At 57.5% G+C, this 56,951-nt stretch carries 53 protein-coding genes (2 of these 53 cut by a window edge); 19 read left to right on the top strand and 34 right to left on the bottom strand.

Features of this window, described 5'->3' with window-relative positions:
• Positions 1-1,480 carry the 5' portion of an alkaline phosphatase gene (locus QEH57_RS11755; RefSeq protein ID WP_309006928.1) on the bottom strand. 122 nt of this gene lie to the left of the window's left edge, so only the first 1,480 of its 1,602 coding nucleotides appear in the window; it begins with the start codon at positions 1,478-1,480; its stop codon lies beyond the left edge, outside the window.
• A gap of 73 nt (positions 1,481-1,553) precedes the next feature.
• Entirely contained in the window at positions 1,554-2,477 is a 924-nt protein-coding gene (locus tag QEH57_RS11750; RefSeq protein WP_309006927.1) for a zinc ABC transporter substrate-binding protein, read from the bottom strand.
• A gap of 196 nt (positions 2,478-2,673) precedes the next feature.
• Here QEH57_RS11750 and rpmH point away from each other — a divergent pair, with 196 nt between their 5' ends.
• From rpmH to QEH57_RS11730, 4 genes are all read left to right on the top strand, one after another.
• Positions 2,674-2,811 (top strand): 50S ribosomal protein L34, encoded by a 138-nt coding sequence (rpmH, locus tag QEH57_RS11745; protein WP_191618000.1) that lies wholly within the window; start codon positions 2,674-2,676, stop codon positions 2,809-2,811.
• A gap of 68 nt (positions 2,812-2,879) precedes the next feature.
• Positions 2,880-3,251, top strand: coding sequence for a ribonuclease P protein component (gene rnpA, locus QEH57_RS11740; protein WP_309006926.1), 372 nt, complete (start codon positions 2,880-2,882; stop codon positions 3,249-3,251).
• Positions 3,252-3,335: 84 nt separating this feature from the next.
• Positions 3,336-5,156 carry a membrane protein insertase YidC gene (gene yidC / locus QEH57_RS11735; protein WP_309006925.1) on the top strand — a complete coding sequence of 607 codons (1,821 nt, stop codon included), beginning with the start codon at positions 3,336-3,338 and terminating at the stop codon, positions 5,154-5,156.
• A 57-nt stretch (positions 5,157-5,213) separates the two neighbouring features.
• Complete coding sequence (locus QEH57_RS11730) at positions 5,214-5,960, top strand: YebC/PmpR family DNA-binding transcriptional regulator (RefSeq protein ID WP_309006924.1); 747 nt, start codon at positions 5,214-5,216, stop codon at positions 5,958-5,960.
• A gap of 99 nt (positions 5,961-6,059) precedes the next feature.
• On the opposite strand, the gene QEH57_RS11725 is transcribed toward QEH57_RS11730, so the two are convergent.
• The 7 genes from QEH57_RS11725 to QEH57_RS11695 all read right to left on the bottom strand — a co-directional run bounded on the left by QEH57_RS11725 (position 6,060) and on the right by QEH57_RS11695 (position 13,324).
• Complete coding sequence (locus tag QEH57_RS11725) at positions 6,060-7,358, bottom strand: hypothetical protein (RefSeq protein ID WP_309006923.1); 1,299 nt, start codon at positions 7,356-7,358, stop codon at positions 6,060-6,062.
• Positions 7,359-7,704: 346 nt separating this feature from the next.
• A complete protein-coding gene (gene dctP, locus QEH57_RS11720) occupies positions 7,705-8,733 on the bottom strand; it encodes a TRAP transporter substrate-binding protein DctP (RefSeq protein ID WP_309006922.1) in 1,029 nt (342 codons plus the stop codon).
• A 118-nt stretch (positions 8,734-8,851) separates the two neighbouring features.
• The gene (locus tag QEH57_RS11715; RefSeq protein WP_309006921.1) at positions 8,852-9,763 is read right to left on the bottom strand and encodes a TRAP transporter TatT component family protein; all 912 of its coding nucleotides are present in this window, start codon (positions 9,761-9,763) and stop codon (positions 8,852-8,854) included.
• 113 nt (positions 9,764-9,876) lie between these two features.
• Positions 9,877-11,136 (bottom strand): ammonium transporter, encoded by a 1,260-nt coding sequence (locus QEH57_RS11710; protein WP_343224772.1) that lies wholly within the window; start codon positions 11,134-11,136, stop codon positions 9,877-9,879.
• Between the two features lie 176 nt (positions 11,137-11,312).
• On the bottom strand, positions 11,313-12,158 hold the full coding sequence (locus tag QEH57_RS11705) for an anti-sigma factor (RefSeq protein WP_309006919.1): 846 nt from the start codon (positions 12,156-12,158) through the stop codon (positions 11,313-11,315).
• Positions 12,151-12,717, bottom strand: coding sequence for a sigma-70 family RNA polymerase sigma factor (locus QEH57_RS11700; RefSeq protein WP_309006918.1), 567 nt, complete (start codon positions 12,715-12,717; stop codon positions 12,151-12,153). The genes QEH57_RS11705 and QEH57_RS11700 overlap by 8 nt, the downstream gene beginning before the upstream one ends.
• Before the next feature lie 40 nt (positions 12,718-12,757).
• The gene (locus tag QEH57_RS11695) at positions 12,758-13,324 is read right to left on the bottom strand and encodes a hypothetical protein (RefSeq protein WP_309006917.1); all 567 of its coding nucleotides are present in this window, start codon (positions 13,322-13,324) and stop codon (positions 12,758-12,760) included.
• A 196-nt stretch (positions 13,325-13,520) separates the two neighbouring features.
• Between QEH57_RS11695 and QEH57_RS11690 the strand changes: the two genes are divergently transcribed.
• Complete coding sequence (locus QEH57_RS11690; RefSeq protein WP_309006916.1) at positions 13,521-14,660, top strand: homoserine O-acetyltransferase; 1,140 nt, start codon at positions 13,521-13,523, stop codon at positions 14,658-14,660.
• Here QEH57_RS11690 and QEH57_RS11685 read toward each other — a convergent pair.
• The 3 genes from QEH57_RS11685 to QEH57_RS11675 all read right to left on the bottom strand — a co-directional run bounded on the left by QEH57_RS11685 (position 14,657) and on the right by QEH57_RS11675 (position 16,185).
• On the bottom strand, positions 14,657-15,175 hold the full coding sequence (locus tag QEH57_RS11685) for a hypothetical protein (protein WP_309006915.1): 519 nt from the start codon (positions 15,173-15,175) through the stop codon (positions 14,657-14,659). The genes QEH57_RS11690 and QEH57_RS11685 overlap by 4 nt on opposite strands.
• A 110-nt stretch (positions 15,176-15,285) precedes the next feature.
• Positions 15,286-15,888 (bottom strand): methionine biosynthesis protein MetW, encoded by a 603-nt coding sequence (locus tag QEH57_RS11680; protein ID WP_309006914.1) that lies wholly within the window; start codon positions 15,886-15,888, stop codon positions 15,286-15,288.
• Positions 15,889-15,975: 87 nt separating this feature from the next.
• A complete protein-coding gene (locus QEH57_RS11675) occupies positions 15,976-16,185 on the bottom strand; it encodes a hypothetical protein (protein WP_309006913.1) in 210 nt (69 codons plus the stop codon).
• Between the two features lie 184 nt (positions 16,186-16,369).
• On the opposite strand from QEH57_RS11675, the gene QEH57_RS11670 reads away from it, so the two are divergent.
• A complete protein-coding gene (locus QEH57_RS11670) occupies positions 16,370-17,572 on the top strand; it encodes a glycosyltransferase (protein WP_309006912.1) in 1,203 nt (400 codons plus the stop codon).
• On the opposite strand, the gene QEH57_RS11665 is transcribed toward QEH57_RS11670, so the two are convergent.
• Positions 17,535-18,794, bottom strand: coding sequence for a glycosyltransferase family 2 protein (locus QEH57_RS11665; protein WP_309006911.1), 1,260 nt, complete (start codon positions 18,792-18,794; stop codon positions 17,535-17,537). The genes QEH57_RS11670 and QEH57_RS11665 overlap by 38 nt on opposite strands.
• 94 nt (positions 18,795-18,888) lie before the next feature.
• Between QEH57_RS11665 and QEH57_RS11660 the strand changes: the two genes are divergently transcribed.
• From QEH57_RS11660 to QEH57_RS11645, 4 genes are read left to right on the top strand one after another with little or no spacing between them, the layout of a single operon-like run.
• Positions 18,889-19,698 (top strand): ABC transporter permease, encoded by an 810-nt coding sequence (locus tag QEH57_RS11660; protein ID WP_309006910.1) that lies wholly within the window; start codon positions 18,889-18,891, stop codon positions 19,696-19,698.
• A complete protein-coding gene (locus QEH57_RS11655; RefSeq protein WP_309006909.1) occupies positions 19,695-21,074 on the top strand; it encodes an ABC transporter ATP-binding protein in 1,380 nt (459 codons plus the stop codon). The genes QEH57_RS11660 and QEH57_RS11655 overlap by 4 nt, the downstream gene beginning before the upstream one ends.
• Positions 21,074-22,156 (top strand): class I SAM-dependent methyltransferase, encoded by a 1,083-nt coding sequence (locus tag QEH57_RS11650; protein ID WP_309006908.1) that lies wholly within the window; start codon positions 21,074-21,076, stop codon positions 22,154-22,156. The genes QEH57_RS11655 and QEH57_RS11650 overlap by 1 nt, the downstream gene beginning before the upstream one ends.
• 15 nt (positions 22,157-22,171) lie before the next feature.
• Positions 22,172-24,070, top strand: coding sequence for a glycosyltransferase (locus QEH57_RS11645; RefSeq protein WP_309006907.1), 1,899 nt, complete (start codon positions 22,172-22,174; stop codon positions 24,068-24,070).
• A gap of 69 nt (positions 24,071-24,139) precedes the next feature.
• On the opposite strand, the gene atpC is transcribed toward QEH57_RS11645, so the two are convergent.
• From atpC to QEH57_RS11605, 8 genes are all read right to left on the bottom strand, one after another.
• Positions 24,140-24,544: an ATP synthase F1 subunit epsilon gene (gene atpC, locus QEH57_RS11640; RefSeq protein ID WP_309006906.1), complete on the bottom strand. Its 405-nt coding sequence runs from the start codon at positions 24,542-24,544 to the stop codon at positions 24,140-24,142.
• A gap of 21 nt (positions 24,545-24,565) precedes the next feature.
• Positions 24,566-25,984 (bottom strand): F0F1 ATP synthase subunit beta, encoded by a 1,419-nt coding sequence (gene atpD / locus QEH57_RS11635; RefSeq protein WP_309006905.1) that lies wholly within the window; start codon positions 25,982-25,984, stop codon positions 24,566-24,568.
• A gap of 41 nt (positions 25,985-26,025) precedes the next feature.
• Positions 26,026-26,904, bottom strand: coding sequence for an ATP synthase F1 subunit gamma (atpG, locus tag QEH57_RS11630; RefSeq protein WP_309006904.1), 879 nt, complete (start codon positions 26,902-26,904; stop codon positions 26,026-26,028).
• A gap of 39 nt (positions 26,905-26,943) precedes the next feature.
• Positions 26,944-28,476: a F0F1 ATP synthase subunit alpha gene (gene atpA / locus QEH57_RS11625; protein ID WP_309006903.1), complete on the bottom strand. Its 1,533-nt coding sequence runs from the start codon at positions 28,474-28,476 to the stop codon at positions 26,944-26,946.
• A 47-nt stretch (positions 28,477-28,523) separates the two neighbouring features.
• A complete protein-coding gene (locus QEH57_RS11620) occupies positions 28,524-28,919 on the bottom strand; it encodes a F0F1 ATP synthase subunit delta (RefSeq protein WP_309006902.1) in 396 nt (131 codons plus the stop codon).
• Between the two features lie 24 nt (positions 28,920-28,943).
• Positions 28,944-29,492: a F0F1 ATP synthase subunit B gene (atpF, locus tag QEH57_RS11615; RefSeq protein ID WP_309006901.1), complete on the bottom strand. Its 549-nt coding sequence runs from the start codon at positions 29,490-29,492 to the stop codon at positions 28,944-28,946.
• 88 nt (positions 29,493-29,580) lie between these two features.
• Positions 29,581-29,787, bottom strand: coding sequence for an ATP synthase F0 subunit C (locus tag QEH57_RS11610; protein WP_309006900.1), 207 nt, complete (start codon positions 29,785-29,787; stop codon positions 29,581-29,583).
• 78 nt (positions 29,788-29,865) lie between these two features.
• Positions 29,866-30,582 (bottom strand): F0F1 ATP synthase subunit A, encoded by a 717-nt coding sequence (locus QEH57_RS11605; protein WP_309006899.1) that lies wholly within the window; start codon positions 30,580-30,582, stop codon positions 29,866-29,868.
• A gap of 300 nt (positions 30,583-30,882) precedes the next feature.
• On the opposite strand from QEH57_RS11605, the gene QEH57_RS11600 reads away from it, so the two are divergent.
• Positions 30,883-31,080: a hypothetical protein gene (locus QEH57_RS11600; RefSeq protein WP_309006898.1), complete on the top strand. Its 198-nt coding sequence runs from the start codon at positions 30,883-30,885 to the stop codon at positions 31,078-31,080.
• A 74-nt stretch (positions 31,081-31,154) separates the two neighbouring features.
• Here QEH57_RS11600 and trmB read toward each other — a convergent pair whose 3' ends face one another.
• The 6 genes from trmB to recA form a co-directional block, all read right to left on the bottom strand.
• Complete coding sequence (gene trmB / locus QEH57_RS11595; RefSeq protein ID WP_309006897.1) at positions 31,155-31,745, bottom strand: tRNA (guanosine(46)-N7)-methyltransferase TrmB; 591 nt, start codon at positions 31,743-31,745, stop codon at positions 31,155-31,157.
• A gap of 49 nt (positions 31,746-31,794) precedes the next feature.
• Positions 31,795-33,120, bottom strand: coding sequence for an ATP-binding protein (locus QEH57_RS11590; protein WP_309006896.1), 1,326 nt, complete (start codon positions 33,118-33,120; stop codon positions 31,795-31,797).
• Positions 33,121-33,129: 9 nt separating this feature from the next.
• Positions 33,130-33,819 (bottom strand): response regulator transcription factor, encoded by a 690-nt coding sequence (locus QEH57_RS11585; protein ID WP_309006895.1) that lies wholly within the window; start codon positions 33,817-33,819, stop codon positions 33,130-33,132.
• 168 nt (positions 33,820-33,987) lie between these two features.
• Positions 33,988-35,829, bottom strand: a complete 1,842-nt coding sequence (mnmG, locus tag QEH57_RS11580; RefSeq protein ID WP_343224771.1) for a tRNA uridine-5-carboxymethylaminomethyl(34) synthesis enzyme MnmG — start codon at positions 35,827-35,829, stop codon at positions 33,988-33,990.
• A 72-nt stretch (positions 35,830-35,901) separates the two neighbouring features.
• Positions 35,902-37,260 (bottom strand): tRNA uridine-5-carboxymethylaminomethyl(34) synthesis GTPase MnmE, encoded by a 1,359-nt coding sequence (gene mnmE / locus QEH57_RS11575; protein ID WP_309006893.1) that lies wholly within the window; start codon positions 37,258-37,260, stop codon positions 35,902-35,904.
• Positions 37,261-37,402: 142 nt separating this feature from the next.
• The gene (gene recA, locus QEH57_RS11570) at positions 37,403-38,464 is read right to left on the bottom strand and encodes a recombinase RecA (protein WP_309006892.1); all 1,062 of its coding nucleotides are present in this window, start codon (positions 38,462-38,464) and stop codon (positions 37,403-37,405) included.
• A 303-nt stretch (positions 38,465-38,767) separates the two neighbouring features.
• On the opposite strand from recA, the gene QEH57_RS11565 reads away from it, so the two are divergent.
• Positions 38,768-39,109: a glutaredoxin gene (locus QEH57_RS11565; RefSeq protein ID WP_309006891.1), complete on the top strand. Its 342-nt coding sequence runs from the start codon at positions 38,768-38,770 to the stop codon at positions 39,107-39,109.
• A 107-nt stretch (positions 39,110-39,216) separates the two neighbouring features.
• A complete protein-coding gene (gltB, locus tag QEH57_RS11560; protein WP_309006890.1) occupies positions 39,217-43,764 on the top strand; it encodes a glutamate synthase large subunit in 4,548 nt (1,515 codons plus the stop codon).
• Between the two features lie 37 nt (positions 43,765-43,801).
• On the opposite strand, the gene QEH57_RS11555 is transcribed toward gltB, so the two are convergent.
• Positions 43,802-45,280, bottom strand: coding sequence for an excinuclease ABC subunit UvrC (locus tag QEH57_RS11555; protein ID WP_309006889.1), 1,479 nt, complete (start codon positions 45,278-45,280; stop codon positions 43,802-43,804).
• 118 nt (positions 45,281-45,398) lie between these two features.
• Between QEH57_RS11555 and QEH57_RS11550 the strand changes: the two genes are divergently transcribed.
• Together QEH57_RS11550 and moaA are read left to right on the top strand one after the other, a co-directional pair.
• Positions 45,399-46,643, top strand: coding sequence for a competence/damage-inducible protein A (locus QEH57_RS11550; RefSeq protein ID WP_309006888.1), 1,245 nt, complete (start codon positions 45,399-45,401; stop codon positions 46,641-46,643).
• A gap of 56 nt (positions 46,644-46,699) precedes the next feature.
• The gene (gene moaA, locus QEH57_RS11545; RefSeq protein ID WP_309006887.1) at positions 46,700-47,713 is read left to right on the top strand and encodes a GTP 3',8-cyclase MoaA; all 1,014 of its coding nucleotides are present in this window, start codon (positions 46,700-46,702) and stop codon (positions 47,711-47,713) included.
• 30 nt (positions 47,714-47,743) lie between these two features.
• On the opposite strand, the gene QEH57_RS11540 is transcribed toward moaA, so the two are convergent.
• The 5 genes from QEH57_RS11540 to QEH57_RS11520 all read right to left on the bottom strand — a co-directional run bounded on the left by QEH57_RS11540 (position 47,744) and on the right by QEH57_RS11520 (position 52,220).
• A complete protein-coding gene (locus QEH57_RS11540) occupies positions 47,744-48,631 on the bottom strand; it encodes a hypothetical protein (RefSeq protein WP_309006886.1) in 888 nt (295 codons plus the stop codon).
• A 111-nt stretch (positions 48,632-48,742) separates the two neighbouring features.
• A complete protein-coding gene (gene dnaN, locus QEH57_RS11535) occupies positions 48,743-49,885 on the bottom strand; it encodes a DNA polymerase III subunit beta (RefSeq protein ID WP_309006885.1) in 1,143 nt (380 codons plus the stop codon).
• Between the two features lie 259 nt (positions 49,886-50,144).
• Entirely contained in the window at positions 50,145-51,014 is an 870-nt protein-coding gene (gene pssA / locus QEH57_RS11530; protein ID WP_309006884.1) for a CDP-diacylglycerol--serine O-phosphatidyltransferase, read from the bottom strand.
• A gap of 12 nt (positions 51,015-51,026) precedes the next feature.
• Positions 51,027-51,377, bottom strand: a complete 351-nt coding sequence (locus QEH57_RS11525; protein ID WP_309006883.1) for a cytotoxic translational repressor of toxin-antitoxin stability system — start codon at positions 51,375-51,377, stop codon at positions 51,027-51,029.
• Between the two features lie 120 nt (positions 51,378-51,497).
• Positions 51,498-52,220: a sugar isomerase domain-containing protein gene (locus tag QEH57_RS11520; protein WP_309006881.1), complete on the bottom strand. Its 723-nt coding sequence runs from the start codon at positions 52,218-52,220 to the stop codon at positions 51,498-51,500.
• A 133-nt stretch (positions 52,221-52,353) separates the two neighbouring features.
• On the opposite strand from QEH57_RS11520, the gene tal reads away from it, so the two are divergent.
• From tal to QEH57_RS11505, 3 genes are all read left to right on the top strand, one after another.
• Positions 52,354-53,325 carry a transaldolase gene (tal, locus tag QEH57_RS11515; protein ID WP_309006880.1) on the top strand — a complete coding sequence of 324 codons (972 nt, stop codon included), beginning with the start codon at positions 52,354-52,356 and terminating at the stop codon, positions 53,323-53,325.
• A 150-nt stretch (positions 53,326-53,475) separates the two neighbouring features.
• Positions 53,476-54,330 (top strand): methylated-DNA--[protein]-cysteine S-methyltransferase, encoded by an 855-nt coding sequence (locus QEH57_RS11510; RefSeq protein ID WP_309006879.1) that lies wholly within the window; start codon positions 53,476-53,478, stop codon positions 54,328-54,330.
• Positions 54,317-55,204 (top strand): DMT family transporter, encoded by an 888-nt coding sequence (locus tag QEH57_RS11505; protein ID WP_309006878.1) that lies wholly within the window; start codon positions 54,317-54,319, stop codon positions 55,202-55,204. Before QEH57_RS11510 ends, QEH57_RS11505 begins: the two co-directional genes overlap by 14 nt.
• A gap of 68 nt (positions 55,205-55,272) precedes the next feature.
• Here QEH57_RS11505 and QEH57_RS11500 read toward each other — a convergent pair whose 3' ends face one another.
• Positions 55,273-56,481, bottom strand: a complete 1,209-nt coding sequence (locus tag QEH57_RS11500) for an FAD-dependent oxidoreductase (RefSeq protein WP_309006877.1) — start codon at positions 56,479-56,481, stop codon at positions 55,273-55,275.
• A 125-nt stretch (positions 56,482-56,606) separates the two neighbouring features.
• On the opposite strand from QEH57_RS11500, the gene QEH57_RS11495 reads away from it, so the two are divergent.
• On the top strand, positions 56,607-56,951 hold the beginning of the coding sequence (locus tag QEH57_RS11495) for a RidA family protein (protein WP_309006876.1). 906 nt of this gene lie beyond the right edge of the window; the window shows 345 of its 1,251 coding nt (coding positions 1-345); it begins with the start codon at positions 56,607-56,609; its stop codon lies beyond the right edge, outside the window.

Below are 56,951 nucleotides of genomic sequence, written 5' to 3'. Positions count from 1 at the left end.
TTTCCGAAGACATCGGGTAAGCCGACTCCTGCAGATGGGAGAAGAACGCGTCGCAACCGTCTTCCAACTCTCCATGCAAATGCTCGCTCAGATCATGCCTGCCTTCCCGGATACCCTTCGCTCCGGTAGGACTGTGCGGAAAGACCTTGGGCCCTTCCGGCTGAGCGTCGCTCGCTCCTAAGTACCCCGGTCCATTTTGGTATCCAAGCGTTGTATACGGAAGATCCATCGCGTCTTCGGCGAGCTTGCCATCGGCGTTCGCAACGAGGCCAAGGATATTGTTTCCGCGGGCCGGATAGCCCGCCATCGTGAAGACATGGCTATGGTCCGCCGTTACGATGATAAGCGTGTCCTCTTCGCTTGTCGCTTCCCGCGCCACCCGTACCGCATCGGAAAGAGCAACCGTATCCGCCAAAGCGCGATAAGCGTTGCCGGCGTGGTGGGCATGGTCGATGCGTCCGCCTTCCACCATCAGGAAATAGCCGTCCTCGTCCCTTTCCAAAAGGGCGATCGCCTTGCGCGTCATTTCAGCCAGCGACGGTTCCCCGCCTGCGTCCTTTTCGCGATCCGCTTCGAATTGCATGTGCGAGGATTCGAATAGGCCCAGTATCTTGCTATCAGCATTCACATCGATAGATTCAAACGTATCTAGATTATGGATATACGATCCGCCTTCTCGGGTATCGATCCACTCCTGCACAAGATTGCGACCATCCTTCCGCCTGCCACTATCCCCTTCGACCGAATATTGGGCATCGATCTCGCCTTCGGGAAAGAAGAAACGCCTGCCGCCACCCCAAACCAACTCCGGCCCGTCCACCTGGGCAAAGCCCGCCGCTTGCATGCGGGCTGGCATCTCGATCAGCTGGGCTGCGATATCCGAAATCGGCGCCCCTTCCGGCATGTTCGCGTCGCACTCCCAATTCCGGTTCGAGGAGTGCGCATAACAAGCCCCTGGAGTCGCGTGAGTGACTCGCGCCGTCGTCACGATCCCGGTCGCCTTCCCCGCGATCTCAGCCTTTTCCAGCAGGGTTACGACTTCGTTGCCAGCCACCGAATCCGCGTCGCCACGAACTGAATACTGGTTAACCGAAAGGACGCCTGCATTCGTTTTAATCCCCGTCACCATGGCAGACATCGTTCCCGCCGAGTCCGGAGTTTGCAGGTCTACGTTATAGGTTTTGGCAAGAGCCGTATAGGGAAGCGTCTCAAAGCTCAGCCAATTCTCTTCCCCAGTCTCGCCGCGACGCTGCCCTTCGTAGATGCGGCTGGCCGTTACGGTGGAAATGCCCATGCCGTCGCCCACGAAGAGGATGACATTGCGGGCCTGCTTCTCGATCGGCCGGCGATCGAGGGCCGCCTGGATCGCGGCCTTGCCATCGGAAGCCCAACGTTCGGGCGTCTCTTCCGCAGCGTGGACGAGGCTCGTTGCGGCAAGCGTTAGGAGGGAGAGTGAGAGCGAAAAGGGGGTTATGCTCATGGTAGTAGGGACTCCATACAAGCCCGCCACCCCTGAGCCGCAACCCGTAAACCGCGCCGCCGCCGAAAAGGCCCTAGCGGCCCAAAGCGTTCACGATCGTGTCCACGTTGTATTTGAACATGCCGAGGTAAGTGCCCACGTCGTACTTCTCCCCGTCCGCTCCCGTATGCAACTCGCCGCGGGCGCCCAAGGCATCGGAAAACAACTCGCCGCCCACCTTGGCCCCCGAGTCGCGGCTGATGCGCTCGATGGTCGCGGGCGAAACGCTGCTTTCCACGAAGATGGCTGGGATCTTCCGCTTCTTAATAAAGTCCGCCGTATTGGTGATGTCAGCGATCCCGGCCTCGGATGCGGTCGAGACTCCCTGCACCCCTACGACCTGAAATCCGAAGGCCCGCCCGAAATAGTTATAGGCGTCGTGGCTCGTCACCAAGACGCGACGCTCCTCCGGCAAGCTTGCGATCTTCCGCTTCGCCCAAACCGCCAAAGCTTCCACCTTGCTTGTATATAAAGAAGCGCGCTCCGCGAAAAGCGCGGCCTGGGCGGGATCCGCCTCGGCCAAGGCGTTCCCAACCGCTGCGACCACGTAAACCCAGAGCTCAGGATCGAACCAGACGTGCGGATCGTGGGCGTCCTCGTAGTCGGCGGACGCCAGCAAGCGCTCCTTCGGGATCGATTCCCCCACCGCGATCACCTTGCGGCCCTGGTTGTTGACCTTGGAAAAGGTCTCCGCCAAACGCCCTTCCAGGTGAAGCCCGTTGTAGAGGATCAGGTCCGCCCGCTGCATCGCAACCACGTCGCGGGCCGTGGCCTTGTAAAGGTGAGGGTCCACCCCGGGCCCCATCAAGACCGTCAGGTCTACTTCCTCGCCGCCGACGGCGCGTACGATATCCGCGATCTGCGAGGTGCTCACCACCACCCGCAGTTTCGCATGGCTTGCCGCGCAAACGGACAGAGCTGAGAACAGGATAAGGAAACGTGAAAGGAGCGACTTCATGGATTTGCAAATTAAGAGCACGATTACTGCCAAGTTCTTTGATGACCTGTCAAACTCTACTTTGATCAATCAAAATCGAATAAAACCCGAGGAATCCTCCTTATTTCTCGAAAGTCGGGCCCATTTCGCGGCATACGGGCTTGACAGCGCCACGAGGCGACGACCATTTTCTCGCTCTTTTTCCAATTTTCACGTCATGAGACCTACATTCAGACCACATCGCCTCAAGAGAGTACGCAAGATCGGCTTCCGTGCCCGCATGGCCACCCGCGGTGGACGTGCAGTCATCAAAGCACGCCGCAAGAAGGGCCGCGCCCGTCTCTCCGTCGCGTAAACGCGGCGTCTTAACGCCCAATCGGCTTCGCCATGGTCAGGAGATTTAGACTCCGTCCTGTTAGCCGCTTGCGCCGTAACGCCGACTTCCTGCAAATTCGCAGTCTTGGCAAGCCTTACCGCTGCCAGTACTTCGCCCTATTTTCCCGCATCCGTGCTGACGAAGGCACGGATGTTTTGTGTCCGCGTATCGGCATCTCCGCCGCGCGGCGCGTAGGCAACGCGGTCACCCGCAACAAGATCAAGCGGCGCTTCCGCGAACTCTTCCGCCTGCACCAGCACGAGCTCCGCCCCGAGGCCGACATCGTGCTCAGCCTGCGCCAGCCCGCCGGCAAGGCCAGCTACGAGGATCTGGAGCAACGCTTCCTGCACGCCTTGAAGTACAAGAAACTCCTCAAGCGGCCCCCGGAGCCCGAGGAGCCCTCCCGCGGCGCGGAATAGCTTGCTAGCTCCCAAGCCGAGCCTTTTATGAGCCCTTTCCTCTGACGGAAGCCCGTCGGAAACCCGAAATTTCCCAGCACATCGATGGACAAGAAGAACACTATAATAGGGGTATCGCTGCTGATCGTAGGCACGATCCTCATGTTCAAGAACGGCCAAGAGGCCCAAAAGCAACGCCTCCTCGAGGAACAAGCAGCCCGCGAAGCCGCCCAGACCGCCTCCCAGTCCGCCCCCGCAGACGCCGCCAACGGCGACCCAGCAAACTCCGCCGCCCCGGCCAACGGAGCCGCGGCCCCCACCACCATCGTGGCTAACGGCCACGCCCAGATCGAAGTCAACGACGAGAAGACCGGCGAAGTCATCTCCACCCTCGAGAACGGTCTCGCCGAGTTCCGCTTCACCAACTACGGCGGCGCCGTGCGCGAAATCGTGCTCAAGGACCAGCGTAAGTCCCTCGACAGCGACGAGCCGTACATCATGAACCGCCTCCGCTACGCGCCGGCCCTCAACTTGAGCAACCCGCTCATCGGCGACGCCCGCCACGTAGCCTTCGAGCAAATCTCCTCCACCGCCGACAGCATCACCTACCGCGGCGTCCTCAACGGCCAGCTGGAAGTCACCCGCAGCTACCGCATTTCCCAGGATCTCAGCGGCCCCTCCCCTTACACCGTTTCCCACGAGCTCACCGTTCGCAATCTCACCGACGGACTCCTCCCCCTCGGCGAACTCCTGCTCAACATCGGCACCGCAGCCCCTTCCGGCTCCCAGGACCGTTTCCTGCAGACCTTCGGCTACTCCAACGGCGAGGACATCGAGTTCACCGAACAGAGCGACTTCATGGGCGGCGGCTTCCTCATGTTCAGCAGCGACCCCAAGGACCTCGAGCAAGTGAGCGACCGCATCGTCTGGGCCTCCATCAAGAACCAATTCTTCATCACCCTGCTCACCCCAGGCGAACCCGCCGCCGGCTACGTCGCCCGCCCCGTCGACTTCCCTGGCGACAAGGACGGCGAGCCCAAAACCGGCATCACCGCTGACGTAAAGCTCGAAGCCATCAACCTGCCCGCCGGCGCCAGCGTCACCAAGACCTTCGACTTCTACGCCGGCCCCAAGGAGCACAATCGCATCGCCAAGCTCAAGCAAGGCCAGGAGCAAGCTATGCAGTTCGGCTTCTTCGGATTCATCTCCAAGCTCCTCCTCCAAGTCATGAACTGGCTGCACGGCATGGTCGGCAACTGGGGCGTCGCCATCATCCTGCTCACCCTCATCGTGCGCGGCTCCCTGCTGCCCATCACGCTCATGAGCATGAAGTCGATGAAGAAGATGTCCAAGATCTCCGAGCCCATGAAGGCCCTCAAGGAGAAGTTCCCCGACGACCAGCAGAAGCAGCAGCAGATGATGATGGAGCTCTACAAGCTCAACAAGATCAACCCCGTGGCCGGCTGCTTGCCCATGCTCATGCAGATCCCCATCTTCTTCGCCCTCTTCTACATGCTGCGCAGCGCCGCGGAGCTCCGCTTCGCCGACTTCCTTTGGATTGCCGACCTCTCCAAGCCCGACACCGTAGCCACCATCCCGAACATGCCCTTCTTCGGCGACTTCGCGATCAACCTGCTCCCCTTCGTCTGGCTCGTCTCCCTCGCCTACCAGATGTGGACCATGCCCACCCCGTCGGTCGACAATGCCCAGGCCAAGATGATGAAGTTCATGCCCTTCATCTTCTTCCCCTTCACCTACACCTTCTCCTCCGGACTCGTCCTCTACTGGACCGTGAGCAACGTATTCACCATCGGCCAACAATGGCTCGTGAAGCGCGGCGGCGAAGAGTTCGAAGTCATCCTCCCTCCCGCCCTCAAGAAGGCCCTCGACGGAGGCGACAAGAAAAAGCGCCACCGCAAGAAGTAAGCGGCGCCGCATTCAAGCCAATTAACCTAGCACCTCGGACCACTAACCCAGAAGAACATGGCAGGACATAGTAAATGGGCCAACACCAAGCACCGCAAAGCGGCCGTCGACGCCAAGCGCGGTAAAATCTTCAGCCGCCTCTCGAAGGACATCACCATGGCCGCCAAGGCCGGAGGCGGCGACCCCGACGCCAATGCCAAGCTGCGCACCCTCCTCCTCAAGGCCCGCGCCGCCAACATGCCGGCCGACAATATCGACCGCGCCGTCAAGAAGGGCACCGGCGAGCTCCCCGGCGTCGTCTACGAAGAATTCGTCTACGAAGGCTACGCTCCCCACGGAGTCGCCGTGGTGGTGGAAGTCACCACCGACAACAAGAACCGGGCCGCCTCCGAGATCCGCTCCACCTTCACCAAGCGCGGCGGCAACCTCGCCGGAGCCAACGCCGTCGCCTTCATGTTCAACCGCTGCGGACAGTTCCTCATCGCCAAGGACCAAACCGACGAGGAAAAGCTCATGGACATCGCCCTCGAAGCCGGAGCCGAAGACATCAAGGTCGAAGAAGAAGGCTTCGAAGTGCTCGCGCCCATCACCGAGTACGACTCCGTCTCCCAAGCCCTCGCCGACGCCGGCATCGAAGTCGCCAGCTCCGAGCTCGCCTACCTGCCCGAGACGCTCACTCCCATCAGCGACCCGGCCGAAGCCAAGTCGATCATGACGCTCGTAGAAGCCCTCGACGACCTGGACGACGTGCAAAACGTCTTCCACAACGCCGACTTCGCCGACGGCATCCTCGACGAAGAGTAAAGCGAGACCCTCATTTCAAAACCAAAAGGCCGCCCCTCAGAGGGGCGGCCTTTTTATTTCTGAAATTCTAACATCGATCTGCTGCCTTTGGGGAAGGCATCATTTCAATCCTGGATGTCCATCTTTGTGCCCTTTCTTCTGGCCGCTCTGATAGACCGGCGTAAGCAAAACGCCGACTTGACCCGTTTCGCCTAGCGCAACCGCAGCGATTTGGCCTCTATCATTGATCGATGTCGCTCCGATCAACTCGAGATCTAGGTTGATCACCAGATCGTTCAAATCCATCGCTTCTCCTTCTACCCAGATGGTAGCTCTGCTCTCAAGCGGAGTATTCGGGCCGCTAGGATCGACCTCAATCGCACGCGAAAAGCCGACGACGACTCCACTTTCGTTTATGTCATTTGCATTGCCAAAAACGAATTGGTTTTCCGATACGACTTCTAGATCTAGAAGCGGAAGCTCTACCATGCCGGTGGCCGCTGACCAGTAGAAGGGCACACTGACGTTATACGTATTTTCTGGCGAATAAATCAAACTGGACCCAACTACCTCTTCGTTCTCGTTGAGAGCGTTCGCCGTCGAGGAGCGTCCACCGGAAGCCGATTCAGCCAAGGCGCCGAGACGTACCAAGCCAATATCGTAATTCCAGATAAAAGCCTCGTTTCCGAGTGGGCGGCCATCGACATAGTATGTGGCCCTGCCTGCGATCGTTCCTTGGTCATTGATATCTGCGCCGACTGCGTTCGACCTACGAACGACCGGTTCCGCTGGATTCAGATCGACCAACGTCGCACCGTCCGCACTCCAAATAATGGGAGGAGTTTCCGACAGACGGCCATTCGCTTCGAAGAAACGCTCGTGCCCGACTACCTCGCCAAAGTTGTTTATCGCATTTCCATACGCATCGTAATAGCCATCGCGACCAGGGAAGGGTGACTGCGGAGCAAAGATGTCGAGGTTTCCGTCCGCTCGCAGCACGAAAGCGAACGTCTCCCATACTCGATTCCTACCATCGCCCAGAGGTTCGACGATCCTCAGGGTACCTGCAATGTCACCTTGGTCGTTGATGCCCATCGCCACGAACGACCTCCTAAACCCAGTCTCTTGGTCGACGCTCGGCCCCAATCCCAAATCCTCGAAGCCATCTCGATCGCTCCAAGCAAAACTAGCCAATCCTTCAACGTTCCCTAGATCGTCGAAGATCGGATAATAACCGGCGACCTTGCCACCTTCGTTGATGCTAGTGGGAATGTTGCCGCCTAAACCACTCTCCGAATTTATATAAGGTGAGCCTATCAACTTCGCCTTAAAACGAAGATTCTTGTCCGGAGAGGCAGACGCGGTAAGCAAAGCCAAGCTGGCTAGGAACATAAGACTAAACGACTTAGACTTTATCATGGGGGGATACAGGGGGTTATTTTTGCGAAAGAGCTCTGGCAATGGCCGGCTCAGGATTAGCTGCCGCAGTTAACACATACCGCGGACACCTCTACTTATCCCAATTAGGTTAATCCCAGTGCAAGTTATAAATACCTATAAAATATACAGACCCCATTTACTAACTGACTGCTTACCGTTTACAGGATATCTACTAAGTGAAAGAGCTGCGTCCCTACCCTGCGCCGCCTTGCGCTGATCGGCCTGCTTCGCGTGCACTATTTTTCTCCTAGAAAGCCAATTACAATAGAAAGGCCGTCTCTGTATCCGAGACGGCCAACGGTATTCAAAAAGCCTATACAGGCAGCTATTGCTGCGAGCGGTACTCTTTGAGCAGGCGAACGACTTCGTCGAAGATGTCGGCTGGGACAGTGTTGTCGCGGATGAGCGAGTAAGCCTTTTCCGAGGCCTTCTCCCAGGACTCCGTGACCGCATCGTCGGCGTCGCGGATCTTGAGGCCCCACTTCTCCTTCATCACCTTGATCGCCTCTTCGTTTTCGGCGCGGCCTGCGAGAGTCATTTCACGACCGTGGCGACGGGCCGACTCCAACATGACCGCTTGGTCTTCCGGCGAAATCCGGCTCCAAGCCTGCTCCGAGACGACGATGGCGCCCACGATCGGCGTGTAGCGAATGTCGAGCATGTTGGGGGCAGGACGGTAGCTCTGAGTAGCGAGAGCGAAAAATGGGGGCAGCGGCACGATGTCGACCAAACCTGTCTGCAAGCTGGAGGTGACCTCCGTCGCGTCGATCGGCACCGGGCGGAAGCCCATGTTCTTGAGCAAGTCGGTCTGCTTGTTGTCGCCCGCCCACGTGTAGAGCTTGCCCTTCTTCATGTCGTCGGGCGTAGCGAGCTCCTGCTTACTGAAAATCTTGACCCAACCGGAATCGACCCAGCTAAGCACGATGAAGCCCTTTTCCTTGATGCGCTCCTCCAGCTTGGGACCGAGCCGCTCCATCACGTACTCGAGCTCATCGTAGGTGTGGAACATCATGGGAATCTGCTGCAATCCCGCCACGCCAGGGTCGATCTCGGAGAGTCCGACGCCGGAGATAAGGGCCGCTTGCAGCTGGTTTACCCGCATACGGTCGATCATGGCGGTTTCGCCCCCCTGCACGCCGCCGGAGAAAACGATCAGGTTGACCTGTCCCCTCGTTTCGTCCTTCCACTCCTGCCCCATCTTGCGCAGGGACTTGTCGAAGGAGGAATCCTTGGGAGCGAGCGTGCTCAAGCGGATGTTCATGCGACGCGCCTCGGCGTCGGGAGTGATCGAAAAGGTCGCTGCAGCAACGGCGCCGAAAGCGAGCAAACGTGTAAACTTGGAAAATATCGTCATCTTGCGAGAGAGGGGTTGAGAGGCTCTTTGGGTCCCTAAGACGGACAAAGCCCCCAGAAGCTTCAATGTTTTATACAGGAGCGACGCGTAAACGTTTCATCCCGACTGAAGTTTCCGCCTACAAAAACAGCCAATCCAGACGCGTCAGCAGCCATTCGGCCCGACGCTGGTAGAGCAAGTTGTTGAGGCGCAAGGACGGGTTCGCGTCTACGTCGATCTCCAGCGCCTTGTTGAGCATGGCTAGGAAAAGCTCCTTATCCTGCTGCTCCACCGCCACCGACTCCGCGTACGCCACGTAGACGGAGGCCAGCTTGCCCTCCGACAGCTCTAGGGCCCGCTTGAAGTAACGAGTGGCGTTCTCGACCGGATCGCCTTCCCCGTTCATGCGGCTCATTTCGTAGGTAATGAAGAAGCTCTGGATCGAGCCCATCTCCCAATCCGGATCAAGCTCCAAGCAACGCAGCATCATGGCCTCCACGTAAGCGAGGTCTCCCACCAAGTCCATATTGTCCAGCGAGAGCGAAATCGCTCCCGCCCAAGACAAAGCCGCCCAGTAAAGCGTTTCCACGTCTTCCTTCTTCACCCGCTGCAGGGCCGCCTTAGCGTTCTCCTTCAGGGCTTCGCCGAGTCCGGGGTACTTCACCTCCAGGCCGCGCATGCCGTAACGATTAGCTCTTTGGTAAAGTTTGATGGCGCGATCCCGCAGCTCTTCCGCGCGATCGTAGTCCTCGTCCTCGATCTCGTCGGCGTCGAGCTGCACCCAGCCGTAGGCGTACTGGGTAAAACCGCTCGAGAGCGAGGTAAGCAGGCCGACATGCTCAGGCGTCTCCGCCAAGATGCTCTCCATCAGCTTGAGGCTGAAGGGAAGCGCGTCGCCCACCAGTTCCGGGTCCTCGTCCGAGGCGAAAACGTCGCCTCCGCCCGAAAGGGCATCCCCGAGCTGGTTCATGGCCAGCTTTTTGACCGAGCAACCGCCAAGCAGCAGGCTCGCCAATGCGAGTTGGATACAGAGAAAGCGACGGGATATCATAGTGCGCGAACGCTAGAGCCTTGAGGCCGGTTTTCAAGTCCGCACCCGCCCACAAAAAGCCCGGGCGCGCAAATGGCGCCCGGGCTGGGAAACTGTTGAGCTGTTCCGGAGCCCTAGAGCTCGTAGGCCTGCTCGTCGTGGTCGCTCAGGTCGAGGCCGCGGAGCTCGTCGTCCGACTCCACGCGTAGCCCGATCGCCTTGTCGATGATGAAGAAGAGGACAAAGGATACGATGCCGCTCCAGGCGATGGTGATCAGCACGCTCACGAGCTGCCCCCAAACCTGGGCGCCCATGGTGATTCCTTCGCCGTACCCCGTACCGCCGAGCGACTCGGAGGCTACTACGCCCGTGAGGATGGCCCCCACGATGCCGCCGATGCCGTGCACGCCGAAGACGTCCAGGGAGTCGTCGATCTTGAGGATGAACTTCAGCTTAACCGCGACCAGGTAACAGCAGATCGCCGAGCAAATGCCGATGATGATTGCCCCCATGGGACCCGCATTGCCGGAAGCGGGGGTGATGGCGACCAATCCCGCCACCGCGCCGGTCGCGACGCCCAGGGCCGAAGCCTTCCCGTGCACGAAGAATTCGATAAGCATCCAAGTCACGGCGCAAGTCGCGCAGGCGATTTGGGTCACGAGCATGGCCATGCCAGCGGTGCCGTCCGCCGCCACCGCGCTGCCTGCGTTGAAGCCGAACCAGCCTACCCAAAGCATGGAGGCGCCGATCACGGTGAGAGGAAGATTGTGCGGCTTGATGGGCTCTTCGAAAGCCTTCTTGCGCTTGCCGACCATCAAGCAGCCGACCAGGCCGGCCATCGCTGCGTTGATGTGCACCACCGTGCCGCCGGCGAAGTCCATCACGCTCCAGTTATGGAAGAAGCCGTGCTCGGACCAGGCCATGTGCCAGACCGGAATATAGGAAAAGATGAACCAGAGGATGGAAAAGACCACCACCGCAGAGAACTTCACGCGTTCCGCGAAGGCTCCGATGATGAGAGCTGGCGTGATGATCGCAAAGGTCATCTGGAAGGTCACGAAAACCGATTCGGGAATCGCTCCCGCTCCGGAAACCGTGTCAGCGGACATATGCTTCAGAAAAACATAGTCGAAGCCGCCGATAAAGGGATTCGAGCCGGTATAGGCCAAGCTGTAGCCGAAGATCACCCATAGCACCGACATGATGGCGCAAATGGAGAAACACTGCATCAGGATGGAGAGCACGTTCTTGGCTCGGACCAAACCGCCGTAAAAAAGCGCCAGCCCCGGCAAGGTCATGAAGAGCACCAAGGCAGTCGCCACGATCATCCAAGCGGTATCGCCTGAATCGAGAACTGGGGTTCCTTCATCCGCATGTGCGAAGGTTGGAAGCATTAGAAGGAAAGTTACGGGGAGGAAGGGGAGTAAACGTTTCATTTTCTATGACTCTGGGGACTGATCAGCGAAAGTTGCCGACTCCGTAGAGAAAAAAAAGCCGCCCGAAAGGCGGCAATGTTAAAATGTAAGGAATACGTAAAGGCAGGAACGTTTTAACCTTCCGGTTAAGCAAGCTAGACGTCGCTCAGGACCACCATACCGCTGGGCGAAACGGGGTTCTCGCTTTCCTCCTCGGTCACGAAAAAGCTCAGCGAATCGAGGGATGCCCCTGCTGGAAGGGTAGACAGGTCGAAAAAGAAGAGGCCTCGCGACTCGTCCCCGATCGGCAAGGTCCCCGCTCGTACGGGAGCGGCGGTGGGTTTGGTCTTGGCCCAAACGTGGTAGCTCTTGTTGGGAGCCTCGCGCGGCAGGTTCTCCACCGCGATGAAGCCGATGTTGTAGCGCCGGTCGTAGATGGTGAAGCCGCCCGACATCTCCGCCACTTCGGCATCCGCCTGTCCGTCAAGGAATTGCCCCGAAGGAATGCCCTCCCGAGCGAACCAGTAGGCTTCCGCCAAGCCAGCCAACTCCAACATGCGATCCTCGACGGTAATGTCCTCGGAGGGAGTCTGCACCGCTACGATGCGCGGATTGGCGAGGTTGTTGAGCACGATGTCCGACTTCGCGGCGGCACCCTCTTGCTCGCTGAAGATGCTGAGCCCGAAGGCCAATGCGGCGCAGGCCGCCGTCGCCCAGCCTCCCCACGTCACGAAGGACGCCAATTTCGATCCCGACGGACGCTTGCCTTGCCGGCTCCGCGCCGGAGCGTCGATCTGCTCCATGATGCTGGCGTAGGCTTGGAACGGTGGCTCCCGGCGCCCTGGCACTGCGTCGAGCTCGCCAAGCTTCTGGTAGCCGTGCACCAGGGCTTGCAGCTCGCGATCCTCGCGGACTTGGTTTTCGAATTCCTCCTGTTCGGACTCCGGCAAGATGCCGAGGGCGTAGAGTTGGGCTTTTTCTTCTATGAGTTCGTTATTCATAGCTGGATGCCATCATGGTTTTGAGTCGTTGCATGCCGCGGCGCATAGCGGTTTTCACCGTGCCGAGCGGCATATTGAGCTGATCTGAAATTTCTTGCTGGGTGAGCCCCTTGTTCATGGCGAGCTGCAGGCTCAGGCGCTGGGAATCCGGCAGGCGCTCGACCATCTCGCCCAAAATGCTGAGCTGATCGTCGAGCTCCACTCGCTCGGACGGATTCGTCTCGGGCTGGCGCTGCTCCTCAACCGGCTGGAGGGCCACGGGGTCGTCGGTCACGGTTACTGGCTTCATGGCCCGTATCCGGTCGATGCAAAGCCGCTTGGTAATCAACACGCACCAGCTGAACGGGCGCGAGAGGCTGCGGTCGTAGCGCGGCGCCGAACGCCAGATTTTCACGAAAGCGTCTTGCAGCACCTCTTCGGCCAGGCCGCGGTCGCGCAGGAACTTCGTGATATAGGAATAGAGCGGACGGGAGTAGCGAGCGTACAGCTCGTCGAAGGCCGCCCGCTCCCCGCGCGCGATCCGTCGTATCAACTCCGCCTCGATACTGGCGTCGTCCATTGACTGAGATGTCTCTCCACCCATACGAATCGAAGACTCTCTACTCGCTTTCTGAGACGTCATTCTCGCCTTCCGCTTCGCCTTTTTCCTCCTCCAGCAGTCCGACAGACAGTCTCGTGTTAAGCTCCATGACCATCTCCGCGACGGCTTCTTCCATGACTTCGTTATGGGCGCGCATCACGCGATCGTAGCCGCCGAAAGGAGCCGGCGTGCGGGTAAAGTAGGTCCCAAACTTGTTCCTGGCGTAGTCGCGCTTGATGCTGGCGCTGAAACGGGCCTCCACCTCGCTCAAGCCGTTGTTTCCCCACTTAAAGATCGTCAGGTCCAATCGGGGCTGGTTGGGCGGCGTACGCTGCGCCCCAAAGCGCTCGATCTTGTAGGCCAGCGGAAATTTGATGTCCTCCAGCACGTCCTCCAGGATTTTCTCGACCCGGTGGAATCGGTCGTTCTCGCCCAAGCTGCTCCCATTCACGTAAACGCTGTCCATCACCTGGATGTAGAGCGTATCCGTCGATCTCAGGTAGATATAGGGAACGTCCTTCTTGGGCCGGGCGCTGCCAAGACACGCAAGCGTCAAGAAACACGATAGGAGAATGGCGATTTTCATGGGTTCACTCAAAGGAGGGCGAAACGACAATCGCTGCCCCTCGCAAGTGGGTTCGTCGCGGGAGGAGACGCGGATTCAATTTCTAATCAAAGCGGGCCTCATTCAAAGAAAAAATCCGCCCGCCTCCGGACTCCAGCCCCGCAAGTCCCCTTCTTCGCTCTCGACACCTGCCCACGGCCCCACAAAAACTCCCTACATGAACGCAACCGAAGAGGATCTAGGGCTGGACGAAGCCGGCGAGGTAGGACTCGTCGAGCCGATCGATTTCCACTACCCGCACCCCTATAAGTTCGAAAGCGGTCAAAGCATCCCGGAGTTCACCCTGCGCTACGAAACCTACGGCCGCCTCAACGCCGAAGGCACCAACGTCATCCTCGTGGCCCACGCCCTCACCGGCGACCACCACTGCGCCGGCATCCACAGCCTCCGCGACCGCAAGCCGGGCTGGTGGAACAACATGATCGGCCCCGGCAAGCCCATCGACACCAAGCGCTTCTTCGTCATCTGCTCCAACTGCATCGGCGGCTGCCAAGGCTCCACTGGGCCCAAGTCCATCAACCCGGAAACCGGCGCCCCCTACAACCTCACCTTCCCCTTCGTCAACATCGTCGACATGGTGAGAACCCAGAAGATCCTGCTCGACAGCATTGGCGTCAAGAAACTGCACGCCGCCGTCGGCGGTTCCATGGGCGGCATGCAAGTCCTGCAGTGGGCGATCGAATACCCGGACTTCGTGGAGCGAATCCTGCCCATGGCCACCACCTGGCGCCAAAAGTCCCAAGCCATCGCCTTCGACGAGGTCGGACGCCAGGCCATCATGCAAGATCCCGAGTGGCGCGAAGGCAATTACGACCCGGACAAGGGCCCCAACATGGGCCTAGCCATCGCCCGCATGATGGCCCACATCACTTACCTCTCGGATACCAGCATGGACCGCAAGTTCGGCCGGCGCCGCCAGGAAGGCTACAACAGCAAGTACACCTTCGACATCGAATTCGAGGTGGAGAGCTACCTGCGCTACCAGGGCGAAAGCTTCACCAATCGCTTCGACGCCAACACCTATCTCTACTTCACTCGAGCCCTCGGCTATTTCGACCTGGCGGGCGACTACGGCAGCTTGGACAAGGCCGTGGCCAACATGAAATGCCGCGCCCTAGTGGTCGGCTTCACCTCCGACTGGCTCTTCCCTCCCGCCCAAAACCGGGAAGTGGTGCTCGCCATGCTCCGCCAGGGCAAGGAAGCCTCCTACCTGCAAATCGACATGGACCTCGGCCACGACTCCTTCCTCGTCGACTCCGAAGAGCTCTTCGAGCTCACCCGAGCCTTCCTCGCCTAGGCCGACACTGCGAGGCAGCTGAAGGTGATCAGCACCTGGGTCGCCTTCTTGGGCTGCCGGAGATAGCGCACCGAAACGCCAAAGGCTTCGCACAAGGCTCGAGCCATGCCTTCCAGAAAGGAACAGCAGCGGCGAGCTCCACGGCAGGCAACCTTGAGACGATCCTCCCCCGAACCCGTTACTTCCACCGAAAAGGCAGCGATGCCCGGAAGCGGCGGCTCCTCGCTGAACGATTTAAAACGGGAAAACAAAGCATCCAGCGCCACCAAGGGGCCGCCTGCTTCCGTTTCCGCAACAAGCTCCTCCCGCAAGCCCGAACGCGCCAACCAGCGAGCCCCGATCTGACGCAGCAGCTCCTCCGTATCCACCGCCAGTCGCTGGGCAAGGGACCAAAGGCTCAGGTCAAACTCGATCTCGTCCCGGACGGATTCGAGCTTGGGCGCGAACTCGCGGTAGATTTCGGCGCGAGCGCTTGGGGAAACGTCTTGGGTAGCAAGGTCGAGAAACGGGGTCATAGTACTCCCGCCAACCTGAGTAAAAGCCACCGCCGATCCTAGCCAAAACCGCACTTCGCGGCGCCCAAGCGGAACGTTTAGTCCAATTTTTAAAGGTAGCCGGCGATCGGCTAGGCCTTGGCCTTCAAGTCGTAGAGGGCGTAGCCGCTGAGCAAATTCGGCAGGAGGCGCTTCTCCGACTCCCAGTTACCGCCAAGACAAAGGTGGCGGGCCACCTGGATGCCCCGCTTCTGGCAGAAAACCTCGAACTGCTTCACTGAAAGCGGGTTGCTGGGACGCGACTTCGACCACGGGGTCGGATAGACCTCGTTGCGGATGATCCGCCCATTGAAAAGCATGCTCAGGCGATTGCGCCAGTAGCCGTAGTTCACGAAGCCCACCAGCATATGGTTGGAAACCCGCAAGGCTTCCTCGATCACCAAAGCCGGCGAACTGAGCTCCTGCAAGGTGCGCGAGCAGATCACGTAGTCGAAATGCTTGTCCGGGAAGGAGCCCATGAAATCCATCATGTCTCCCATGTAGATGCTCAAGCCCCGCTTCACGCAGGAACGGGCCTTTTCCGGATCGAGGTCTACCCCGACCGCCTCTACCCCGAGCTTCTGCTTCAGATACTCGAGCAAGACGCCGCGACCGCACCCGAGATCCAGCACGCGCGAGCCGGGTTCCACCCACTCGCTCATCACCCGCATATCAACTGTTCGCTTGTCCTTCATCGATTCGCCTCCTCGGCAAGAATCGCCTAGAAAAGCCCTGCCCCGCTTCCCGCACAAGGATGAAACGAAGGCAAAATCAAGAAGTCCTCAGCGGCCCGGACGCTTCAGGCGCAAGAGCACCACCAAGCCGAAAAACACGGCCCCTACCAAGCCGTACGAACCTTGGATGCTTCCAAAAACGGACGTTTCCAGCACCTCCAAGTTCACGTCGCTGGGCAGCAATTCGGAAATGACCGAATTCGCCAAGGCAAACTGACTCACTCCAACTAACAAGATAACTGCGACTACGGCTTTCATGACACAATGGAAATAGGATAAGCTCGGAAACCTGAAACACCGAGTATGCAGCAGGTATAAGTTGGTAAATTTACGGATCAAGCTAATTATAAAAAAAATGTAAGAAACCTATTAGCCGCGTAAATCGCAGCCGTCCTCGCAAATGGCTCGCCATCGGATCCATCGCCTGCAGCAAAGAAGGACGATGACCGATCAAGCAGCTCGCCCCCTCCACGTCGCCTACGACATCGCCCGCCTATCTGCCGGCGGGTTCAACGGCGGCATCAAGGTGCACCACTACGAGTTCTTGAAACGCTTCGTGCTCAAGCACTCCCACGAGATCCGGCTCTTCGTTTTCTGCCGCGAGGAAATTATTCCAGAGCTGAGCTTCCTCTCCTTGGAAGGACGCCACCAAATCCACGTGCTCGGCCCCCGGAAAGACTACGAGCCACGCAACAGCGACGGTTCCCTGCCCATCCTTCGCTACTGGGCCGACCTCCCCGAAGATCTGCTTTCCTTGCTCGAGGTCGACGTCCTCTACGCGGGCTTCGGCTTTTCCCAGCTCTACACTCCCAAGGTTCCTCAAGTCAGCCTCATCGTGGACGCGCTGCACAAAAGCTGCCCCGACTCCCTCCCCTCTGCGGAGGTGGAATTTCGCGACCGCTGGTACGCGGAAGCCATCGAGCGCTCCACCCTCGTGCAAACCAACTCGGAGTTCTGCAAGGCCCAGCTGGTGGAAGCCTTCCAGGCCCCTCCGGAAAAAGTGTTCACCATCCCCCTCCCCCTGCACGCTCGCTTCAACCAGGTCAAGATGGGCAACCTGCCCGCAGCCATCGCCCACCTGCCGCACAAGTACTTCCTCTACCCCGCCAACTTCTGGCCCCACAAGAACCACGAGCGCCTGCTCGAAGCCTACGCCCGCTACCACCGGAAGGCCGGCCCCCAGGCCCTGCATCTCGTGCTTACTGGGCAAAAGGACGAGCGCGGGGAACTCATCGCCCGGGCCGTCGCCCAGCACGGCTTGCAAGACTTCGCGCACCTGATCGGACACACCGAGCTCGACGCCTACAAGGCGGTTTGGGAGCTCGCCCATTCCTTGGTCTTCCCTAGCCGCTACGAAGGCTTCGGCCTGCCCCTGCTGGAAGCCCACTACTTCCAGAAGCCCGTGCTGCGCAGCCGCGACGTCTACGACGCCCACTTGCTCGCGCCCAAAGCCTTAGCAGTTGATACCACCGACGTCGACGCCATGGCCGAAGCCCTCGGCGAACTGCAGGCCCACCCCAAGGACTACCTCGACGACGGCTCCACCCTGAGCCATTTCGATCGCCGGGACGAATACTACCGCCTCTTCGGCTACCTGGAGAAAGCCGCTAATCGTCGTCGCACCAGCGTCGCCACAGACGTTTAGCCAGGCCGGTCCAGATTTCGCGCTTCAGACGCGAAAGGCTGTAAGGCTCCGACAAGTAACGGTCGAACTTGTCGTATTTCGAAAATCCTTCCCGCACCGTGCGCCAAACCACCGGCCACGGGGCGAACTTCGCCACCAACCAAACCCGATTTCGCAGGGAATAAAAGATGGTCATGGCTGAAAGCACCCCCGTCGTCGCCGATCCGTGATGCCGTACCACGCTCCGCGGCGCAAAAAGGACTTTCCATCCGGAGCGACGGAGACGCAGGCAAAGGTCGCTGTCTTCGAAATAGGCGAAAAACTCCTCGTCGAAAGGCTGGTCCGTCAAAGCCGCGCGCCGGAGCAGCAAGGAGCAGCCGCTACCCATCTCCAGCTCTTTGGGTCGCGAAAATTCCGGACCGTCCTTCTGGTAAAGCCCCAGCTCCCGCAAGCTCCAGTCCTCCGTAAACTCGCTGCCGGCGCCGTTCACCAAATCGAAGGAGGCTCCGTTCGGTATCTCCAATCGCAGCTCTTGCCTCGCCCCCTCCAGCTCAACCGAGATCGCGCCATCCCCACCTTCGATCCTAAAACGGGCCCGCTTGCCGGACTGACTGCGGTGCGAACCGATTTGCAAGGGCAGCTCGCCCGCCTCCGCGACCGGAAAATAAAGGGTCGCCCGCCCTTCCGTCCAAACCCAGTACTCACCCTCGATCAGCTCCAAGCGGTGCGTGCCTTCGCGCTGGTAAAGCGAGGCCTGGCGCTTCGCCAGCCGGACCTGCACCCCTAGCCAACGATCGTCCTCTACCCCGTCCTCCAAATCCGGACGGAACAAGGGAGCCTCGATTTCCACCTTCACGTAGCGATCGTAGAACAGCACCTTGCCGCAAACGGCCGCGGTTTTCGGGTCGGCCTCCAAAGCGCTAACCAGCTCCTGCAACCAATCGCGCTCAGGCACGGCGTCGTTGTTCAAAAGCGCGAGGTACTTGCCCCGGGCGCGACTGGCTGCGAAGTTAACGCCACCGGCGAAGCCCAAGTTTCCCTGCCCCTTCAGAAGCCGCACCGGAATCTCGCCCAGATTTGCGGGGATCTGCAAAGGACCGCCGTTCTGCACCACTACCAACTCGAAATCGCGGAAAGTCTGCCCTTCGATGGCTACCAGCAACTCCGGCCAAAACCGTTGCCCGTTGTAATCCAGGACCAGCACCGATACCAACGGCTTAGAATGCAATTTGTCCTCGATCATCCCACCCCCAAACTCATAGTCGGCGAAAATGTCAATAGGTCCTAGACTTCGCCCAGCAACACGCGCCGCCGGCCAGAGCTGAAGCGCCTTCCCGATGAAACTCTTCACCGCTTCAGCCCAAGCTTCGCGCTCCATCGTCACGCACTGGCACCTCACCCTGCAACTGGCCACTCGCAACATCCAGATGCAGTACCGAGGCAGCTACCTCGGCGTCGTTTGGACCCTGCTCTCCCCGCTCATGATGCTGGGCATCTACTCCTTCGTCTTCGGCTACGTCTTCAGCGGCTCCTTCAACAACGAAACGCCCTTGCAGCACGCCCTCGGCATCTTCGTGGGACTCGCCATCCACAACTTCTTCGCGGAGACCATCGTACTCACACCGACCCTGATCCAATCCCACGCCAGCTTCGTCAAGAAGGTCGTCTTCCCCCTCGAGACCCTCGTCATCGCCCGCCTCATCGCCTCCCTGCTCACCCTCGCCATCAAGTCCGCCCTCATCGTCGTCGCCGCCCTTCTCATGGGCAACGGCATCTCCCTCGCCCATCTGGGCATCTTCGCCATGCTGCCCATCATGTTCCTCATGGCCACCGGCATCGGCATGCTCTTCGCCAGCATCGGAGTGGTCATCAAGGACTTGGGCAACGCTTCGCAATTCATGTCCATGGCCCTGCTCTTCGGCAGCGCCGTCTTCTACCCGATCGACAAGATTCCCCCCGCCGCTTGGACCTACCTCCAGTTCAACCCCCTCGTCTACATGATCGACGGGATTCGCGACATCGTGCTCTGGAACCAAGCCATGCCGCTGGAGAACTACACCGCTCCCGCCATCGCGGCCGTAGTCATCTTCCTGCTCGGGAACTACGTCTTCCAAAAGCTTCGGCCCTCCTTCCCCGACTACCTATGAGCGAAAGCGAATACGTCGTTAACTGCCAAAACGTCTCCAAGGACTACAAGATTTGGAGAGACTCCTCCTCCCGCCTCAAAGCTCCCATCTGGGCCCTCTTCCGCAGAGCCTTCGACAACGGCAAGGACGACAATCCCTACTACTCCACTTTCTCGGCCCTCAAGGACGTTAGCTTCCAGCTGAAACGCGGCGAATCCATCGGCATCATCGGACGCAACGGGTCCGGAAAAAGCACCTTGCTGCAAATCCTAGCCGGCACCCTGCAGCCCACCCGCGGCTCCGCCAGCACCCAAGGCCGCGTCGCCGCCCTCCTGGAGCTGGGCTCCGGTTTCAACCCAGAGTTCTCCGGGCGCGAAAACATCTACCTCTACGCCTCCATTCTCGGATTCAGCCGCAAGTCGATCAACGAGAAGCTCCAGGAAATCATCGACTTCTCCGAGCTGGAAACCTTCATCGACCAACCGCTCAAGACCTACAGCAGCGGCATGACCATCCGCCTCGCCTTCTCGGTCCGCATCCACCTCGATCCCGAAATCCTCATCATCGACGAAGCCCTCGCGGTGGGAGATTTCTACTTCGTGCAAAAATGCACCCGCTTCATCCGCGAGTTCATCAAGGACAAGACCCTCGTCCTCGTCACCCACGACCTCTCCTCGGTCCAAAACCTCTGCGAACGCTGCATCTGGCTCAAGGACGGCGAAGTCATGTACGACGGCCCTCCCAAGGGCGCCGTGGAAAAATACCTCGCCTACTACCACGCCGCCAGCAATCGCCATCAGGTCGAAAGCGAGTCCACCGGCAAATCCGTCAAGCGAGTTGCCCTGGAGAGCAAGGACCACGACAAGCAGTTCCACGACCAGCGCGAAGAGGAAGCCCTCGCCCAACGGGCCAACCAATGGGAGGTCCTGCTACTCGACGAACCCGCCGAAAGTTTCGGAACCGGGGAAGGCAGCATCGTCGAGTGTCGCCTCGAGGACACGCAAGGCCGCCGCCTCGTTGGAGTGGTGGGCGGAGAAATCGTTCGCTTCGTGATCATCGCCCAAGCCAGCACCGAAATCGATCAGCCCATCCTCGGCTTCAACCTGAAGGACCGGCACGGCCAATACATCTTCGGCGAAAACACCTTTCTCGCCAACCGCGACCAAGGTCTAAGCCTCAAGCCCGAGCAGAAGATTTCCGCGACCTTCGAGTTTCGCATGCCTATCCTGCACCCCGGCGAATACGCCTTCACCGCTGCCCTCGCCAAAGGCACCCAAGAAACGCACGCCCAGATCGAGTGGGTGCACGAAGCCCTCGTCATTCGCTCCGAGTCCCCCGTTACTCACCAAGGCCTGTGCGGCATTCCCATGCACAAGATCATTACCGAAACCCTCTGATGGAACGTTTCGACCCAGAACTCAAAGACCGGTATCCACAGCTCTACTACGAGCACTTTCACCGTTACCTCGTAGCCAAAGAGCATATCCAAGGCGGCCGCGTCCTAGACCTTGCTTGCGGCGAGGGATACGGAACCGCTCTCCTCTCCCAAACGGCGACAGCCTGCCTCGGCATCGATATCGATTCCGTAGCCATCGAGCAGGCGAAGCGAAAATACGGGTCCGAGAACGTCCATTTCCATGTCGCCGATTGCTGCGACACCCAGCTCGAGTCCCAATCCTTCGACGCCATCGTAAGCTTCGAAACCATCGAACACCTGACTTCGCCAGCCGCTTTCGTAGCGGAACTCAAGAGACTGCTAAAGCCGAACGGACTGCTCTTTATATCATCCCCGGACAAACGGGAATACACCGAGGTAAACAAGATATCCAATCCCCATCACCTCAAAGAACTCTACCATCAAGAGTTTAAAGAGCTGCTCTCCTCCGCGTTCACAAACTGCCAATTTTCCAAGCAACGCCTCGTAGCCGGTTCCCTGATACATGCCGACAAATCCAGCGAAGCGAGGACTGGCATCTACAGCGGCGACCCTGAAAGCAGCCGCTTTTCAACAGAGCTACAGCAGGGCCTCTACTCCTTCGCCGTCTGCTCCAACGCTCCACTGCCTGCCATTCACCTCGGTTTATTCGAGAACAAGCAACACAGCGACTTCTCCTGGGACGCCATCGAAAACTATCGCCCCACGCTTCAAAAGCTCGCCCAAAGCTCCAAAGAACTGGCGGCCAAGGAAGCCACACCAAGCGTCGAATCCCTCAGCAAGCTCGTATCCGATATCGAACGACAGAATGTGCTCGCCCAGGAAATCATTTCCGAAAAGGAAAAAACAATAAGCGAACTGCACGCCGCCGTCGCTCGACTGGAAAGCGAGAAAAGCGACCTTAAGACCGAGGTCGCTACTATAACGTCCGAGCGGGACAACTTCCAAGAACGCTACCAAAACCTCCTCTCCACCTTCTCCTGGAAAGTAACCGTTCCGCTACGAGCCCTTCGGCGACTCTTCGAAAAACGACGCTCCAAGTAGCCCTCCTCTGCCTCGATGGACCCTCTGGTATCCATAGTCATTCCCGTCCACAATCACGTTGGCTACCTGCTTACTTGCCTGCGATCCATCGAACGCACCGCGAATCGAACGAGCTACGAAATCATCGTCATCGACGACCACTCCGACGCACGAAACGCGCACGAACTCGATCAAATCGAAGGGATTCGACTCATCCGCAACTACGAAAACCTTGGCTTTCTTCGTAGCTGCAACCGAGCAGCTCTCAATGCGCGGGGCCAGTTCATAGTCTTCCTCAACAGCGACACCGAAGTCACCGATCATTGGCTGGACGAACTCCTCGATACCTTCCACCGATTCGACAAGGTCGGGATCGTCGGATCCAAACTCATCTACCCCGATGGGACCCTTCAAGAGTGCGGCGGAATAATTTGGAGCAACGGAACCGGCTGTAACTACGGGCGCGGAGAAGACAGAAACAATCAGGAATATGGATACACAAGAGAAGTAGACTATGTATCAGGGGCGTCACTACTCATAGAAAGGGAGCTCTTTGTAGAATGCGGACTCTTCGACTACCGTTTCGCCCCCGCCTACTATGAAGACACCGATCTTGCCTTCAAAGTGCGCGAACTGGGAAGAAAGGTTCTCGTAGAACCGAAATCCATAGTCATCCACCACGAAGGCCTTTCCAACGGGACCGATGAAAACGCTGGCGTCAAACGCTACCAAGAAGTCAACCGAAAGGTTTTTGTTGAAAAATGGAAGAAGGTTCTCAACGCGGAACACCTCGCGCCGGGAGCTGATTTCATTAGAGCACGAGACCGAAGCCTAAGCAAAAAAAGGATCCTGGTTATCGATCACTACGTACCTCCGTTCGACAAGGACGCAGGTTCTCGTTGTATCTATCTCTACCTGCAGCTCCTGAAGGAACTCGATCTCTCCGTTACCTTCCTTCCCAACAATTTCTATCAGGCCGAACCTTATACGAGCGAACTGGAGCGGCTTGGGATCGAAGTTATATACGGAAAGCGACATCGAGAAAACATCGATAGCTGGGCACAGATACACTTCCCCACCTACGACTATATTCTCCTTTCAAGACCTAATATAGCGGTCCAGCACCTCGATAGGATCAAGCGCTACAGCCATGCGAAAACGCTATTCTTCGGCCACGACATCCATCACCTAAGACTCCAACGCGAGCGCGACCTGACCGGAAACGTAGAACTTGCGGAGAGCATTGCCGTAGCAAAATCGGAAGAGGAGAAAGTCTGGAGTTTTTGCGATACGCTTCTCTATCCATCGCAGGAAGAAGTCGCCTACGTAAAAGAAAGATGCGGCCAAAAGTCTGTAGTCGAAGTGCCTATATACTTTTACGACGCGGTTGAGGCGACCCCTAACGACTTCGCGGATCGGAAAGGCATTCTTTTCGTGGGAAACTTCAACCATCCCCCCAATATCGACGGACTCCGTTGGTTTTTCTCCGATGTGTATCCACTCCTTCGCGACAACGAGATCGCTATCCCTCTCTCCATCGTCGGTTCCTCCATACCGGATGAAGTTCTTTCCTACGCGTCGGATTCCGTATCCATTTTCCCGGAACTCACCGACGAAGAACTCGCAGGACGCTACCGCAAAAGCAGGATTGCGATCGCGCCGCTACGCTTCGGAGCTGGAGTAAAAGGCAAGGTGCTGGAATCTCTTTTCTACCAGCTCCCCATCGTCACAACGAGCTACGGAGCCCAAGGAATTCCGAACTTGGAAGAGGCGGCCTCCATAGAGGATACCGCGGCTGGCTTCGCCCAATCCTGCCTCTCGCTCTACTTGAACGAACGCAAGTGGAACGACACCCGCAAGAGCGCGGCGTCGGTTCTGCTCGGCAAATTCTCCCGCTCCAACGCGAAACAGATTCTTCTGCAACTGCTGGATTGAGAATCCGGATACAAAAAAACGCTAACCGTTTCCGGTTAGCGTTCTGAAAGTATTAGAAATCGAAACCTACTATTTCTTTTTCTTTAGAAGCTGTTGGATGGTTGCGTACTGAATGGTGGTCTCGAGTTGAGCCAGCTCTTCAGCGCTCATTTCCTTGGCGTTCTTCAGCGCTTCCTGAGCGCGAGCCTTGGCAGCTTCCACTTCGTTTTCGTCGATGTCGGACTCGCTGATCGCGTGTTCCGCAAGGATCGAAACCTTGTCGCCGATGCACTGCGCGAAGCCCTTGCTCACCGCAAGGTGGTCAACCGTCCCCGACTTAGATACAGCGATGTCGCCAGGCTGGATCTCAGTGAGAAGCGGAATGTGACCGGGCATGATGCCGACTTCACCTGAAGTGGTTGGCATGACGACGGAATCGATCCTCTCGTCGTATACCTTGCCGTGCGGCGTTACTATTTCTAGTTGGAGTGACATTTCCTACCGGGTTGCTCTGGCTTAGGCCTTGGACGCTTCGAGAACTTCGTCGAGTCCGCCCTTCATGTAGAAGTCGTTTTCGGCGATGTGGTCGAGCTCGCCATCGAGGATCTGCTTGAAGCCCTTGATGGTTTCGGAAACGGGAACGATCTTGCCTGGGAATCCAGTGAAGACTTCCGCCACGTTGAACGGCTGGGAGAGGAACTTCTGGATCTTACGAGCGCGGAATACGGTCTGCTTGTCTTCCGGAGAAAGCTCGTCGAGACCGAGGATCGCGATGATGTCCTGCAAATCCTTGTAGCGCTGAAGTACGCGCTGAACGCCGCGGGCCACGTCGTAGTGCTCTTGGCCAACAACGGCTGGCTCGAGCGCCTTCGATACGGAAGCGAGTGGGTCAACCGCTGGGTAGATACCCAAGTCAGCGATGGAGCGCTCAAGTACGATCGTGGAGTCGAGGTGAGCGAAGGTGTTCGCTGGAGCAGGGTCGGTCAAGTCGTCCGCAGGTACGTATACCGCCTGGAAGGAAGTAACGGATCCCTTGGTGGTGGAAGTGATACGCTCCTGGAGAGCACCCATTTCAGAAGAGAGCGTTGGCTGGTAACCTACCGCAGATGGGGAACGTCCGAGAAGCGCGGATACTTCGGAACCGGCTTGGGAGAAACGGAAGACGTTGTCTACGAAGAGCAGTACGTCCTGGTTCTTTTCGTCGCGGAAGTACTCAGCCATGGAAAGAGCCGAGAGAGCGACACGCATACGTGCGCCAGGTGGTTCGTTCATCTGGCCGTACACGAGAGCAACCTTGGAGTTCTCGATGTTCTCCTGGTCGATAACGCCAGAGTCGGACATTTCGTGGTAAAGGTCGTTACCTTCACGGGAACGCTCACCGACACCAGCGAATACGGAGTAACCACCGTGAGTCTTCGCGATGTTGTTGATGAGCTCCATGATCACAACGGTCTTACCAACACCGGCACCACCGAAGGCGCCAACCTTACCACCCTTGATGAACGGGCAAATGAGGTCGATGACCTTGATGCCTGTCTCGAGGATGGTGGCCTTGGTGTCCTGCTCGGTGAGCGGAGGAGCTGGACGGTGGATCGGGTACTTCTTGTCGAACTTGACTTCGCCGCGCTGGTCGACGGGGTCGCCCGTGACGTTGAAGATACGGCCGAGAACGCCTTCGCCAACCGGTACGGAAATAGGGGCGCCGGAGTCGACAATCTCCATGCCGCGCTTGAGACCTTCCGTGGAAGACATCGCAACCGCACGCACAACGCCCTCACCGAGGTGCTGCTGAACTTCGAGAGTCAGGTCGATCTTTTCGCCAGCGGCTTCGAACTGAATGGTAAGCGCCTGGTAGATGGGCGGGATCGTTTCGGGTGCAAACTTAACGTCTACAACGGGTCCAATGACTTGGAGGATCTTTCCGGTGTTGCTCATAGCGTTTTCGGTGATGGAAGTTTTGTTTTAAAAGGAGGTTTTTAGCCGTTGGACGATGTAGCCGCGGCAATTTCGAGAATTTCTTGAGTGATGGCCGCCTGACGGGCCTTGTTGAACTGAAGCGTGAGGGAATCGAGAAGGGTCGATGCGTTGTCCTTCGCTGTCTTCATCGCAACCATTCGAGCGCTGTGCTCGGATGCGCGGGCCGAAAGAATGGCTTGATGCGCCTCGCGGTTGACGAAAAGCGGAAGCAAGGAGGAGAGAATCGCTTCAGGGTTGGGCTCGAACTTGAACCGACGTTCGTCCAAGCTTTCTTGATACGGCTCGGCGTCCTTCCCGCGAAGTCCGTTGATCATGTCGTCGAGGTTGCTGATCGGGAGGAGCTTTCCGAAGGAAGCTTCCTGGACCAACGTATTCACGAAACGGGGATAGAGGATCTCGACCGTGTCGATCTCGCCCGCTTCGTACTTTTCGATCATGAACTCGACGATCTGCTTTACCTGCAGGTAAGGCACTTCATCGGGTACGGAGAACTCGGCGAGCAGGTCCAGCTTGTTACGGCTGACGAACTGTACTGCCTTGCGACCGATGGTGACGAACTTTGCGTCGCTCTTCACCTTCAGCACTTCGCGGAAAACGTTGCTGTTGAGAGGTCCGCAAAGTCCTCGGTCTGTGGATACAACGAGGATGCCGCGCTTCTTTACTTCGCGTTCCTCGAAAAAGGGATGCTCGATTTCGTCAATACGTCCGGAGACGTTTGCCAAAACTTCGGCGAGCAGCGCCGCATAGGCCTGACCAGAAGACGCGTTTTGCTGCGCCTTCTTCATCTTCGAAGCCGCGACAAGCTCCATCGCCTTGGTGATCTGGCGAGTGTTCTTGACCGACTTTATTCGGCCTCGGATTTCTTTAGTGCTAGGCATCTATGGAAGAGGTTCGCGAGGATTCTAGACGAGTCAGGATTAAGCGAAGCTTGGCTTCCACTCGTCGTAAGCCTTCTTGAGCTCGGCTTGCAACTCGTCGTCGATCTTCGCCTTCTCACGGATGCTCACGAGGAGAAACTCCTTGCGAGTGGTGAAGAATTCGCGGATCGAACCAGCGGCGGCCACGATCTTGGAAACGTCGATATCGTCGTAGTAGTTGTTCTGGATACCCCAGAGTACGGCCACCTGCTCCTCGATGGGGAGCGGGTTGAACGCAGGCTGCTTGAAGAGCTCCACGATACGGGCGCCGCGGTCGAGCTGGGCCTTGGTCTTGGCATCGAGGTCGGAACCGAACTGGGCGAAGGCCGCGAGTTCGCGGAACTGGGCGAGCTCCAGCTTGATCTTACCGGCAACCTGCTTGGTGGCCTTGATCTGCGCCGCGGATCCCACGCGAGAAACGGAAAGACCCACCGATACCGCAGGGCGGATACCTTGGTTGAAGAGGTCCGTTTCGAGGAAGATCTGTCCGTCGGTGATCGAGATCACGTTGGTTGGGATGTAAGCCGAAAGGTCGCCAGCGAGGGTCTCGATGATAGGAAGCGCCGTGATGGATCCGTTTCCGTTGTCTTCGTTTACGCGGGCGGAACGCTCGAGCAAGCGGGAGTGCAGGTAGAATACGTCACCTGGGTACGCTTCGCGGCCGGATGGACGCTTGAGTACGAGGGACATCTGGCGGTAAGCCGCTGCGTGCTTGGAAAGGTCATCGTAAACGATGAGGGCGTCCATACCGTTGGACATGAACCACTCGGCCATCGCCACGCCCGAGTAAGGAGCGAGGTACTGGTCGGCCGCTGCGTCCGCCGCACCAGCGACGACGAGGATGGTGTACTTGAGCGCGTCAGCCGCTTCGAGAACGCCGAGCGTACGAGCGATGTTGGAGTTCTTTTGACCGACCGCTACGTAAACGGAGTAAACGGGACGGAAATCGGGATCGCCGGAAGCCAGGCCAACGTCGTTGATCTTCGCCTGGTTGATGATGGTGTCGATCGCGATCGTAGTCTTGCCGGTACCGCGGTCGCCGATGATGAGTTCACGCTGGCCGCGACCGATCGGGATCATGGAGTCGATCGCCATGATGCCGGTAGCGAGCGGCTGGTCGACGGACTTACGCTCGATGATGCCAGGAGCGATCTTTTCAACTGGGTTCGTCTCGGTGCTTTCGATCGGGCCCTTGCCGTCAACCGGCTTGCCGAGAGCGTCGACAACGCGGCCGAGCAAGCCCTTGCCAACAGGAACGGAAAGCAGCTGGCCAGTGCACTTCGCTTCGTCGCCAGCCTTGAGGTGAGTCGACTCGCCGAGGATAACAACACCCACGAAATCTTCTTCAAGGTTGAGGGCGATGCCGATCGTTCCGCCAGGGAACTCGATCATTTCGTTGTACATGGCCTGGGAAAGGCCGTCGATCTTGGCAACGCCGTCCGCGATGGTGACGATCTTGCCTGTGTTGCTCTGGACCGTCTTGGCCTGGAGATTAGCGATCTGTTGTTCGATTTGCTCGATGACGGAACTCATAGTGTTCTAGCGTTTTGAAAGTATGCGTTTTCTGAAAGGAGGGTGATTTAAGAGAGCGTCGCCTCTAGCTCTTTGAGAGCTCCGGCAACCGAGGAGTCGTAAACGTCGCAGCCGACCCGCACGCGGATGCCCGCGATGAGTGAGTCGTTTTGGCTAGTGGTGACGGAAATGTTGCGACCGTAGTGGGCGGAGAACTTGGAACGGATCGCTTCGAGAGCGGAGTCGCCAATTTCGCCAGCGTGTTCCACAGCGGCAGTGCTGTTCGCGACTTCGCGCTGAACGAGCTTCAGGTACTCCTTGAGGACCGAAGCGTAGTTACGCGGTGGATTCTTTTCCAAGGACTGCAAAACCGCAGCAGCACGCTCTTCGGAGAACTGGCCGTCCTCGAGAGAGATCTTGAGAAGCCCCTTCGCGTAGTTGATGATTTGCTTGTCGCGTGTCATTGAAATTCAGGTACAGCTCGTGGCTTAAACGAGTGTTGAGGACGCGCTCTCGGAATAGCGGGCCTTTTCTTCAGCGGAAAGTTCCTTGGAGAGAACCTTGCCAGCAGTGGCGACAACGAGACGGGAGATTTCGCTGCGAGCTTCGGCGAGCATCTGCTTGCGATCGTTTTCGATCTGGCGCTCTGCCTTCTTGGTGATGTCTTCCGCAGCCTTGATCGCTTCTTGAGCAGACTTCTCGATACGGGCTTCAGCGGTCTGACGCGCCTCCGTAACGATGGTCTTCGCCTCGACGGACGCTTCCTGAAGGATACGCTTCTTTTCCGCTTCGGCTTCAGCAAGTTTGACCTTCATCTCTTCCGCATACTTGAGTCCGGAATCGATTTTGGCTTCGCGCTCTTCCATCGTAGCCATCACTGGCTTGAAAGCGAACTTCCAGAGCACGACCGCAAGGATCGTGAAGCTGATCGCCTGCATGATGATGTGGCTCCCATGGATACCAAACGTTTCGACGAGGTTCGCTGAGTCAGCTGCTTGAGGATCTGCCGCCGCGAGGACTTGGATGAGGTCAATCATGTTCGTAGAGAGATACGAGAGTAGTTGAGAAAAATGGCTAAGGCACCACCAGCGCGAACGCGGATGGTGCCAAAAATATCAAGCGAGCTTACTTGATGAAGAAGATGGCGAGAATGCCGAGACCTTCTGCGAGAGCCATACCGAGGATCGCCTGAACGAGGATCTTACCGGAAGCTCCGGGGTTACGACCGACTGCTTCCGCAGCCTTGAGACCGATGAGGCCTACTCCAACCGCTGCTCCGAGAGCACCGATACCTGCACCAATGTTACCTGTGATTTCCGCGAGGATGTTCATTATACGTTTTTTATTTTGTTAGCTATTATATTGCCGCCCACATTTTATGCACATGGTCCCGACAACAGATTGTTTACTCTAGTGGTGCTCTTCTCCGTCACCATGGTTGCAGATGAGTCCCACGTACACGCTGAACAGTAGGATGAATACCAGCGGTTGGACAAAGCCGACAATGAGCTCGAGAAAGTAGAAAGGGAAAATGAAGCCGGTCTGGTGCAGCAGGCTCTCGCCGCCGTAGATGTTGCCGAAGAGTCGGACCGAAAGAGTGAGCGGACGAATCAAGATGGAAACCACTTCGATAACGCCGACGATGAGGAAGATTGGCCACAGCGCCATCCACATGAACTTGCCGACTTCCCGCTTGTCCGCCTTGTTGCCAAAGAGATCCTTGATCAGGACGGCAGGACCGTCGGACTTGAGCACGATGAAGAGCCAAGCGATCATGGTAACACCGGCCAGCGCAATCGTTCCGTTCCAGTCTGCGTTAGCAGGACGTATCCAAGGTTCAGTAACATGGAAATGACCATCCTCGCCAGTATAGCCCATACCGACACTGCCCACGCCCGGGAGCAGACCGCTCCAGTTTTGGATCAGGATGTAGAAGAAGAGCCCCAAGATAACGGGCAAAGTCATTCTGAAAGCCTTGTTGCCCACGATCGGCGACGTGGTGTCGCGCACGAAGCAAAGCAAGGATTCCACCAGAGCTTGTCCCTTGGAAGGAACCATCTTGGGACGGCCAACCATGGCGCGGATCCCAAGAATGAGCAGGATCGAAATCACCCAACTCGTCACCATAGAGTTGGTGACTGGTAGCCCGAACACGTTAAAAAGTTCATTCGCCGCAGGGCTAACCGCAGCAGATGCATCGGCTACTGGAAGCAGTAGCGCTAGTGATGAGAGAAGAAATGTCTTTTTGCCCGCCATAGGTGAAAGAAGGAGGACTTGTTGTACCACCCTCGAGGAACCGTCAACTCTGGAAAGACTTTTTACGCCTATTAGAGTCGATTGTAAGTAATTCATTTCATACCTAGTACGGATTCTAATACTGAACGTAAGTTCTTGGCTCAGCCCCACCAATCTGAAAGTAAAAAGCCCATGGCTAAGGATAATCTCACCAACGCTCTGAGCGGCTTGAAGGAAATCGAAAAAAAACGATCTCCCCACAAGGCCGCGAAAAAGCGCCCAGCCAAGCGCGGCCGCCCCAAGGCCTTCGATCCTTTCTACCTGTTCTGTACCATCCTCGCGATATTGGCCATCGGTCTCCAACTGGTCGCCATCGCAGTCTACAGCTAGGGACGGCGGGAATCGAAAGACTATATAATAGTGTTGCGCAGCTTGGCTGCTAACAGCTCGTAAAGGCTAACGAACTACTGCTTAACAATAATGAGCGACTGGTAGCTGTCCGCGCGGTTTTGGAAGACGGTTTCTCGCTCGAACGGCCATGGAGCTTCCCTGTCTCTCTTCCAAAGGTCTTGTTCAGCAATCACTTCCTCAGCCCATTCGAAATAAGGGTCGTGGTCGGTCCTGAAGTGGCAACGCACGCCCGCCTCGCAACGGCTGGCGAGCTCTTCGAGGAATTTCACGCTGAAAAGGCGATTTTTCCAGTGCCGCTTCTTAGGCCATGGATCGGGAAAAAGGATGAAAACCTCGTTCAAACGGACATGGCGAGGCATGAGGTCGAGCACTTCAAAAGCCTCGCCGCGCACGAAGCGCGCATTGCTCGCCCCTGCTCGACGAACCTTCTTCTCCGCCCGCTCGATGCGATCGCCGATAATATCGACTCCGAGACACTGCTTCTCGGGGAACGCGACCGCAAAGTCGGCCAACCAATGCCCGTGGCCGCAACCGATTTCGAGGCTCAATTCCGCCGGTTCTGGAAACATCGCGGCAAGATTCTTCTCAAGCTCGCTGCGACGCTTTTTAACCCATTCGAGATGCTGTTCGTAACCGGGATTCATGGCAGCGGGTTTTAAGCGCCGAATGTCCCCAGCTTTCAACCCGTATTTCTCAGCTGCCTTCAGTTTCCACGTGGAACTGGCGGGGCGAGGCCGCACCTTCGGAGCTCGCAAGCAGCGGCAAGCTGAAGACGACGCGCAAGCCGCCCTTCTCCGCGATTTCCGCCCAGACCTGGCCGTCATGCCATTCGATGATGTGCTTCACGATGCTCAAGCCCAGCCCGGTTCCGCCCGTCTCTCGGGAACGCCCCTTGTCGACTCGATAGAAACGCTCGAAGATCTTGTTCAGGTCTTCCTTCGGCACCCCTGCCCCTTCGTCCTCCACCCACAGAAGCAATTCCGCGCCGCGAACCCGAGCTCCGATTCGCACGCTCCCACCTTCCGGCGAATACTTGCAGGCGTTTTCGACCAGGTTGTCGAAAACTTGGCGAAGCTTGAGCACGTCGTACCGAACCTTCGCCCACATCTCCGCAGGAAAAGCCGTTTCGACCTTCAGGCCGGACTTCCTTGGATTCGAACCATAGTCCACCGCTATCTCGCGGATCCAAGACAGCACGTCCGACTCCGACCAATCGAAACTGGGAGAATCGCTTTCCAAACGGGAAAGGCTAAGCAAGTCGTTGATAAGCAAAGCCAAACGTTCGGAGTGGCGGTAAATCGTGGAAATGAACTGAGCCCGATCCGCTAGGGGCATCGTTTCATGGTCCGACACCAAGGTCTCGGAATAGCCCTTGATCACGGCCACCGGCGTCTTCAACTCGTGCGACGCGTTGGCGACGAAATTCTTGCGGGCTTGGGCCAACAGCTTTTGGCGGGTGGTATCGTGCAGCACGAAGAGAAACCAAGGGGCATTTCCTTCCAAGGCCTCCGACAAACGGGCCGCCGTTACATCGAGCCAAACTTCGGATTGCCCGCTCCGAAACGCGATTTCTCGCTTGGCAGGCCCCCTGCCCTTTTTCACGTCCCAAACGAAATCGAGAAAGTCGGAGTTTCCCATGCCACTCTCGATGCGCTGGCCCACGCTGTTGGACATCGAAGGGAAAATCTTCTTCAAGGCGTTGTTTACCAACAGGATGTAATTATCCCGATCGATAATCATCACCCCTTCCTGCAGACTTCCCAAGGTCGTTTCGATCTGGTTAAGCTGCCCGCTGCTCTTGCGGCTCAGGCTATTGTTGTCCTCGATCAGCCGATTCAATTCCTCCAGCAGCAGCCCCCAATTTTCGTTCACCTCCCGGAATTCGGAAGAGTGCGTAAGGATCGAAGTGCGGCTCGTGAGGGACTCGGCAAGCAACCGGATCGCTACCTTCTGTCGGAAGTATTTGTTCGCGAAGAAGACAGCGAAGCCTAAAGCGACGCAGGCAAAAATAATGGTCATAAGAAGGTACTACCGGCTTTCAACTAAGCGGTAGCCCACCCCACGAACGGTCTCAAGCCAAGAGGCCTCATTGCCGAGCTTTTCACGCAAGCGACGCATGTGAGTGTCCACCGTGCGCGTCTCGATGTCGTTCTCGTAGTTCCACACTTTCTGGAGAAGCGTTTCACGGGTCTGGACCTTGCCCCTTTCCTCGAGAAGCAGCTTCAGCAAGCGAAACTCCGTAGCCGTCAAGTCGACACCCTCGGATTCCACTTCGACGCGATGATGTTCCACGTCCATGCGGATTCCGTTCACCTCGAGAATTTTCGCTTCCTCGGTCTCTCCCCTACGCTTCAGGATCGCCGACACGCGCAGCATCAGCTCCTTTGGACTGAAAGGCTTGCAGACATAATCGTCAGCGCCGCTTTCGAAGCCATCGATCCGATCGCCCTCCTCCGTCTTCGCGCTCAAGAAGATGATAGGTATCTCCTTCAAGGACGAGTCGGCCCGCATCAAGCGACAAACCTGCAAACCGCTGAAATCCGGCATCATGATATCGAGCACGACGAGCTCGGGCCTGAACTGCCGAGCGGTCTCGAGAGCCAAACGGGAATCGTTCAAAGTCCGGACTTCATAGCCGCGTTGCCGTAGATGGTAGCTCAACAACTCAGTCACATCGACTTCGTCGTCTACCACCAAAATTCTCTTTGAGTCATCCATAGCTACCATAAGCGTAATAAATAAGAACCCGATTGTTACGAGACAAAGTCGGAGCGCAACCGCAGCTGCGTTACAATTCAGTGACGTAGCGAACCGTGCCCCGCAAACGAACTTTCTACGCCAATCTCAATTGTAAAAACTTTACTTATTTTATTTATATTCAACAAGTTAGGACCTTAATGCAATCATCAAAATACTGATGTCAGACGGGTTCACACCACTAATTCGGCCCGCTTGGGCCAAAGTTGCAGGTCGGGTCTCGCTCAACTTCGCGATCGACTCCAAACGCAGTCCATTGAGCTTCGAATAGTCGAAATCGGCCGGAATCTTGATCTTTTCAACGTCCTTGAGCTTCGCGATTTGCCTGGTTTCGCGCTCGAGATAGCCCGCGTACTTGGCCCGATACAATACCTGTTCGAGCGTACTTTTCTCCAAGGTCGCTAACTCAGGAGGCAGCTCGCCCTCCCCTAGCCCACGGCGAATATGAGTCGCCCAAGTGGCCGTATCGCGACGGTTCTTCTCCAACCACTCGACCCACTTTTCGACGTTAGCCTTCTTGGCTTTCATTCGCTGCAGACGCTCGTCCGAGACCAATCCGTGAGCCGCCGCATGCTCCAGCATTCGCAACTCCGCGCTGCCGTGGTTGAACAGCAAGCGATACTCCGCTCGGCTCGTGAACATGCGGTAGGGCTCCTTGGTTCCCTTCGTCACCAGGTCGTCGATCAAGACTCCAATGTAGCCGTCGTGACGCTTCAGCACCATCGGCTCCTCTCCCCTCGCCTTCAGCACCGCATTGACCCCGGCAACAAGCCCCTGGCACGCCGCTTCCTCGTAGCCGGAAGTTCCGTTTATTTGGCCCGCAAAAAAGAGATTCTCAACCTTCTTGGATTCGAGGTGAGGATAAAGCTGGGTCGGAGGAGCGAAATCGTACTCCACCGCGTAGGCGGGACGCAAAAGATGCACGTTTTGCAGCCCATCGATCGAACGCAGCATCTCCAGCTGCGTTCCGAACGGCAGGCTGGTGGACAGGCCGTTCACGTAATACTCGTTGGTGTTCCGCCCTTCCGGCTCCAAAAACAGCATATGACGCGTCTTTTCCGCGAAACGAACGAACTTGTCCTCGATGCTGGGACAATACCGCGGGCCCGTACCTTCGATTTCGCCTCCGTACATAGCCGACAGGTGCAGGTTGTCGTTCACGATCTGCTGGGTTTCCTTCGACGTGTAAGTGATCCAACAGGAGACTTGGTCCGTTCCCGGCTTCCAGCCCGCGAATTGTTCTCCGCGTTGTTCCACGTGGAACAGATCCTTTTCTCCCCGCGTGTCGTAGAAACCGAACAAGGCTGGCGTTTCGTCGCCCTTTTGTTCCTCAAGTCCCGAAAAGTCGATAGTACGTCCGAGCAGCCGCGGCGGCGTACCGGTTTTCAGGCGCTCGAGCTCGATGCCGGCCTCCAGAAAGCTTCCGGAAAGCGTCTTGGCGGAATAATCGCCCATCCGTCCGCCTTCGGTCTTGTTCTTTCCCACGTGCATCAAGCCTCGCAGGAAGGTTCCGGTAGTGACCACCAAGGTCTTTCCGTAGAAATCCACGTCCAAGTTGGTCTTGCATCCTACCACCTTGCCGTTTTTGAAGATCAGTCCCGTAACCGTAGCCTGGAAGATGGAAAGGTTTTCCTGCAGTTCCAGCACGTGTTTCATACGCAGAGCGTATACTTTCTTGTCGCACTGAGCCCGGGGAGACTGCACGGCTGGGCCCTTGGAAGCGTTCAGCAAACGAAACTGGATCCCCGAAACGTCGGCGTTCACCGCCATCTCGCCGCCGAGAGCGTCAATTTCCCGCACAATTTGCCCTTTGGCCACGCCGCCGATCGCGGGGTTGCAGCTCATCGCAGCGATCGTGTCGATATTGCCGCTCAAAACCAAGGTCCGGGCCCCCATGCGGGCAGCAGCCAAAGCGGCCTCGCATCCAGCGTGTCCCGCCCCACAAACTATCACATCGTACTCATCCAGCATTCCGCTCATGGACGGGGACGATAGGAGAGGGGGCTACAAGCTCAAGCAGCTTCGTACGCCCCAGAATCGGCTCTATTTGCCGATGCAGAAGCTGGAAAACAACACGTCCAGCATGTCTTCGGTATCGATCCTGCCCAAAACGCGTCCAATCGCCTCCACCGCGCCGCGAAGCTCGCTGGCTACGAACTCCGCCGGCTCTCCGGCCTCGAAGTTCCGAATAGCGGACTCCAGACAGTCGGCCAATTCCTTGAGGGCCGTGCTGTGTCGAGCATTCACCAAAATCAAATCGTCCTGATCTTGAGCAAGGTGGGCATCGATCATGGCAACCGCAGCCGCCTTCAAGTCCTCCAAGCCGGTGCCCGACAGAGCTGACAGCGAAACCTGAGTTAAGTCCGACAAGGGAGCGGGTAGGGGACGCATTTCTCCCAAATCCGACTTGTTTTGCACCACGATGCAGTTCTGTGCGTTGATATGCTTCGAAACTTCCTCGGGAAGCTCAGGGCAGGGGAGGGTACCGTCGATCACCAGCAAGAAAAGGTCGGCTTCCTCGGTCAGCTCCACTGTCTTGCGGATTCCTTCGCGCTCGATTCCGCTGGTCGCTTCACGCAGTCCTGCTGTATCCATTAATTGGAGACAGTGCCCATCAAGCATCACGCGCTCCCGTATGAAGTCCCGCGTAGTGCCCGGCTCGTCGCTCACGATCGCCCGCTCGAAGCCGAGCAAGCAATTGAGCAGGGAGCTCTTGCCCGCGTTCGGCTCGCCGAGGATCAGGGTCTTGACCCCGTCACGCAAAAAGGCCGCGTACTTTCCGCTGTCGATGATGCGGCTGCAAAAGCCCAGCACCGAGCGGATGGCCTCGATCTCCGCCTTTTTCTGCTCGGGTGGAAGGTCTTCGTCGGGAAAGTCTATATAAGCTTCGATCGTCGCAACCGTTGCGAGCAGACGCATTTTCAGCTGATCGAGCTGGCGGCCGAAATTTCCACGTAACTGATTGTTAGCCACACGGATAGCTCGGTCGCTGCGTGCTTGGATCAGTTCCATAACCGCTTCGGCCTGGGTCAGGTCCATGCGGCCATTGAGGAAAGCGCGACGCGTGAATTCGCCGGGTTCCGACTGGCGACAGCCCCGGGCCAGCAAATCCTCCAGCAAGCGGGTCGCGATCAGGGGATTGCCGTGACAGCTGATTTCCAACACGTCTTCGCCAGTGTACGACTTGGGACCGCGAAAGAGGATATAGACCACGTCGTCCAAAAGCTCTCCCGCGACGTCGCGAAAGCCGCCATGGCAGGCCCGGCGCGGGGCAGGGGACTTCGCGAGGGAAAAAGCTTCCCTCGCAATCGTTTCGCACAAAGGCCCCGTCACGCGTATCAACGCAATTGCCGATTCGCCGCTAGGCGTAGCTAGAGCTGTTATTGTATCCGTATTTTCCATACACTAACTTCTTAAGTCCCGTTCCGAGGCGCCAGCGAGAGGGCTACCCCTTCGATTGATCCCGTTACCCATCCAACAAAAAGGCCGCTTTGACAAGCGGCCTTTGAGAAAGAAAAGAACGACGTCCTCGCGGGAGGCAAGCCTACTTGCTTGCCGATTCCTCGAGTTGCTTCTTCTCCAGCAGGTCTGGATTTACCGTCTCGAGAATCTTCACCGAGATCTCCTCGAACACCTCCGGGTTTTCGGAAAGGAAAGTCTTGGCAGCTTCGCGGCCTTGGCCGATGAGATCGCCGTTGTAGGAGATCCAAGCTCCCTTCTTTTCCAGCACCTTGTGCTCGATGCCTAAGTCCACGATCGATCCGGTGCGGGAGATGCCTTCGTTGTACATGATGTCGAACTCCGCTTCGGTGAACGGGGCCGCAACCTTGTTCTTCACGAACTTGATGCGTGTCCGGTTTCCCGTCACCACGCCAGAGTTGTCCTTGATTTGCCCGATTCGGCGAATGTCCATGCGAACGGAAGCGAAGAACTTGAGGGCGCGACCGCCAGGAGTCGTCTCGGGGCTGCCGAACATGACACCGATCTTTTCACGGATCTGGTTGGTAAACAGGCAGATGCACTTGGTCTTGCTTACTATACCGGTCAAGCGACGCATCGCCTGGCTCATCAAGCGAGCTTGCGAGCCCACCGTCGCGTCTCCCATCTGGCCATCGAGCTCGTTCTTGGAAACGAGAGCTGCCACCGAGTCGATCACGATCACGTCGATCGCGTTGGAACGGATCAAGGTCTCGGTGATGTTGAGAGCGTCTTCGCCGGAGTCCGGCTGCGAAACCAAAAGGTCGTCCACCTTGACGCCGAGCTTGCGAGCGTACTTCGGGTCGAGGGCATGTTCCACGTCGATGAAGGCCGCCAAGCCGCCCTTGCGCTGGGCTTCCGCGATCAGGCTCAAACACATGGTCGTCTTACCCGAAGATTCCGGACCGTAGATTTCGCAAATGCGGCCGCGCGGCAAACCGCCGACCCCAAGGGCCAAGTCGATCGAGATGGAACCCGTGGAGATCACGTCCACGTCCAGCTTCGAGCCGCTGCCCAGTCGCATGATCGATCCCTCGCCGAACTGCTTGGTGATCGCCGAGATAGCGAGTTCGACGTTCTTTTCGCGATCGTCAGAAGAAGGGAGGGGGTTGGTTTTGCCTTTAGCCATGTGTTTTTTCCAAAAGTGTTAGGGTTTACGTTGTGTTTGAGCCAAATCTGCTTTCGCCCCACTAGGCTGGCAAGATTCGAGTGATAATCTGCCGCCTATAATAACGGCTGCGCTAAGACATTCCCTGTCCTACCCCTAGGAAAAGCGTTAAATTTCACAAACCTGCGGCGCCGGCCGACGCACTTGTGAGATTTGAATTGTTCTTGCAGAAAAACGGGAGCCCGCTTGAAAGTGCAGCTTCGTCGCATACATTCGCAGTGCACGGCGCGAATATTGCAGAACAACCTACACCAAACTGACGTCATGAAGATCAAAGCTTACCTGAAACCAACTTGCGGCTGGAGCATGGGCGTACGCGCCATCATGGAAAAGCACCAGCTCGAGTACGAAGACATCGACATCATCAACAACCCCGACAACTACGCCGAAATGGTCGCGAAGTCCGGTCAGCCGCTTTCTCCCTGCGTCGAAATCGACGGAGTCATGCTCGCCGACGTCTCCGGCGAGGAAGTGGAGCAGTACATGCTCGCCAACAATCTCGTAAAGGCAACCGACGCGGAGGCAGCAGCCCCGACGGATCGAGGCTGCACGGACGAGGAGCACGAAAAGATGCGCTCCGCCTCCAAGCCCATCCGTTTCTTCTAAGCTCGCCAGCGAGCGCGCGCTACGAACGAACCAAGGGCCGGAGACTAAACTTCCGGCCTTTTTTTGCCTCATAGATTCCACTCAACGAGCCCCCACATTTTTTCACCATGGACCAGATTCAAGCTTCTCCGCTTCTTTACAAAAAGGACTATGAACATGACGCTTGCGGCGTCGGCCTCCTCGCCAACATCAATGGCGAACGCTCCCACGAGCTGCTGCAAAAGTCGCTGCAAGCCCTCAAGAACCTGGCCCACCGCGGCGCCGTCGACGCCGATGCCATCACCGGCGACGGGGCCGGCATCCTCACCCAGATTCCCCACCAGCTCTTTCGCGACTTCCTCGAAGACCAAGGGAAAAAGCTCTTCAACGACGAAGACCTCGGCGTCGGCGTCATCTTCCTCCCCCGCAACGACGACTACGCCCAAGCCCACGGGCGCAAGATCATTGAGACCGCCGTCGAAGCGGAAGGCCTCAGCCTGTTGGCTTGGCGCTACATCCCAGTCGATCCCAATAGCCTCGGACGCAAGGCCGACCGCACCCAACCCCACATGGTGCAGGCCCTCATTGCCAAGACCGGCGAACTGAGCGTCGAAGAGTACGAGCGCAAGCTCTTCCTCGCTCGCAAGACCGCAGAGCGCGAAGCAGAGAAGGCCCAGCTGCAAGACTTCTACATCTGCAGCTTCTCGTGCCGCACTATTATATACAAGGGCATGCTCAATTCTCCGCAGGTCCGCAAATACTTCCCCGACCTGCGCGATCCCAGCTACACGACGAACTTCGTCATCTTCCACCAGCGTTACTCCACCAACACCTTCCCCCAGTGGCACCTCGCCCAACCGTTCCGCATGATGGCGCACAACGGCGAGATCAATACCATCCGCGGCAACCGCAACCTCATGCGGGCCCGCGAGAACTCGAACGTGCACGGCATCTGGGGCGAACGCTTCTCCGACCTGCGGCCCATGCTCCAGCCGGACATGTCCGACTCGGCCAGTTTCGACAACACCCTCGAGCTTCTCACCCTCGGTGGACGCTCCGCTCTCGAAGCCGTCACCATGATGATGCCGCCCGCCTGGGAAAACAATGCCCTGCTCGACGACACCCTGCGCGGATTCCACGAATACCACGCCTGCATGCTCGAGCCTTGGGACGGGCCCGCCGCCATCGCCTTCACCGACGGTCGCTACGTCGCCGCCTCCCTAGATCGCAACGGACTGCGTCCCGCCCGCTACAAGATCTACGAAGACGGCACCTTCATGCTCGCTTCCGAACTCGGACTCATCGACGAGACCGATATGAAAACGGTCCGCACCGGACGACTCGGCCCCGGCAAGATGCTCGCCATCGACATGCTGGAACATCGCTTCCTCGACGACGATGAAATCAAAGCTCAGATCGGCAGCGACGAACGTTTCCACAAGTGGTGCGGCGAACACCTCGTCGACATTCAGGATCACTCCGCCGACTCGCAGGGTAGCATCTCGAAATCCGAAGACGAGGATATCCACCGCCAACTGGCATTCGGGTATGAGAAAGATGAATACGATATCATCTTCAAGCCAATGGCCGAATCCGCCATGGAAGCGATCGGATCCATGGGCGACGACACTCCGCTCGCATTCCTATCGCGCAAGCCACGTCTGCTCTACACCTACTTCCGCCAGCTCTTCGCTCAGGTTACCAATCCGCCCATCGACTCCATTCGCGAGCGATCCGTCATGTCGCTCAACATGTTCCTCGGCGGCCGACTTGGCTTGTTCGAAGATCTCCCGCAATCCGCCGGTTTCGTTAAGACCAACAGCCCCGTTCTCTTCAACAACGAGCTCAACGCGCTCTTCGACGTCAAGTTCCTCAAGGACCGAGTCGTTCGCCTCGACGCGACCTACAACGTTTCCCTTGGCACCGCAGGACTCGAAACGGCCATTAAGGATCTCATCTCGCGGGCCCAGGATGCCGTCGAAAGCAACGCCGCCAAACTCATAATCCTATCGGATAGAAACGTATCCAAAAACCGGATCGCCATCCCGATGCTCCTAGCAATCGGAGCCGTCCACCAGCATCTGGTAAAAACCGGATACCGGATGAAATGCGATCTCGTTGCCGAGACCGGCGAAGCGCGCGACGTGCACCAAATCGCCTGCTTGCTCGGTTTCGGAGCCAACGCAGTCAACCCCTACATCGCCCTCGCGATCATGACGAACTTCGCCGAACGCGGCGAAATCGAGGGAGTCGACGCAAAGACCGCAGCCAACAACTATCGCACCGCCATCGACAAAGGCTTGCTCAAGATCATGGGCAAGATGGGCATCAGCACGCTCTTCTCCTATTGCCGCGCCCAGATGTTCGAGGCGATCGGCATCTCGCAGGAAGTCATTGACGACTGCTTTGTCGGGACGCCCAGTCCCATTGGCGGTATCGGCTACGAGCTCATCGCTCAAGAAGCCCACGACCGACACAAACGCGCCTATGATCCAGAGCTCACCGCCGAACTGGAAAGCGCCGGCTACTACAAAGTCATCCGCAACGGCGGCGAATTTCACGGTTGGAATCCTAAGGTGGTCGGAGGCATGCATCGCTTCCTCAAGACGCGTAAGAAGGAAGACTACGACAACTATCGCCAGCAATCGGACGAGCACCAACCTTACGCCATCAAAGATCTACTCCGGATCAAGTATCCAGATTCTGGAGTCGATATCAGCCAAGTAGAAGAAGTTGAGGATATCCGTCGACGCTTCTGCACCGCTGGCATGTCGCTCGGCGCGCTTTCGCCCGAGTGCCACGAAACTCTTGCCATCGCCATGAACCGTATCGGCGGCAAGTCCAATTCAGGGGAGGGCGGCGAAGAGCCGCGGCGCTACTCGCTGCTCGAAAACGGCGACAACGCATCCTCCGCCATCAAGCAAGTTGCCTCGGGCCGTTTCGGGGTCACCGCCGAATACCTCGCTTCCGCCAAGGAAATCGAAATCAAGATTGCCCAGGGCGCCAAGCCGGGCGAGGGCGGCCAGCTTCCCGGTCACAAGGTTTCGCCCCTCATCGCCAAGCTTCGCTTCAGCGTTCCCGGAGTCACGCTCATCTCTCCTCCGCCGCACCACGATATCTACTCCATCGAGGATTTGGCTCAGCTCATCTTCGACCTCAAGGAAGTAAACCCGAGAGCCAAGGTCTGCGTAAAGCTGGTTTCCAGCTCCGGAGTCGGAACCGTAGCCGCAGGCGTGGCCAAAGCCTACGCCGACGTCATCCTCGTTTCCGGACACGACGGCGGTACCGCAGCATCGCCGCTTTCCTCCGTTAAGCACGCAGGATCCTCCTGGGAAATCGGCATCGCCGAAACCCATCAAGTCCTGATGATGAACGGACTGCGCAACCGCGTCACGCTCCGCACGGACGGAGGCATGAAAACCGGCCGCGACATCATCATCGCTGCCATCCTAGGAGCGGAAGAGTTCAACTTCGGAACCTCCGCCATGATCGCCGCCAGCTGCGCCATGTTCCGTGTTTGCCATTTGAATACATGTCCAGTTGGCGTCGCCACTCAACGCGACGACCTGCGAGCGAAATACAAGGGCACCGCCGAAAACGTGATCAACTTCTTCAACGCGGTGGCCGAAGACGTGCGCTACTACTTGGCCAAGCTCGGCGTACGCAAGCTCGACCACCTCGTAGGGCGTACCGAGTTCCTCGAACAGATCGACGATCCGGAGAATCCCAAGACCGCGACCGTAAACCTCAGCGGGCTCCTGCACGATCCAGACCCCAGCGGCGAAGCGCCACGCATCCACACGCGTCCACGCAACGAACGCCTTGGCTTCGACGGCAGCTTGGACAACACCATTATCCAGGAATCCCACGACGTCGTAGTCGGACGAGCAGCCTCCTTTAGCGGCAAGTATCGAGTCGGAAACACCGACCGTTGCTTAGGCACCAAACTATCCGGAGAAGTGGCCTACGTCCGCGGCAGCAACCACCTGCCGCCCGGCTCCATCGATCTCGTCTTCAAGGGAACCGCTGGCCAAAGCTTCTGCACCTTGCTCACCCATGGCATCAAGGTCACGCTTCTCGGCGAGGCCAACGACTACGTCGGCAAAGTGATGAGCGGCGGCGAGATCATTATCCGGCCTGGCGAAGAACAAACCTACGACTGGACCCAAAACACCTTGCTCGGAAACACCTGCCTCTACGGCGCCACCGGCGGAAACCTGTTCGCGGCCGGCTTGGCTGGAGAGCGTTTCGGAGTAAGAAACTCCGGCGCCATTGCGGTCGTCGAAGGGGTCGGGGACCATGCTTGCGAGTACATGACCGGCGGCCTTGTGGTCTGTCTTGGAAAAACGGGTACAAACTTCGGAGCGGGTATGAGCGGTGGACTAGCCTTCGTCTACGACGCGGACAACACCTTCAAAAACTACTACAATCCGGCCATGATAGACATCGAGCGCCTCGGCGACAGCGGTGAAATCGATGCCCTCAAGAAAGTCGTAGAAGCTCACCTCGAAAACACGCAAAGCCCGCACGCCAAGACTCTCCTGGACGATTGGCAGAAAACCATCAGCAAATTCTGGAAGGTGGTCCCCAAGCCCTCCACTCCAGATACGCCCAAGAACGTTCTGAAGCTCGAAGAGCTCTCGATACCTACGCTCAACCAAGCCAGTATTCAATAATTAAACACAAAGCCTCTCCCTCAAAGGAGAGGCTTTTTTACTTCTTGTAATGTTCGTCGAGGAAGGCTTTCAGGCGAGTCGCCGTTTCCAAGCCGATTCCATCCACTGAACGCAACTCGGTTAAGGAGGCCGACTTCAGGCGATCGATGCTCCCAAATTCGTCGAGCAAGGCATTCTTCTTTTTAGGACCCAAACCGCTGAAGTCGTCCAGTATGCTTTCTCGGATACGTTTGCTCCTTAAGTCCGCATTGAAGGTATTAGCGAAGCGGTGAGCCTCGTCGCGGCACCGTTGCAACAACTGTAAGCCCGCATGCTTCAAGGGCAAACGCAGGGGAGGGCGTTCGTCGGGGAAGATAATCGTCTCGTGCTTCTTCGCCAATCCGATTACTTCCGGCGGTTCCAGATCCTGCAATAAGAACGACTTGATGGCTGCCCCGACTTGCCCCATGCCCCCGTCTATCACGACCAGGTCGGGAAACGGCTTACCCTCCTTATGCAAACGACGATAGCGTCGACCAACAACTTCCTCCATCGAGCGAAAGTCATCGTTCCCTTCGAAGCTCTTTATCTTGAAGCGACGGTAGCCAGCCTTGTTCGGCTTCCCACCGACAAACTGTACCATGGAAGCAACTACAAAGGTTCCGGAAATGTGGGAGATATCGAAACACTCGATCGTCTGCGGCGGCTTCGTCATCGAAAGTTCCTTTTGCAGCAAGGACAAGGTTTCGGTTTCCGTTTCCCTTGCCGGTAGATCCCGTTCGAACTTGCGCGTTTTCTTAAGGGACGCTTCCAGAGCGAATACGATGTCGCGCAAAGCAGCCGCCTTCTCGTAGTTTCGCTCCGCGGCTTCCTTAGCCATCTCGATTTTCAGCTCGTCGAGCCATTCGCGCGATTTGCCTTGGAGAAACTCGCAGGCCTCCTCTACACGCTCCTGGTACTCTTCCACTGTGACCAGATTTTCATGACCGTAGATCTCCGAACGAACATCGTCGTACAAGCGAAAGCTCCCGTCGTCCTGGCGCTTCGGAGCGGCGTCGCCTAGCAGGATTCCGAAACGACGCCTCATTTCCGTAAGGGTCTTGCGAATGTGGTTCGCGTGCACGAAAGGTCCGAAGTAACGGGCCCCGTCTTCTTTCTTGAAACGGGCGAGGGCGAAGCGCGGCAATTCCCGAGTCACGTCGACCCGAACCAGCAGGAAGCGCTTGTCGTCGACGAAGTCAGTGTTGTACTTCGGCTTCCACTTCTTGATGAGCTTTCCTTCCAAAAGCAGCGCCTCTGGTTCCGACTTCACCTCGATGTACTCAAAATCGCGAATCATCTGCACCAGAGCCCGGATCTTAGGCTGGTGGGTAAACTTCTTGGAAGCCTGGAAGTAGGAGGACACCCGCTTCTTCAAGTTCTTCGCTTTGCCCACGTAGATGACCGAGCCCAAACGGTCTTTCATCAGGTAGACTCCTGGTTTATCCGGCAGGCGACGGACCTTCTCTTTTAAGTCACTGGAATTCGGGTCGGGCATTTTTGTTTGATCCAAGGGAAACTCGCGCGAGTTTCGCTACAGTCATAAAAGTAGCCGAAGTCGCAAGACTTTCGCACCGGACGCCAATCCGATGCGCCATTCAAACGTTGAAGCACAGATGCCAAGCAAACCAAAGATCATCCTCCTCACCCTAGGCGAAGAGCTCCTCCTCGGGCTCACTCCCAACGGGCACCTCACCTACATTGGCGACCAACTCAGGCAAGTGGGCACTCCCTTGCACGCGAACGTGACTATCTCAGACGCACCAGAGGACATCGAAAGCTACTTCGTGGACTACTGGACGAAGGCGGATGTTCTTATCACCACCGGAGGGCTGGGGCCGACCGTTGACGACCGCACCAAGGAAGTGATCGGTGAATGCTTGGGCGAGAAGCTCGTCTACGACCCCACTGTGATGCAAGCCATCGAGGATCGATTCAAGGCGCTCGGCCTCCCCTTGAACGAGAACAACCGCAAGCAAGCCTTCCACTTCGAGAATGCGGAGGTCCTCCACAATCCCAACGGTACAGCGCCTGGTCTCTGGCTAGAGAAAAACGGCAAGCTACTCGTCATGCTTCCCGGTCCGCCGCATGAACTGCAGCCTATGTTCAAGGATCAGGTCCTTCCACGCCTGCAAGAAAAAGGCCTCGTTCAAGATAGCGAAAACTATATCCAAATTCGCACTACAGGAATCGGGGAATCGAATCTGGAAACCTTGCTGCAACCAATCGCCCAGCGCGAGGATGGCCTGGAGCTCGCGTACTGCGCCCACCCCGGCATGGTAGACTTTCGCATGAGCTTTCCCAACCAGGTCAACCCCTACGACCGGCTCGCCGAACTGGCGGAGGAATGCAAAGAACTGTTGGGCGAGAACTTCCTCACTATCGGAAACGACACGCTTGTCGATATCGTATCCAAGATTCTACGACGCAAGAAGCTTAGACTCGCGATCGTGGAAAGCTGCACGGGCGGATTCATTTCCAACGAAATCACAAACATCCCCGGATCCTCGGAGTATTTCGTAGGTGGCTTGGCGACCTACAGCTCGGGTGCGAAGGAAGATCTGATTAGCGTCCCCGTAGAACTGATACAACAGCATACAGCCGTGAGCGAGGAAGTAGCGATCGCCATGGCTACCGGAGTCGCGGAACGGCTCGAGTCCGATTACGCGATTAGCGTTACCGGATATATCGGACCGGGCGGCGGAACGGAGAAGGATCCGGTCGGTACAGTCTACATCGGTCTGCATTCCCCAGTCGGAGCCTACGCCCAGCGGTTTAGCTTTCGCGGTCCACGCGTCGCCCAAAAGCGACGCGCCTTCAACGCAGCCATGGACATACTCCGCCGAGAGCTAATGAAATAGGGTAGGTTCTTTTCATATTTACCTATTCAAAGCCTTACTCCTTACTTGCCTGAAGGATGAAAAGCGTAGCGGACAAACTAAATCGCCCTTTGCGAGACCTGAGGATCTCGGTCACGGATCAGTGCAATTTTCGTTGTTCCTACTGCATGCCCAAGGAAATCTTCGGCCCCGACTACGCATTTCTCCCCAAGCATGCGGTGCTCAGCAACGAGGAAATCGTGTTCGCCGCCAAGAGCTTCGCTCAGCTGGGCGTGCAAAAGATCCGGCTAACGGGAGGCGAACCTCTGCTGCGCCCCGATCTCACCGCCCTCATTTCCGATCTGAAATCGAGTACGGGCATCGAAGACATTTCGCTTACCACCAATGCTTCCCTCTTGCCTCGCTATGCCCAAAAGCTAAAGGATGCCGGCCTCAAGCGAATCAACATCAGTCTCGACAGTTTGGATACAGAACGGTTCTCCATCATGAGCGGCGGGCGTTCTTCGCCCGAAGCCGTGCTTCGCGGAATCGACGCCGCAGAGAATGCGGGCTTGCCCACCAAAGTAAACATGGTGGCGAAGCTAGGGGTGAACGACATCGATATCCTTCCCATGGTTTCCTACTTTCGCGAGCGTCGCATTACGCTGCGCTTTATTGAGTTTATGGACGTTGGGGAGACCAATGCTTGGAAGATGGACCAAGTCGTTTCGGCCAAGCAAATATTGGAAACGATCGCTCAACGCTACGAGTTTGAAGCGGTCGACCCGAGCTACCGCGGGGAAGTTGCGTCGCGTTACCGTTTCAAGGACACCGGCAGCGAGTTCGGTATCATCACTTCCATTACAAATCCATTCTGTGGAGACTGCAACCGAGCTCGCCTCTCCGCCGAGGGCAAGCTCTACACGTGCCTTTTCGCCAGCGCTGGCACGGACTTGAAGCAGCACATTCGAGCCGGAGTAAGCCAAGAAGAATTCACCCGTATCGTATCCAAACTTTGGATCGGACGCGACGACCAGTATTCAGAAGACCGCAGCAAAGGGCGTCCCCTCAAGAGCGACAAGAAGGTCGAGATGTCCTATATCGGCGGTTGAAGCGCTAGCGCGGAATCCGCGCCGCGGGGCTTAGACCATGGAGATGCCGAAGTAGTTGAGCAGCCAGACCTCTTTCCAAACCCGGTAGCGTCCTTCCCATGTGATGCGGCCGTGCTCCTCTTGGTACTGCGGCTCGAAAAGGAAGCCCTGCTTGAGATTGATCTGCTCGAGCTCGCGTTGCTGCTGGTTCAGGTCGTCGATAGGGTCGATTTCGTACTCGGCGAGCTCCGCCTTGGAAATGCGCTTCTGGTGCAGCTTGTAGAGCTTGGCCGCGTCTCGGGTCCAAGGCTTGCGCACGATCTGCCACTTGTCCGGATAGAACCCGCCATAGGGCATGTAGAGGTTGTCGGTGACGAAGCGCTCGCCGGCCTTCGTTTCGGAAGCGAAGGAAAAGCAGAAGCCAATGTCTCCGTTGTGCTGGGGAACGAAGAGGATCTGGAAACGGGTCTTGTTGTCTTCGCTCTGGAAAACGGTGGAGCGGATATTGATGCCGTGGCCGACGTCCGCCAGCAGGGCCTTGGAGCGAACGAAGCCTTTGCTTTTCAGCCAGTCCTTGATCTCGATGAGCTTCTTCTGGGCCGGCCATTCTTCGCCGGTGGTGTTCTCCGAAAAGCGTGGGAAGAGCGAGATGGTGCTCTTGCTCAGGGCGCTGATGGCCAGCCAGGTATAGACGGTTTCGACCAGTAGCCAGCCAAGGAAGAAGATGGCGCCAATCACCCAAAAGGGCCGGTTGAGCCAACCGGCATCGAACACCAGAAAGGCCGCTCCGAAGGAAACGCCGAACCAGCGAGCCCAGCGGTTGAGCACCGAAACCTTGAGGGAGTTCACTCGCGTATTCAGCAGGCCGAGCAAAATAGAAAGCCCTACGCAGGTGTAGACGAAGATCTCGGCAAGAGGGGATAAGCTGTGTTCCGGCATGGTTACGAACGAGTTGGGGCACGTAGTAGAAGCGGGATGCCTATGGGCACAAACAAAAAAAGGCCCACCCGCTGGGGATGAGCCTTTTCGCTAAATTCGTGTCGTTTCCTCTTAGGTCAAGCGGACCGGCATGATCACGCAGAGGAAGCTTTCCAGGGTCTTGAAGACGCCAGGGCTGACCTCGTCCTTCAGCTCGAAGAAGAGCTCGTCCTTGGTCAAGGCCTTCAGCGGATCCATGAGGAACTGCGGGTTGAAGGCGACTTGCAGGTCGGGGCCGCTGTAGTCGATGGCCAGGGACTCGTGAGACTCGCCGAAGTCCGGGCTGGAGGCGGAGAGCTCCATGAGGTTGTTGGAGATCTGGATCTTGACCTGGTTGGACTTGTCGGTGGTGACGAGAGCGGCGCGGTGGATGGACTGGAGGAAAAGCTCGCGCTCGACCTTGATGCGCTGGTGGGTCTCCTTGGGAATAACCTGTTGATAGTTCGGGTAGTTGCCTTCCACCACCTTGGAGACGAGGTGGATGTCGCCCACGAATCCGTTGGAGTCGTCCTTGGTGTGGATCTGGAAAGCGACGCGGCGGTCGTTGAAAGCGATCTTGAGGTTCTCGCCCTTGTCGAGGAGGCGGACGAGCTCGGATACCGTCTTGGCGGGCAGGATGAGGCTGCCGGACATGCCTTCGCCGACTTCCATCTCGTGGTCGGTCTTGGCGAGGCGACGGCCATCGGTGGCAACCAGGCTGAGGCGACCGGAGGCGCCTTCTTCCGGCTCGAGGAAATTGAAGAATACACCGTTGAGCATGTAGCGGGTTTCGTCGCTGGACTGAGCGTAGGACACGCTCTTGATCATGCCGGCCAAGGTGCTCTGCTCGATGGTGAAGGAACGGTCGTCGCTGAATTCCGGCAGGGCTGGGAATTCGTCGCGGCTGATGCCCATGATCTTGAAGTTCGATCCGCCAGAGGCAATTTTGACCTGATTGTTGGGGGAGGCCTTCACGCTTACGTCGCTGTTAGGCAACTCCTTAACGATGGTGGCGAGGCGCTTGACGGGGAGGGTTACCGCACCTTCCTCCTCGACGGTTGCCTTGATGCGAGCGCAGATGCCGAGGTCGAGGTTGGTGGTGGTGAGGGAAATCGTGTCGCCTTCAGCTTCGATGAGCACGTTGCTCAGGATGGGCATGGTTGCCTTGGATCCAACGACGTTGAGGACTTGCTGGAGGCCGTTGCTGAAATGGTCACGGTGGATTTTGAACTTCATTGGGGAGGAGTTAGCTAGTTTTTGGAGTTTCTGACAATTCCAATGGATAGTTAGTTAATTAATTAAATAAATCATTAGTATTCTTATAGGCTGTGAATATCGGCCATAAGACACTTAAACGCTTGGAAACTAAGGAGTAAGGGCTGTTCGAAAATGTTCAAGCCTACTGGGATAGATTGTTTCCAGAAAAGGACATGTTAAAAAAAAACGAATATCTCCAGCTTATTGGTCGGTTTTGCCCAAGTTGTTAGCAAAGGATTTACACCCGTTTGGCGGCCTTGGATTTGCGTCCAGCCGCCCGTCTCAAGCGCAAAACATGGCGCCCGATCCCGTAGAAGAGGTAGCTGAAGAAGATGACCACCAGGGCGTATTCGCGGGAGAAGTAGATGAGGCCGATGACCACTAGAACCGCCACGAAGGAGGTGAACTTGATCTGGGTGTTCCAGTCGATCTTCTTGAAGGAGGGGTAGCGCACGTTGCTGATCATCAGCACCGAGATGAGCAGCATGAGCACCGGGAGGCCTAGGGCGTAGTCGCGCAGGGCGTCGTGCTTGGTCATGACCAGGACGATGGTGGCGATCATGCCGGCGGCCGCCGGAACGGGCAGGCCTAGGAAGTCGCCCTCGGCTTCCTCGAGCTTGCGGGACTTGACCGCAGGGTGGGTGATGACGTTGAAGCGGGCCAGGCGCACTCCGGCGCAGAGCAGGTAGATAAAGGCCAGGAAGAAGCCGGCCTTGGTGAAGAACTCCTCGTTTTGCTCGGGATTGAGGATGAGGAAGAGCACCATGAGGGCGGGTGCCATGCCGAAGGTCACGATGTCGGCGATGGAATCGAACTCCTTGCCGAAGAGCGACTCGCGTCCGCCCAGCCGGGCCACGCGTCCGTCCAGCGAATCGCAAAGCATGCCGCCGAGGATGAAGAGCACGGCTTGGCGGAAGAGGGCGTCGGGGTTGCCGGTATCGTCGCCGGCCATCATGCCGTAGCGGGCTTGGATACAATTTTTGATGGCAAGGAAGCCGAAGAATAGATTACCCGCGGTGAAAAGGTTGGGGAGCAGGTAGATCTTGGAGGCTTGGGAGGCGTCTAGTTTGACGATTTCCTTGGGTTCGAGTTCAGGCTCTTCGTCCAAAAGGTGCTGGGATTAGTGTTTAAGGGTATCGAGGTATTTCCAGAAGGAGGAGTGCTGTTCGGCGAGCTGCTCCTCGGAAATGGGAAGCTTGGTCCGGTAGATGAAGTCGGTAAGCGTATTTTTGTGCAGGATACAGATGGTCTTCAAGGAGCCGCCCTCCCGCTGGAAGTAGATGCGGTGCTCGCCCGAGCGCAGCCGGTAGGTGGTCTTGCCTTGGCGCTTGAAGGAACCGAGCGGCTCTTCCGGATGGTTGAGCTGGTACTCGGTCAAGTTGCTGAGCGGATCGATCACGGCGAGTTGCTTCATGGTTGGAAGCTTTTCCAACTCCTTGAGAGCCTGATCGCTGAAAGTTACCTGAAACATGCTAGTGGTTTGCCGGAGGTTTGCCTGTAGGATTCAGCAGATAGAAGCTGAAACGCAATGCTCAATAGACGCGGATTGCGTCGGTTCACGTAAATGAATCAATCGGAAAGCTTCGGTCTGTCAAAGCGGCTTGCTCAGCCGTCCCTTGTAGCTGCGGGCGAGCTCCCGGTTGGCTTCCATGGCCCCGTCCGTATTTTGGCTGCGCAGGAGCGGGGCCGGCACGCCGAGCTTGTTGAGTTCGTCTAGGATTTCCATCTGCAGGAGATTAATCAGCAGGGCGCCTGCCAAGGTGGAGGTGGGCCCGGCGAACTTCCCTTTTTCGTGCAGCTCCACCAGGGCGTCCCCGAAACTGCCGCAGTTGTCGAAGACGAAGTCCGCGATCTCGTGCAGCATTTTGCCGCCGGAGTGGGTGGTTTGCACCTTTTGGGCCATGCCGACGGAGGTGAGGGCGATGACCTTGAGCCCCTTTTCCTTGGCGTACTCGGCCACCTCGATGGGCGAGCAGTTCTTTCCGGAGTTGGAGATCACGATGATGAACTCGCCTTCCCGCAGTCCGTGGTTGCGGTCGTAGCGGGCCGCCAGCTCGCGTCCGTAGCCTTCCAGGTTTTCGATGAAACCGCCGGTCATGTCCAAGATGGCGCTCACGCAGACCAGTCCTCCGGCCCGGCCTACCATCTCGCGGCCAATGATTTCCGAGTGTCCGCTTCCGAAGGTATGGATCACCCCGCCGTCCGCGATGGACTTGGCGATCAAGGGAGCGAGACGTTCGATTTCGGCTTGGTTTTGCAGGTACACGCGCTCGAGCAGGACCTGCGTTGACTTAAAATAGTTCTCTTTGAGCATGAATGAAATTCGTCTGTGCCGCACAATGTTGCGAAACCTTAAAGAAACAAGGGCATTTGCGGTGGACCTCGTTCTGATTAATTGTTCCTAATACGAGTAAGAACACATCACCTAACTCCTAACTAAATCTATTATGTCTGACGTATTAACTGTAAACCAACTGGAACAGCTCAAGAAGTTCACCGTAGTCGTAGCCGACACCGGTGACTTCCAAACCATGAAGGAGTTCGAGCCTCGCGACGCGACCACGAATCCTACCCTCATCCTCAAGGCAGCGGAAAAGCCCGAGTACGCGGAACTCGTCGACAAGGCAGTCGCCGCTAAGAAGGATTCCGGCCTTTCCGGAAACGCTCTGGTGGAAGCGATCATCGACGAGCTTTTGGTACTGTTCGGTATCGAGATTTTGAATATCGTCCCGGGTCGTGTCTCCACCGAAGTGGACGCTCGCCTCTCCTTCGACACCGCCGGCACGATCGCCAAGGCGAAGGACATCATCAACCTCTACGAGGCAAAGGGAATTTCCCGCGACCGCATCCTCATCAAGATCGCTTCCACTTGGGAAGGCATCAACGCGGCTGCGGAACTCGAAAAGGAAGGTATCCACTGTAACCTTACGCTTCTCTTCTCCATGGCCCAAGCGGTCCATTGCGCCGAGAGCGGCATCACCTTGATCTCCCCCTTCGTCGGCCGTATCATGGACTGGTACAAGGCCAAGGAAGGTCGCAGCTTCGAGCCAGCCGAAGATCCAGGCGTACTCTCCGTCCAGTCGATCTACGACTACTACAAGAAGTTTGGATACAAGACTGAAGTCATGGGCGCCAGCTTCCGTAACAAGGGCGAAATCCTCGAGCTCGCCGGTTGCGACCTGCTCACCATTTCTCCCAACCTGCTCGAAGAGCTGGCCAACTCCAACGACCCAGTAGAGGAAAAGCTCAGCGAATCCGCTTCCAAGGCCAAGGACATCGAGAAGATCGAGATGGACGAAAACACCTTCCGCTGGATGTTCAACGAAGACGCCATGGCTGTGGAAAAGACGGCCGAAGGCATCCGCAACTTCGCCAAGGACATCGTCAAGCTTGAGCAAATGATCGAAGGCAAGCTGTAGGCTTTCCCGAAAACGGATTTCTAAATGAAAAAGCGCGTTCCGCTAGGGACGCGCTTTTTTCATGCCAGCCATAGCCTTGAGTTTCGAAATATTATTTTCGCCGCAAGAATCGGGTGGGCGATTCGTTCGTGGAGTGCTAGGTTTTCGCCGATGTCCGACTACGAACGTATCGCCAAGCTGATTCGCTACCTTGACCAAAAGCAAGGGGAGCAGCCGAGCTTGCAGGAGTTGGCCGAGTTCATGGGCTTGAGTCGTCACCACTTGCACCGGCTTTTCGCGAGCTGGGCCTCGATCACGCCCAAGGATTTCCTGCAATGCCTGACCGCCGCCAAGGCCCGGGAGCTTTTGAGGCAAGGTAGGAGCGTTTTGGATACGTCGCTCGAGGTGGGCCTGTCGGGCCCGGGACGCTTGCACGATCTCTGCGTGAAGCTGGAGGGCGCGACCCCGGGCGAAATCAAGTCGGGCGGCGCCGGTTGGCTAATACGGATTGGTTTTGTGGAGACCCCGTTCGGGCGAGCTTGCGTGGCGGAGAGCGATCGGGGGATTTGCCATCTCTCCTTTCTCGAAGCCGAAGGCGATGAAGCTGTTGCCCAAGCAAAGGTGCTGGGCGATTGGCCCAGCGCCGCGCTGCGTCGCGACGATAAGCGGGCGAGGGAGTTGGCGGCGGCGATCTTCAAGGAAAAGGGCGCCGCGGCTTCGGGACAGCCCTTGAAGGCCATCGTGCGCGGCAGCGAATTCCAAGTCCGTGTATGGCAGGCCTTGGTACGGATTCCTTCCGGTTCATTGGTGAGTTACGGTCGCTTGGCGGAGGCGATCGGCCGGCCCGGGGCAAGCCGAGCAGTGGGAACGGCAGTGGGCAGCAACGACTTGGCCTACTTGATCCCTTGCCATCGGGTGATTCGCGAAACCGGAGTCATTGGAAACTATCGTTGGGGGCATGAGCGGAAATGCGCGATTATTGCTTGGGAGTCCGCTATGGGAGTAGTTAAGCATGCAGCCAGCTGACTTGTTGAGATTGTTTGGACTGTCGGCGGTTTGGGGAGCGTCCTTTCTCTTTATCAGGATAGCGGCTCCAGCCTTTGGGCCGATACCTTTGATGACGATCCGGGTGGTGACGGCCCTGCTGTGCTTCCTGCCGTTTTTTATGCGGCCACAGCTGAGGACTGGCTTGCGGAAGCATGGGCGACACTTGGGGGTGGTCGGCTTGCTGAGCACCGCGATTCCGTTTACGCTGATTGCCTTCGCGGCTTTGAGCTTGGAGGCAGGGTTTACGTCTTTGATCAATGCGACCACGCCACTTTTTGCCGCGCTTGTCGGGGCGGTATGGTTGGGGATTCCTTTGAAGCGTATTCAGATTTTGGGACTTTTTATCGGCGTATTGGGAGTTCTGATACTAGTTTGGGGAAAGTTGAGCTTCGGGGAAGGCGGCGCGGGATGGGCAATCGCCGCGGGGCTATTGGCTACCTTTTCCTACGGAATTTCGGTGCACTACGCGCGACGCTACTTGACCGATGTGCCTGCTTTGGTGACTTCAGCCGGCAGCATGGTGGGCGGATCCTTGGCCTTGCTCCCTTTGGGAATATGGCTGTGGCCTGAGGTGAACCCGAGCTTGTTGGAATGGGCTTGCGGACTGGCCCTCGGAATCTTCTGCACGGCTCTGGCTTATGCCATCTTCTTCGATGTGATCGGACGCATGGGAGCGACGAACGCTTCGACGGTGACCTTCATGGTACCCGGTTTCGCTATCCTGTGGGGAGCCTTGTTCCTCGGCGAAACCCTGACGCCGCGTATCGTGGCGGGCATGCTGGTGACCCTAGCCGGAACGGCGTTCACGGTGGGACTGGTGCCGCGGTTCGGAAGGCGGCCGAAGCCGGCTTGACGGAAGGAACAGGCAGGGTATTCGATGCTGAGAGTCTTTAAAAATGTATTTATATTGTGAATACGTGTTTAGATTTTAGCGATCTTTGATTGGGTCATGGAGCGGGCGATGGCGGCGACGGCATCGAAGCTTTGCTCGGGATCGACGTCCAGGTCGGTGGAATCGATGATGCCGTTTTGGTTGGAGCCGATGACGACTCCGTCGCGTCGCGGAATGACGTAGGCATCGTTGTTGGAAAAGCTGTAGTTGAGTTCGGGCTGCGGGATCAGCACCGTGAGCTGTCCGCGAACGGGGTGCATTTGGGTATCGCCGAAGAGGGTCTTGGAACCGAGGCCGGTGGCATTGACGATGACGGGCTCGGGGAGTTTCTTGAATTGGGCGGGACTTTGGAAGTCGCGGCTCTCGATGCGGCCGCCGAGACTGGTGAATTCGCGGAGCAGGGTTTGGTGGTAGGCGGAGATGTTGAAGATCATGCGTGAGCCTTTTTTCGCATAGGGCTCGCGGAAGGGGTTGGCGCTTTTGTCGAGGTCGACGAAGCGTGGGGTGAGGTCCTGCACGTGGTCGCGGAAGTGGCCGTACTCGGGCTGGGTGTCGTTGGGAACCTTTGGCCTTTCGGCGTCCCAGGGAGTGTTGGAAACGGCGTAGGAATCGACCCATTCGATGGGGGAGCCGGGCAGGCCGAGGAACGTTTGGTAGGACTTGAAGGAGTGGCGGCAGGTATCGTTCCACCAAGTGGCGAAGGCATCGGTGGCGTGCTGCTTCAGGCAAATGCGGGAGTCGGGCGACCAGACGCCGGTGGCTACGCTGGAAGTGATGTTCGGGTGACGGTCCTTAGCGTAGATGGTGACGCTCTTGCCGGCCCTTTGCAGGAGGATGGCAGAGGTGAGGCCGATGGCTCCGCAGCCTACCACCGCGAATGACTCCGCCCCGGTGCTGAGCGCTTCGTGGGTGACCTGGGCGCTGGTTCCCCAAGAGAGCGACCAGCCGGAGCCGCCGTGGCCGTAGTTGTGGAAGACGCTCTTGTCGCCGATCTTTTCGTGCCCGAGGTTTGGTCCGCTTTCGCGGAAGGGGCGCAGGCCAACGGTCTCCTTGACGATGCGGTCCTGGGAAGCCCGAACGAGCGGGATTTTTCCGTACTGCGGATAGCTGGTATGCGGTCGAGCGCTGCTGGGCGCTTCGGAAAGATCGGCTGCGTTGGCGAAGCGCCCGCTCACGCCGAGGCCGAGGCCCAAGCCGGCGAGGCGCAGGAATTCCCTGCGTTTATAGTTACTAGACATCTTGCTCGCGCTTGAGCAGAGCCTGCGCCACGGGTGGCACCTATACTGCTAGCAGCCGCGCTATGCGTAAATTGCTGCTCTTTGCCTGTTTCTTATTCTCAAGCCTGACGCTTTTTTCCGAGGAAGTGTTCAAGATTACGCCGTTGCAAGGGGCCGCTTACAGCGCGGCCGCCACGGTGGATCCGATGGCGACCCTTGTATTCACGAAATCATACGCGGGCTTGGACAAGAATGTCGGCGCGGCGGCCCGCGATGCTTTCGATGCCTTGGCTTCGGATTTGAAGGCTGCGGGAATCTCCATGGAATCGGTGGTCAACGTGCGCGGTTATTTGCTCGCGGAGAAAGGCGAGGACATGGGTGAGCGAATGGCTGATTGGTCGGAGGCCTTCAGTGAGGCTTTTGCGGAGAACGAAGCTCCTCCGACGCGTACGACGATCGGGGTAGCGTCGCTACCGGAGGGAGCGACGGTG

The organism is Pelagicoccus sp. SDUM812005 (genome assembly GCF_031127875.1).
Classification (GTDB): domain Bacteria; phylum Verrucomicrobiota; class Verrucomicrobiia; order Opitutales; family Opitutaceae; genus Pelagicoccus.
Note: the sequence above shows the minus strand (reverse complement) of the source record. Positions and strands in the feature narration are given on the sequence as shown.

Coding starts and splice junctions, on each gene's coding strand:
- QEH57_RS11750 (WP_309006927.1), bottom strand. CDS start 2,477: ATGAAGTCGCTCCTTTCACGTTTCCTTATCCTGTTCTCAGCTCTGTCC.
- rpmH (WP_191618000.1), top strand. CDS start 2,674: ATGAGACCTACATTCAGACCACATCGCCTCAAGAGAGTACGCAAGATC.
- yidC (WP_309006925.1), top strand. CDS start 3,336: ATGGACAAGAAGAACACTATAATAGGGGTATCGCTGCTGATCGTAGGC.
- QEH57_RS11730 (WP_309006924.1), top strand. CDS start 5,214: ATGGCAGGACATAGTAAATGGGCCAACACCAAGCACCGCAAAGCGGCC.
- QEH57_RS11725 (WP_309006923.1), bottom strand. CDS start 7,358: ATGATAAAGTCTAAGTCGTTTAGTCTTATGTTCCTAGCCAGCTTGGCT.
- dctP (WP_309006922.1), bottom strand. CDS start 8,733: ATGACGATATTTTCCAAGTTTACACGTTTGCTCGCTTTCGGCGCCGTT.
- QEH57_RS11715 (WP_309006921.1), bottom strand. CDS start 9,763: ATGATATCCCGTCGCTTTCTCTGTATCCAACTCGCATTGGCGAGCCTG.
- QEH57_RS11710 (WP_343224772.1), bottom strand. CDS start 11,136: ATGCTTCCAACCTTCGCACATGCGGATGAAGGAACCCCAGTTCTCGAT.
- QEH57_RS11705 (WP_309006919.1), bottom strand. CDS start 12,158: ATGAATAACGAACTCATAGAAGAAAAAGCCCAACTCTACGCCCTCGGC.
- QEH57_RS11700 (WP_309006918.1), bottom strand. CDS start 12,717: ATGGACGACGCCAGTATCGAGGCGGAGTTGATACGACGGATCGCGCGC.
- QEH57_RS11695 (WP_309006917.1), bottom strand. CDS start 13,324: ATGAAAATCGCCATTCTCCTATCGTGTTTCTTGACGCTTGCGTGTCTT.
- QEH57_RS11690 (WP_309006916.1), top strand. CDS start 13,521: ATGAACGCAACCGAAGAGGATCTAGGGCTGGACGAAGCCGGCGAGGTA.
- QEH57_RS11685 (WP_309006915.1), bottom strand. CDS start 15,175: ATGACCCCGTTTCTCGACCTTGCTACCCAAGACGTTTCCCCAAGCGCT.
- QEH57_RS11680 (WP_309006914.1), bottom strand. CDS start 15,888: ATGAAGGACAAGCGAACAGTTGATATGCGGGTGATGAGCGAGTGGGTG.
- QEH57_RS11675 (WP_309006913.1), bottom strand. CDS start 16,185: ATGAAAGCCGTAGTCGCAGTTATCTTGTTAGTTGGAGTGAGTCAGTTT.
- QEH57_RS11670 (WP_309006912.1), top strand. CDS start 16,370: ATGACCGATCAAGCAGCTCGCCCCCTCCACGTCGCCTACGACATCGCC.
- QEH57_RS11665 (WP_309006911.1), bottom strand. CDS start 18,794: ATGATCGAGGACAAATTGCATTCTAAGCCGTTGGTATCGGTGCTGGTC.
- QEH57_RS11660 (WP_309006910.1), top strand. CDS start 18,889: ATGAAACTCTTCACCGCTTCAGCCCAAGCTTCGCGCTCCATCGTCACG.
- QEH57_RS11655 (WP_309006909.1), top strand. CDS start 19,695: ATGAGCGAAAGCGAATACGTCGTTAACTGCCAAAACGTCTCCAAGGAC.
- QEH57_RS11650 (WP_309006908.1), top strand. CDS start 21,074: ATGGAACGTTTCGACCCAGAACTCAAAGACCGGTATCCACAGCTCTAC.
- QEH57_RS11645 (WP_309006907.1), top strand. CDS start 22,172: ATGGACCCTCTGGTATCCATAGTCATTCCCGTCCACAATCACGTTGGC.
- atpC (WP_309006906.1), bottom strand. CDS start 24,544: ATGTCACTCCAACTAGAAATAGTAACGCCGCACGGCAAGGTATACGAC.
- atpD (WP_309006905.1), bottom strand. CDS start 25,984: ATGAGCAACACCGGAAAGATCCTCCAAGTCATTGGACCCGTTGTAGAC.
- atpG (WP_309006904.1), bottom strand. CDS start 26,904: ATGCCTAGCACTAAAGAAATCCGAGGCCGAATAAAGTCGGTCAAGAAC.
- atpA (WP_309006903.1), bottom strand. CDS start 28,476: ATGAGTTCCGTCATCGAGCAAATCGAACAACAGATCGCTAATCTCCAG.
- QEH57_RS11620 (WP_309006902.1), bottom strand. CDS start 28,919: ATGACACGCGACAAGCAAATCATCAACTACGCGAAGGGGCTTCTCAAG.
- atpF (WP_309006901.1), bottom strand. CDS start 29,492: ATGATTGACCTCATCCAAGTCCTCGCGGCGGCAGATCCTCAAGCAGCT.
- QEH57_RS11610 (WP_309006900.1), bottom strand. CDS start 29,787: ATGAACATCCTCGCGGAAATCACAGGTAACATTGGTGCAGGTATCGGT.
- QEH57_RS11605 (WP_309006899.1), bottom strand. CDS start 30,582: ATGGTGACGAGTTGGGTGATTTCGATCCTGCTCATTCTTGGGATCCGC.
- QEH57_RS11600 (WP_309006898.1), top strand. CDS start 30,883: ATGGCTAAGGATAATCTCACCAACGCTCTGAGCGGCTTGAAGGAAATC.
- trmB (WP_309006897.1), bottom strand. CDS start 31,745: ATGAATCCCGGTTACGAACAGCATCTCGAATGGGTTAAAAAGCGTCGC.
- QEH57_RS11590 (WP_309006896.1), bottom strand. CDS start 33,120: ATGACCATTATTTTTGCCTGCGTCGCTTTAGGCTTCGCTGTCTTCTTC.
- QEH57_RS11585 (WP_309006895.1), bottom strand. CDS start 33,819: ATGGATGACTCAAAGAGAATTTTGGTGGTAGACGACGAAGTCGATGTG.
- mnmG (WP_343224771.1), bottom strand. CDS start 35,829: ATGCTGGATGAGTACGATGTGATAGTTTGTGGGGCGGGACACGCTGGA.
- mnmE (WP_309006893.1), bottom strand. CDS start 37,260: ATGGAAAATACGGATACAATAACAGCTCTAGCTACGCCTAGCGGCGAA.
- recA (WP_309006892.1), bottom strand. CDS start 38,464: ATGGCTAAAGGCAAAACCAACCCCCTCCCTTCTTCTGACGATCGCGAA.
- QEH57_RS11565 (WP_309006891.1), top strand. CDS start 38,768: ATGAAGATCAAAGCTTACCTGAAACCAACTTGCGGCTGGAGCATGGGC.
- gltB (WP_309006890.1), top strand. CDS start 39,217: ATGGACCAGATTCAAGCTTCTCCGCTTCTTTACAAAAAGGACTATGAA.
- QEH57_RS11555 (WP_309006889.1), bottom strand. CDS start 45,280: ATGCCCGACCCGAATTCCAGTGACTTAAAAGAGAAGGTCCGTCGCCTG.
- QEH57_RS11550 (WP_309006888.1), top strand. CDS start 45,399: ATGCCAAGCAAACCAAAGATCATCCTCCTCACCCTAGGCGAAGAGCTC.
- moaA (WP_309006887.1), top strand. CDS start 46,700: ATGAAAAGCGTAGCGGACAAACTAAATCGCCCTTTGCGAGACCTGAGG.
- QEH57_RS11540 (WP_309006886.1), bottom strand. CDS start 48,631: ATGCCGGAACACAGCTTATCCCCTCTTGCCGAGATCTTCGTCTACACC.
- dnaN (WP_309006885.1), bottom strand. CDS start 49,885: ATGAAGTTCAAAATCCACCGTGACCATTTCAGCAACGGCCTCCAGCAA.
- QEH57_RS11525 (WP_309006883.1), bottom strand. CDS start 51,377: ATGTTTCAGGTAACTTTCAGCGATCAGGCTCTCAAGGAGTTGGAAAAG.
- QEH57_RS11520 (WP_309006881.1), bottom strand. CDS start 52,220: ATGCTCAAAGAGAACTATTTTAAGTCAACGCAGGTCCTGCTCGAGCGC.
- tal (WP_309006880.1), top strand. CDS start 52,354: ATGTCTGACGTATTAACTGTAAACCAACTGGAACAGCTCAAGAAGTTC.
- QEH57_RS11510 (WP_309006879.1), top strand. CDS start 53,476: ATGTCCGACTACGAACGTATCGCCAAGCTGATTCGCTACCTTGACCAA.
- QEH57_RS11505 (WP_309006878.1), top strand. CDS start 54,317: ATGCAGCCAGCTGACTTGTTGAGATTGTTTGGACTGTCGGCGGTTTGG.
- QEH57_RS11500 (WP_309006877.1), bottom strand. CDS start 56,481: ATGTCTAGTAACTATAAACGCAGGGAATTCCTGCGCCTCGCCGGCTTG.